This window comes from Bradyrhizobium sp. WSM1743 (assembly GCF_000473065.1).
Classification (GTDB): Bacteria; Pseudomonadota; Alphaproteobacteria; order Rhizobiales; family Xanthobacteraceae; genus Bradyrhizobium.
Window position 1 is genome coordinate 1 of sequence record NZ_AXAZ01000027.1, and the last position, 57074, is coordinate 57074.

The window sequence follows — 57074 nt, forward strand, 5'->3', positions numbered from 1 at the left end:
CGCTCCGGTTCCGGCAGACCGCCCAGCACGTGCTCCACGGCGGTCCAATCCACCAGATCGCTGATCCGCCTCAGCACCGGATTGCCTTTTCCACGCCGCGACGACGCCAGCGCGTCCGCAAAGCTCGGTTGCCCCACCTGCCGATATGCCATTCCCATCCCCTCCAATCCGTCTAGGGAATCGCAGATTCGCGAATAATGCAAAGCTCTCGCAAGCGGGAGAGGGGGCGCAGCATTGTCTTGGTCTATGATGTGCCTTCCTTACACCTTCCGCCCCATGACCGTGGCCGACCTGCCGCTCATCCGGCGGTGGCTGGGAGAGGCCCATGTGAGGGAGTGGTGGGGCGATCCGGACGAGCAGTTTGCACTGGTCAGCGGCGATCTCGATGAGCCCGCGATGGACCAGTTGATCGTGTTGGCTGGCGACGAGCCCTTCGGCTATCTTCAGTGCTACTGCCTGACCGCCTGGAATACGGGTTTCGGGCTGCAACCGGAGGGCACGCGTGGGATCGATCTGTTCATCGGCGACGGCGACATGATCGCGCGCGGCCACGGCTCGGCGTTCATTCGCCAATTCGTTGATGAACGTTTTCGGCATGGTCTGCCGCGCATGGTCACTGATCCAGACCCGCTGAACCTGCGCGCGCTGCGCGCTTACGAGAAGGCGGGATTCATCCGCGAGCGCATGGTCGAGACGCCGGACGGTCCGGCGCTGCTGATGGTGCGCGAACCGTGACGCTGGTGCAGACGAGCGAGAGCAAGGTCGCATTTCCGCCGCTCGCCTGGGTCGGCCTCGCGCTGTTGCTGCTGGCGCTGCAGGCCTCGATCCTGCTTGCGATGGGGCAGGTGCCGATCTGCACCTGTGGCACCATCAAGCTCTGGCATGGCGTGGTGAACAGCTCGGAGAATTCGCAGCAGATCGCCGATTGGTACAGCTTTTCGCACGTGCTGCACGGCTTCCTGTTCTACGGCTTGACCTGGCTGCTGTTCGCACGGCTGCCGCTCCTGCCTTTGTCCTGGCCGGCCCGGCTGATCATCGCGATGATGATCGAAGGCGCCTGGGAGATCGTCGAGAACTCGCCCTTCATCATCGAGCGCTACCGCGCCGGCACGATCTCGCTGGATTATTACGGCGACAGCATCGTCAATTCGGTCTCGGACAATATGGCCATGGTCCTGGGGTTCCTCGCCGCTCGCATGCTGCCTGTCACCGCGACCGTGCTGCTCGGGCTTGCCTTCGAGATCATGCTGGCGCTCCACATTCGCGACAATCTGACGCTCAATATCCTGATGCTGATCCATCCGCTCGAGGCCGTGAAGATATGGCAATCCGGTCCGCCGATCATCTGACCTAAAATGCGGCTTGTCCTTGGCCGCCTCCCGCCCTAGCTAATCAGACATGACAGACTTCTCCCCCCGCGAAATCGTTTCCGAACTCGACCGTTTCATCGTCGGCCAGGACGACGCCAAGCGCGCCGTCTCGATCGCGTTGCGCAACCGCTGGCGCCGGCAGCAGCTCGAAGGCTCCCTGCGCGAAGAGGTGCTGCCGAAGAACATTTTGATGATCGGCCCCACCGGCGTCGGCAAGACGGAAATCGCGCGACGTTTGGCCAAGCTTGCCAATGCGCCGTTCCTGAAGGTGGAAGCCACAAAGTTCACGGAAGTCGGCTATGTCGGCCGCGACGTCGAGCAGATCGTGCGCGATCTCGTCGAGGTCGCGATCGCGCAAGTGCGCGAGAGGAAGCGTAAGGACGTGCAGGCGCGCGCCCAGCTCGCTGCCGAGGAGCGCGTGCTCGACGCACTGGTCGGCGCCAATTCCAGCTCGGCGACGCGGGAATCCTTCCGCAAGAAGCTGCGCGCCGGCGAGCTCAACGACAAGGAAATCGAGATCGAGACGCAGTCGTCCGGCGGCGGCATGCCGATGTTCGAGATCCCGGGCATGCCGGGCGCACAGATGGGCGCGATCTCGATCGGCGACATCTTCGGCAAGCTGGGCGGCCGCAGCAAGACGCGGCGGCTGACGGTCGAAGGCTCGCACGAGATCCTCGTCAACGAGGAATCCGACAAGCTGCTGGATACCGAGCAGCTAACGCTGGAAGCGATCAGCGCGGCCGAGAACAACGGCATCGTGTTCCTCGACGAGATCGACAAGATCTGCGCCCGCGAGGGCCGCGTCGGCGGCGACGTTTCGCGCGAGGGCGTGCAGCGCGATCTCCTGCCGCTGATCGAGGGCACCACGGTCGCGACCAAGCATGGCGCGGTGAAGACCGACCACATCCTGTTCATCGCCTCCGGCGCCTTCCACGTCGCCAAGCCGTCCGACCTGTTGCCGGAATTGCAGGGCCGCCTGCCGATCCGCGTCGAGTTGCAGGCCCTGACCCGCGACGACATGCGCCGCATCCTGACCGAGCCCGAGGCCTCGCTGATCAAGCAATATGTCGCCCTGATGCAGACCGAGGGCGTGACGCTCGACATCACCGACAGCGCCATCGATGCGCTGGCCGACATTGCGGTGGCCGTCAATTCCACCGTCGAGAACATCGGCGCGCGGCGGCTGCAGACCGTGATGGAGCGCGTGCTGGACGAGATCTCCTTCACCGCCCCGGACCGCAACGGCGAGACCATCCGGCTCGACGCGGATTACGTGCAAAAGCATATCGGCGACCTCGCCAAGAACGCGGACCTGAGCCGGTTCATTTTGTAATTTTGGGCTGCCGCGCTATTGATGCCGCCGTCGTCCCCGCGAACGCGGGGACCCATAACCACCGGCGGCTCTTGTTGAAGCAGATGGCGACTCCGATCCCGGCTCAGACGACTTCCTGTGGTTATGGGTCCCGGATCTGCGCTCGCTCTGGACAACGCTGCGCGTTGCCAGGAGCTCGCTTGTCCGGGACGACGGCGGAGATAGATCGCGCCATCTCGGGTGCGGCGTGATCGCTCGGATCGGGAAAAACCCCTGGCGGCTTCTGCTCGCGATCAACGCCGCGATCATCGTCGGCGTCTTGATCCACAAGATCCGGCTGCCGCCTTACGTCCCCTACATCCACCTGCTCGTCGATTACCATTTCGGCTTCATCAAGCGCGCGCTGATCGGGGCAATCGTCGCGCTGTTCACGGCGAAGGTGCCGGTATGGTTGGTGTTCGCACTCGGCGGCGTGACCTGGCTGGTGACGCTGGGGTTGTACGCAAAACTTTTCCAGAAGACGTTCGGCTTCACCGCAGGAACGCTGCCGCTGTTCGTCTTCACCGCGGGCTCGCCGTTCTTCCTGAAGAATTTCATGCACACGCTCGGCCATTTCGACATCTATGGCTGCGCGCTCGCGATCGTCCTGCTGCTGATGCCGGCGCGCTCCTTGCTGTTCGTGGCCACGGCCGCGCTGTTCTCGATCATTCTCGTGCTGATCCATCACATTCATCTCTTGATGTATGTGCCGACGATCATCACCATCGTCGTGATCAGGCACTACCTGACCTACGGCAGCAGCCGCAGCAACATCGCTTTCGGCGCCGTTGCCTTGCTTATCGTCTCCGCGCTGTTCTTTGCGGCGCAATTCCTGGGAACGATGCCGATTCTTGAAGCGGATTTCGTCGCGCACCTGAAGACCCGGATGGCCGATCCGTCGCGGACTGACCTCTTGCAATTCGCCTATATCTGGTACCAGCCGCTGGCGAAGGAGGTTGCCGACACCTGGGGCCGCCTGCCGCACAACATCCTCGGCGTGCCCGTGTTCGCACTCTTGATCTGGCTGCATACGCCGCTGTGGCGCTTCTTTGCGAGCTTGATCGGCGCGCTCGCGAGTGAGCTGCACCGCCGCCTCGTGGTCGCGGCGCTGACCGGCATCAGCCTCGCTTATCTCGTGATGTTCGCGATGGTGTTCGACTATTCGCGCTGGATCTCGAACTGGGCAGTCTGCATGTTCCTGATCCTGCATGCGGTGAAGATGCTGCCGGCGAAGCGGGAAACGTTGCCGATTCCGTCCGAGGATCGCACGACGAATATCTTCGGCCTGATCCTCACGCTGATCCCGCGCGTCGGAATCATCCGGCCGTTCTAAAGCCTCGCCCGCCTGATCCGCACATACAGCGCGCCCTCGCCGCCGTGGCCGATATGCGCGGTCTCGAAGCCGACGACGAAGGCGCGGAATTCGGGCAGGCTCAGCCATTCCGGCACCTGGCGGCGGAGCACGCCGCTCTCGCCGCCGCTGCGGCCCTTGCCGGTGATGACGAGCACGAAGGTCAGGCCGTCCTGATGGGCGCGGTGCAGGAATCCGGCCAGCGCGCGATGGGCGCGCGTCTGGGTCATGCCGTGCAGATCGAGCCGCGCCTCGATCTCGCTGCGGCCGCGCGAGAGCTTCGTCCGCTCGCGCTTGCCGAGCGGCGCCAGGGGCGGCACGGACGGTTTTGTGACACGCGGCGCCGGCGCGGCGGCGACGGGCCGCGGCGATGACGCGGAGCGGATGGCAGGCGCAGCGGGTGTCGACTCAGCGCGCGGCGCGGCATGCGCCTTCGCTAGGCGATGCTTCCGCAGCGGCTTGACCTGTCTTGAGACAGTATCCCACAGCTCGCGCTCCTCCTCGCTCAGCGCGCGGCGGCGCGGCGAGGGGCGAGGCTCCAGCACGGGCGGACGGGACGATCGTTTCATTGCTGACGATGAGGACGATTCTTCACCGGTCGACGCGGCTCAGAGGCGGGCTCGATCGCGGGACGCGGCACCGGTAGCGGAACGGGGCCGGCGATAGCAACCGTTTCGTTCTTGCCTTGCGCCGCGGCGGCAGCAGGCGTGCCCGTCTTTGCCGGGTCGGTTTGCGGAAACAGCTTTGCGATCTTCTCCGAGGGCCTGGGGTCCGGTATCGGCAGCTTCGCGGCGCGCGGGGCGGGATCGAGGCTCTTCGGCACCAGCATCACGAAATGCATGGGGTGGCGCAGCCGCCCGGAGATACGGCCTGCTTCCTGGCCAGCGCCGAAAAACAGATCGGCGCGCGCAGGCCCAATAATGGCCGAACCGGTGTCCTGCGCGATCATCAGCCGGTGGAACGGCGTTTTGGCGCGTTCGGACTCGATCGGCAGCTCGCCCTCGATGAAGAACGGTGTGCCGTAGACATGCAGCGATTTGTCGACCGCGATCGAGCGTCCCGCCGTCAGCGGAATGCCCTGCGCGCCCACCGCCTCGTCCTTGTCGGAGAGGTTGACCTCGCGGAAGAAGATGTAGGCGCGGTTCTGGCGGCGCAGCTCCTTGGCGCCGTCGGGGTTTTGCGCCATCCACTCCCTGATCTTCTGCATCGACATCTCCTCTTTCGGGATGATGCCGCGCTCGATCAGGATGCGACCGACCGCCGTGTAGGGATAGCCGTTATAGGCGTCGTAATTGAGCCGAACCGAGCTGCCGTCCTCGAACTTGATCCGCGCCGAGCCCTGGATCTGGGCGAACAAGAGATCGGTCGGGTCCTTCAGCCACGCAATCTCCAGCCCGCGGCCGGCGATCTTGCCGTCCTCGATCTCGCCGCGGTCGTAATAGGGCACGAGCTTGCGGCGGCCGATCTTGCGATAGACCGGGCCTTTGTTGGGCAGGCTGACCGAATCCTGCTTGTAGCCGCGCACGAACAGGTTCGAGGGACGGCGATAGACCGGCACGTTGTAGACGTCGGTCTGCGTGCGCGATCCCTCCAGCACCGGCTCGTAATAGCCGGTGACGAAACCATCGGGCTCCCCTAGGCGCGAGATCCGCAGCGGCGCGAAATTCTCCTCGAAGAAGGTCTTCGCCTTGGCATCGTCGGTGAGATCGAGCGTTTTGGCAGCCCGGCAAGGCTCGCTCAGCGAGGCGCCCAAAGCCTTGACTTCGGCCGCGCCGTTCTGCGCATTGATCGATCGGCAGCTGGCGCGGAAGGTCTTGTAGGCGGCGAGATGATCGTCGTAGCCCCAACCCTTCACGTCCGCCCAGGCCAGCGGCAGATATTGCGCGCCGGGAATTTCGAACGGCAGGGAGAGCTGCGGATAGGGCAAGGCCCGCGGCGGAGCGGCAGGCACTTGCGGCAGATGATGGTGATGGTTGCGATGGTGGCGCCGCGCCGCCTCGGCGCCGAGCGAAAACGACGACAGCACGACGGCACCTGCGCAAAGCGCCGTCGCGCCGGTCTTCAGGAAAGTCTTAATTCGCGCTTCCGGTGCCAACCAGCTTCCAGTTCGGATCGCGAGAGGAGGTGTCGCGGGCGAAAGTCCAGATGTCGGTGATGTCGGCGACCGTGTCGGCGCTGCCGTCGACGATGTTGCCGGCCTTGTCGCGGGTGGCCGAGATCATCTGCGAAACGAATCGCACGGTGAGCTGGGCGGTGCGATCGCGCAGCTCGGCGCCGACGAGCTCGGCCTTGTCGATCGAGACGAAGCGCGTCTCGGTCTTCTGCTCGTTCTTCTCGCGCCCCTTGATCGCGGCGTCGAAGCTCTCATAGACCTCCGACGACAACAGGTCGCGCAGCGCGCGGCGGTCGCCATTGGCGAAGGCCAGCACGATCATCTCGTAGGCGCCGCGGGCGCCCGAGAGGAAATGGCGCGGGTCGAAGCTGGAATCCTTCTCGACGATGGCATCGAGGCCCTGCGCCAGCGCAGTGCCCGGCTCGGCCAGCTCCTTCCAGCGATCGGAGGGCGGGGTGGGCTCCGCCGTCGGCGCCAGCGGGGCCTGGTCGATTACCTTGCCCGGCATGGTCACGACGTTGTTGTCCTGGGCACCCCCCAGCGCATTGCGGGCGGCGGTGCGATCGAACGGCGGCCGCTCGTTGCCCGTGCGCTGCCCCAGCACGCTACGCAGTCTCAAGAAGATGAAGACGGCCAGCGCCAGGAATATGATGGTGTAGATGTCCACGTCGTATTCGCTTTCTGGTCTTTTCAGGGGTCGTTGCCGGGAAAATCAATCCGGCCAGTAGACCGTTCCTCGCAGAAACGGCAAGTCTACATCACCATTTTGGATCCACATCAGGTCCTCGGGATGTAGGCACGAAATCTTGCCCGGCCAATGGCGCCTTTTGGCACAGCGCCGAGTGTAGCGCGTTTTATGCTTAAGGGGAAACCCGATCCTGCCCGGAAATCGCGCATCTTCAATCGTTTAGGGCGCAGTTTCGCGGAAAAGGCAGGATGAATGTCAAAGCTGCGGGCGCGGCCCGAATCCCGATCCGGGACCGTTCGTCCTTGTGGAACGAGGCGGCCCTATGTTAGCCAACCGCCGCGAAATTCAGCCCCAATCGGGTAAGGAGAGACTTTCATGACCAACGGTAACGGCACCCCTCCCGAGGCGGCCCAGGCTCCCCAGCTCAACGTGCTGGCGCAATATACCAAGGACCTCTCGTTCGAAAATCCCAACGCGCCGAGCTCGCTCCAGCAGCAGGGCCAGCCGCCGCAGATCAACATCCAGATCAATGTCAGCGCCAACAACCTCAGCGAACAGGAGTTCGAGGTGACGTTGACGGTCGAGGGCAAGGCCGAGGCCGCTAGCAAGGTGATGTTCTCGTTCGAGCTCGCCTATGCCGGCGTGTTCCGGATCGTCAACGTGCCCAAGGAGAACCTGCACCCGCTGGTCATGATCGAGTGCCCGCGTCTCTTGTTCCCGTTCGCGCGCGAGATCATCGCGACCGCGGTGCGCGACGGCGGGTTCCCGCCCCTGATGCTGGATCCGGTCGACTTCGTCGGTCTCTATCGCCAGAACATGGAGCGGCAAATGGCCGCTCAGGGTCAAGCCGGTCAGGCCTGAGCGACCGCCACGGCGGCTGGAGCGGGCAGGTACTCGTTCCAGATCGCCTTGTCGCCCATCGTTGCAATGAAGGCCCGATGGGCCTCGCGCTCGGCCTCCGAAATCCGCGGTGCGAGCGGCACCAGGCGCTGCCGCCGCGGCGCATCGCCGGTCGCACTGACGCGAATCTCCTGGGTGTCCGAAGCCAGCAGCAGCTGCGACTGCCGCGCCCCGACCAGATCGACATAGACCTCAGCCAGCAGCTCGGCGTCCAGCAGCGCGCCGTGCTTGGTACGGTGTGAATTGTCGATGGCGTAGCGCGAGCAGAGATCGTCGAGCCGGTTGGACACGCCGGGATGCTTCCGACGCGCCAGCAGCAGGGTATCCACCAGCCGCTCGCGCGGGATCGCGGCGCGCTTGACGCGGTCGAGCTCGGCATTGATGAAGCCGATGTCGAACGAGGCGTTGTGGATCACCAGCGGGGCGTCGCCGATGAATTCAAGAAACTCTTCGGCGATCTCGTGGAACAATGGCTTGGTCGCCAGGAATTCGGACGATAGTCCGTGCACCGCGAAGGCTTCCGCCGGCATGTCGCGTTCAGGGTTGATGTAGACGTGAAAGCTTTGCCCCGTCGGCATGCGGTTGAAGATCTCGACGCAGCCGATTTCAACCAGGCGGTCGCCGCGGAGCGGATCGAGGCCGGTGGTTTCGGTGTCGAGGACGATTTCGCGCATGTCTTTAAGAACCGTGTGAGACGGCGAATCAGGCTCGCCGCTGCGGCATCTTAACGACCTCGGCCAGGATGTGCTTGATTTGAGCGCGCACCGGGTCAAGTCCGTGTGAGGTATCCACCACGAAATCGGCTCGCTTGCGCTTCTCGGCATCGGGCGTCTGCTTGGCGATGATGGCATCGAGCTTCGCCTCGTCCATCGTGCCGCGCGCCAGCACCCGCTGGCGCTGGAGCTCCGGCGAGGTCGAGACCACGACCACGGCGTCGACCCGCTTCTCGCCGCCGGTTTCGAACAGCAGCGGAATGTCCAGCACCACCACCGGCGCCTTGGCGGCCTCGGCATCAGCGAAGAATTTCTGCCGGGAGGCGCCGAGCATCGGATGAACGATCTGCTCGAGCTGCTTGATCGCAGCGGGATCATGCACGACGCGCGCCGACAGTTTTTGCCGGTCGACCTTGCCGTTCGCGGTGGTGCCGGGGAAGGCGGCCTCGATCGCGGGGGCTGCTTCGCCCTCATAGAGCTGATGCACGGCGGCATCGGCGTCGTAGACGGGAACACCGGCCTCCGCGAATAATTTCGCGGTGGTGGATTTGCCCATCCCGATCGAGCCGGTCAGTCCCAGGATTCGCATCAGCGCCCAGCCTTCTCTCGCAGCTACACCGCAATTAGCTGCTCGCTCCGCAGGAACGCAAGCAGCGGCAGCAGCGGCAGGCCGAGAATGGTGAAATGGTCGCCCTCGATGCGCTCGAACAGATGGATGCCGAGGCCTTCGAGCTGATAGGCGCCGACGCTTCTTGTCACGGCATCGCCGGCAGCGTCGAGATAGGCCGAGAGCTCGGCTTCGCTCATCTGCCGCATGGTCATGCGCGCCACCGAGACCTCCTCGAAAACAATCTTGCCGTCGCGGGCCACGGCCACGGCGGAATTCAGCTCGTGGCTCCTGCCGGCGAGATCCCGTAATTGCGCCAACGCCTGCGCGCGGCCTGCGGGCTTGTTGAAGAGACGCAGTCCAAGAGCCAATGTCTGGTCAGCGCCGATCACGTAGCTCCCCGGATGACCCGCCGAAACGGCCTTGGCCTTTTCTCGGGCCAGGAGCAGAGCGATTTCGCGCGGATTGCTGAGCTTGGAGCTTGCCTGAATGCCGCGCTCGTCGATATCGGCCGTCACGGCCTCGAATTCGAGCCCGGCATTGGCCAGCAGCATTTTGCGCGCGCTGCTTTGCGAGGCCAGGATCAACGGGGATGTACCGCGCCACAGAGCCATGGCGGAGACTATTCCGAGGGCCGGTTGCGCTGGCGATCGCTATAGAGCTTCATGATCGCCGCCGCGGTTTCCTCGATCGAGCGGCGTGTGACGTCCAGCAGCGGCCAGTCATGCTTGGCGCTCAGCTTGCGCGCAAACGCGACCTCCTCGGTGACCGACTGCTTGTCGGTATAGGTGTCGCTGCCAGACTCGGCGCCCATGGACAGCAGGCGATTCTGGCGGATCTGGATCAGGCGTTCCGGCGTGGCGTGCAGGCTGACCACCAGCGGACGCGTCAGCGTCTCCAATTGTGAGGGCACCGGAATGCCCGGAACCAGCGGCACATTGGCGGTGCGGATGCCGCGATTGGCGAGATAGATCGATGTCGGCGTCTTCGAGGTGCGCGACACGCCGACCAGCACCACGTCGGCCTCGTCGAGGCCTTCGACGTGCTGACCATCGTCATGAATCATCGTGTAGTTCAACGCGTCGATGCGCTTGAAATATTCCGCGTTGAGGACGTGCTGGGCGCCGACCCGGCCGGTGGTCGCTGCTCCCAGATAGGCTTCGAACAGCTGCATCACCGGACCGATGATCGACAGGCTCGGAACATTGATCTCCTTGCACTTGTCCTCGAGTCTCGCGACCAGATCCTTCTCGAGCAGCGTGAACAGCACGATCCCCGGCGCTTCCTCGATCTCGTCGAGCACGCGATCGAGCTGCTTCTGGCTGCGCACCAGCGGATAGACATGCTCGACCGGCGTCACGTTGGCGTATTGGGCCGCGACCGCGCGCGCCACGGTGATGAGGGTCTCACCCGTGGAGTCCGAGACCAGGTGCAGATGGAAATAATTGTTCGAGGTCGGCACAAAAACCCTTTGAATTTCGTTGGGGTGGTTTGTGGATTTCTGTGGACCTTAACGCCTCGGAAAGGGATGTGCGACACCAGGGACGGGACAACGGCCGATTTTCTTCACACCGCTCCCGTTCAGAACAAGTCCGGCACCCTGCCGAGACGGAAACGGGATTGCGCGGACAACCCCCTTGATAAGCTGCCGATAGAAACGCGCAAGCCTTTGAAGCCGACTGACTTATCGGAAGTCGGCAGAGGCTGTCCGGGATATGTGGATGGATGTGAACAAGCGCGCGTGAACCCGCGGATGGAATTGCGTGAGTCCAATCCACGGTCACTAAGACTCAAACCTTAAGAATCTAAGATTCTAGATTTGAGGAAGGCGCTACGGACGGATATGTGTGCAGGGTAAGACCTTAACGAGTTCTTACTATCCCCAGCGTTCCCTGAGCTGGGCAGGAATCCGGACCCCCGAAAATGTTCGAAGACGTCTATCTCTGGATCAAGGCGTTGCACGTGATCGCCGTCATCGCCTGGATGGCCGGCATGCTCTATCTGCCGCGGCTGTTCGTCTATCATTGCGAGGCCGAAATCGGCTCGAAGCAGTCGGAGACGTTCAAGATCATGGAGCGTCGGCTGCTCAAGGCGATCATCAATCCCGCCATGATCGTCACTTGGCTCGCCGGGCTCTTTCTCGCCTGGTCCGGCCATTGGTTCTCGTTCGGCTGGCTGCACGTAAAACTGGCATTGGTCCTGGTGCTGTCTGCGGTCCACGGCTTTTTTTCGCGCTGGCTAAAGGATTTTGCCGCCGACCGGCGCCCGCGCAGCCAGAAATTCTATCGGATTATCAATGAGGTGCCGACCGTCCTGATGATTTTCATCGTCATCATGGTGATCGTGAAGCCGTTCTAGGCAGGCCACGCGACGAATAGCTCAGCGCTTCGGCTTGCGGAGCGGTGAGCGATTTTCTATATTGTCGATATCCCACCCAACGCAGGCGGATGTGGTTGTGTCCGAGCTTTCCAGAAGCCGGACACCGCATCAGGTTTGAAGCCTCACCGGCACTCACCTTGCCAGACCTGCGGACCTTACCTGCACCTGCTCGCGTCCGCATTTCAGAGCCTCCTCGCACCCCCTCTTTTTCAGGTTACCCCACAGGACCACCCCAATGCGGGAAATCAAACTCCAGGACCTCAAGTCGAAAACCCCGGCCGAGCTCGTCTCGTTCGCGGAAGAGAACGGGGTCGAGAACGCCAGCACCATGCGCAAGCAGGAGCTGCTGTTCGCCATCCTCAAACAGCTTTCGATTGCCGAGACCGACATCGTCGGCGAGGGCGTCGTCGAGGTGCTCTCCGACGGCTTCGGCTTTCTCCGCTCGCCCGATGCGAATTATCTGCCGGGCCCGGACGACATCTACGTTTCGCCCTCGCAGATCCGCCGTTTCGGCCTGCGCACCGGCGACACCATCGAAGGCCATATCCGCAGCCCGAAAGAGGGCGAGCGCTACTTTGCGCTGCTGAAGGTCAACACGCTCAATTTCGAGGACCCGGAAAAGGCCAAGCACAAGGTCAATTTCGACAACCTGACGCCGCTGTTTCCGAACCAGCGCTTCCGCATGGAAATCGACGATCCGACGCGGAAAGACCTGTCTGCACGCGTGATCGACATCGTCGCTCCCATCGGCAAGGGCCAGCGCGCGCTGATCGTGGCGCCGCCGCGCACCGGTAAAACCGTGCTGATGCAGAACATCGCGCATTCGATCACGCACAATCATCCCGAATGCTATCTGATCGTGCTTCTGATCGACGAGCGTCCGGAAGAAGTCACGGACATGCAGCGCTCGGTGAAGGGCGAAGTCGTCTCCTCGACCTTCGACGAGCCGGCCGTGCGCCACGTCCAGGTCGCCGAGATGGTGATCGAAAAAGCAAAACGCCTGGTCGAGCATGGCCGCGACGTGGTGATCCTGCTCGATTCGATCACCCGCCTCGGCCGCGCCTACAACACCGTCGTGCCGTCATCCGGCAAGGTGCTGACCGGCGGTGTCGACGCCAACGCGCTGCAGCGGCCGAAGCGGTTCTTCGGTGCCGCCCGCAACATCGAGGAGGGCGGCTCGCTGACCATCATCGCGACTGCGCTGGTCGATACCGGCAGCCGCATGGACGAAGTCATCTTCGAGGAGTTCAAGGGCACCGGTAACTCGGAACTGATCCTGGACCGCAAGGTCTCGGACAAGCGCACCTTCCCGGCGATCGACATCTCGCGCTCCGGCACCCGCAAGGAGGAGCTCATCACCGATCCGCAGGTGCTCAAGAAGATGTACGTGCTCCGCCGCATCCTCAATCCGATGGGCACGATGGACGCGATCGACTTCCTGCTCGACAAGCTGCGCTCGACCAAGAGCAATTCGGAGTTCTTCGACTCCATGAACACCTGAGTGCATTGCAGCAAAGATCAAGGGCGCCTTCGGGCGCCCTTTTTGTTGTGCGGCTTTGCTGCAGCAGAGGTGCAGCATGACGGGGCGGCCAACCACCTCGCCTCGGCTTCCGCTAATCTGTTGATATATCAAAATAATACTTGAATCTTGATGGGCCTACCTCGCTGTGCGAGAGGCATTCTCGCAGCAAAAATGCAGCGGCCTTGGCTTTGTTGCGGTGCAGTACAACATTTGCTGCGAAATTGGGCGCAAGCAATAAGCTGCCGCTCGCCGGGCTGAAAACGGATATTTGCCTTTTCATCGGCAGCCGGACAAATAGGCCATGCATCCGCGAGACCAGACCATTTTTGCGCTGTCATCCGGCCGGGCGCCGAGTGCGATCGCCGTGGTGCGGGTGTCTGGATCGCAGGCCGGACTGGTGCTGACCACGCTTGCGGGCCGGCTCCCGGCGCCGCGGCAGGCGAGCCGCCGGCTGCTCCGGGACGGGGCGGGCCGGCCGATCGACGACGCGGTCGTGCTCTGGTTTCCAGGACCGGCCAGCGCGACCGGCGAGGACATCGCCGAATTTCACGTCCATGGCGGGCGCGCGGTGCTGATGGCGCTCTTCTCGGCTATTTCTGTAATTCCGAATATCCGAGCCGCTGAGCCCGGAGAATTCACCCGGCGCGCCTTCGAGAACGGCAAGCTCGACCTCACCGAGGCCGAGGGCCTCGACGATCTCATCCACGCCGACACCGACCGGCAACGACGTCAGGCGCTGCGCCAGTTGCAAGGCCTGCTCGGCGACCGCGCGCGCGACTGGCGCGAGCGAATCATCGAGGCGTCCGCGCTGATCGAGGCCGGCATCGATTTTTCCGATGAAGGCGACGTGCCGGCGGAGCTGAGGGCGCCGGCGGTGAAAGCGATCAGAGCGCTTCACGACGAAATCGCAAGAGTCCTTGCGGCACAGGGACAAGCTGAACGCCTGCGCGACGGCCTGGTGGTTGCGATTGCAGGCGAGCCGAATGTCGGCAAGTCGACGCTGATGAATCAGCTGGCGCGCCGCGAGGTCGCGATCGTCTCGCCGCATGCTGGGACCACGCGCGACGTGATCGAGGTGCAGCTCGATCTCGACGGCTATCCCGTCACGGTGATCGACACCGCCGGCATCCGCGAGACCGATGATCCCGTGGAGCAGGAGGGCGTGCGCCGAGCGCGGGCGCGCGCCGACGGCGCTGACCTGGTGTTGTGGCTGGTGGAGAGTGGGCAAGCCGTCGACCCGGGAGCGCTGCGCTCGCTCCGGAAATCCGGTGACGGTGTTGCTTCGTCTGGCGGTTCGGTCTGGATCGTTCGCAACAAGATTGATCTGGGCGCGATCGGGGGTGCCGCGCTGCAGGGCGAGTTCGGGATCTCAGCGAGCCAGGGCGACGGCATTCCGGAACTGGTTGATGCCCTCGTCAAGTTTGCCGCCGAATTCTTCGGAACGACCGAGGGTGCTTTGGTAACCCGGGCTCGCCAACGCGAGCTGCTGCGCCAGGCGTCTGACAGCTTGCGCCGGAGTCTGGAGCTTGTAGAAGACGGCGAGGAGCTGGCGGCCGAAGAGTTGCGCGCCGCCGCCTTTGCCTTGGGTCGGCTTTTGGGGCGAGTGGACGTCGAGGACGTCCTAGGGGCCATCTTTCAGAGGTTCTGCATTGGAAAGTAGCGCTAGTTCTTCATTGTAGAACTAGCGCTTGTTCCGTCCCTTGTTGTTTCACGTGAAACGTCGTTCCCTTGGGGGCTCGTGAATCGCTTGAAACAGCTCGGGTTCCGACCCATGAGCGATGTCCCCCGAGCGTCGTAGGTCTCGCTATCGTTCGTCTCCGGCTGGTGCAGATTGTTTCACGTGAAACAGTAATGTCTTCAAGGCTCCTTCTACTGTGCATGGGTTGTTTTCACGAAAATGCTGCCCGCCATTTCAAGCCGTCCCGTTTCACGTGAAACACCGCCTGGCCCAGTTTCCACTTCCGGCTTTTTCCGCTCTGAGCTAGAAGTCCGCCCATGCGAACAGAGCGAGAGAGTTTCGACGTCATCGTGATTGGCGGCGGCCACGCCGGCTGTGAAGCTGCGGCTGCGGCGGCCCGGATGGGCGCGACGACCGCTCTGGTGACGCATCGTTTCTCCATGGTCGGCGCAATGTCCTGCAATCCCGCCATCGGCGGGCTCGGCAAGGGCCATCTGGTCCGTGAGGTCGATGCGCTCGATGGTCTGATGGGCCGTGTCGCAGATGCCGGCGGCATCCAATTTCGCGTCCTCAATCGCCGCAAGGGCCCCGCTGTTCGTGGTCCGCGTGCCCAGGCGGATCGGAAGCTCTATGCGGCGGCGATGCAGGCCGCGATCCGGGACACTGAGGGCCTCTCCGTCATCGAAGGCGAGGCCGATGAGCTGATCGTGGTCGAGGGACGGGTCACCGGACTGCGCTTGGCCGATGGTCGGGAGTTCCGGGCAGGGGCCGTCGTCGTCACCACCGGCACCTTCCTGCGCGGCCTGATCCATCTCGGCGAGAAAAACTGGCCCGCCGGACGCGTCGGCGAGGCCCCCGCGATGGGTCTGTCCGGCTCCTTCGAGCGTGCCGGCTTCACCCTTGGACGGCTCAAGACCGGTACTCCCCCGCGTCTGGATGGCACCACGATTGACTGGTCCGCGGTCGAGATGCAGCCTGGTGACGATCCTCCGGAGCCGTTCTCGGTCATGACCGAGCGGATCACGACCCCGCAGATCCAGTGCGGGATTACCCGGACCACGGCCGCGACCCATGCGGTGATCCGCGCCAATGTCCATCGCTCCCCGATGTACTCCGGCCAGATCAAGAGCTCCGGACCGCGCTATTGCCCCTCGATCGAGGACAAGATCGTCCGCTTTGGTGATCGCGACGGCCACCAGATCTTCCTGGAGCCGGAAGGGCTGGACGATACGACGGTCTATCCCAACGGCATCTCGACCTCGCTTCCTGAGGAGGTCCAGCTCGCGATCCTCGCCAGCATTCCCGGCCTGGAGCGGGTGAAGATGGTGCGGGCGGGCTACGCCATCGAATACGACCACATCGATCCCCGCGAGCTCGATCCGACCCTGCAGACCAAGCGTCTGCGCGGCCTGTTCCTGGCCGGGCAGATCAACGGCACCACCGGATACGAGGAGGCCGCCGGGCAGGGCATCGTGGCCGGGGTTAATGCGGCATTGGCTGCCAGCGGCGCCGCGCTCACGGTGTTCGACCGCGCCGACGGCTATCTCGGTGTGATGATCGACGACCTCGTCACCCGTGGGATCACCGAGCCCTATCGGATGTTCACCTCCCGGGCCGAGTACCGGCTGACCCTGCGGGCCGACAATGCCGATCAGCGCCTGACCGAGAAGGGCATCGCGCTGGGATGTGTCGGCAGTGCCCGGACCCGGCATCACCGCGCCAAGATGGAAGCTTTGAACGCCGCCAGGACGCTTTCGAAGTCCCTGACCATCACCCCGAACGAGGCGATCAAGCACGGGCTGTCGCTGAACCGGGATGGCCAGCGCCGCTCGGCGTTCGAGCTGATGGCCTATCCGGAGATCGGCTGGAGCCAAGTCCGTGGGATCTGGCCGGAGCTGTCGGCTATCGACTCTGTCATCGTCACCCACCTTGAGATCGATGCCAAATACGACGTCTATCTGGAACGCCAGAGCGCCGATGTCGAAGCTTTCAGGCGCGACGAGGGGATGGTGCTGTCCGAGGTCGACTACAAGCTGGTCCCCGGTCTCTCCAACGAGGTCCGCGCCAAGCTTGAGAAGGCACGACCCTTCACCGTCGGCCAGGCGGGCCGGATCGATGGCATGACGCCCGCGGCGCTCGGCATCCTCGCGGCCTATCTGCGGCGCGAGGCGCGCAAGAGCTCCAAGGCGATCGCATAGGCGTTTCACGTGAAACAGCGCGGATCGGGCGGGGATAGGCCGCTATCGCGACGACCCGGAGCGGGTGAGGGCGCCCGTCGGCGGGTCGAGCCGGCGCCGGCCGGACCGAGGATCGACAAGGCCAGCGCCAACGATCAGTCACTCGATGCGATCATCGCCGCCGACAAGGCCGCAGCCCTCAAGCTCGCTCCCGTTTCACATGAAACGGAAGCCCGGCTCGATCGCTACATCGCGCTGCTCCGGGAGTGGCAGGCCAAGACCAATCTCGTCGCGCCCTCGACCCTGCCAAACCTCTGGACCCGGCACATCGCCGACTCGCTTCAGCTCGTTGATCTCGCACCGGCGGCAAAACGCTGGGCCGACCTCGGCAGCGGCGGCGGCTTCCCGGGTGTCGTGCTGGCCTGCGCGATGGCCAGCACGCCGGGCGCGAGCGTCCATCTGGTCGAGCGAATCGCCAAGAAGGCGGCGTTCCTGCGCGAAGCGATTCGCGTCACCACATCCCCGGGGGTCGTACATCTCGCTGAGATCGGGGATAATGTGGATAGAATCACCGGCCCCGTCGATTGCGTCACCGCGCGTGCACTGGCTCCGCTACATCAACTCATCGGCTTTGCGGAGCCGCTGATGCGCCAAGGCGCAAGGGCGCTATTTCTCAAGGGTCAAGATGTAGAGGCTGAATTGACCGAAGCCGCTAAATATTGGAATATTCAGCCGCAGCTCCACCCAAGCCGTACCGGCGACGGCTGGATCGTGGAGCTGAGTGCCGCAGAACGGCGCAGCTGAGGCGTTCAGGGGGTGAGTGGGGAATTTCGATGAGCGTGATTGACGAGCCGCAGCCAGAACAGGCCGCCCAAGAGACCAATGAAGTCCCACACGGTCACCCGCGCATCCTGGCGCTGGCGAATCAGAAGGGCGGCGTGGGAAAAACAACCACAGCGATCAACCTCGGAACGGCGCTCGCTGCGATCGGCGAGCGCGTCCTGATCGTCGATCTCGATCCCCAGGGCAACGCCTCGACCGGCCTCGGCATCGATCGCCGCAACCGCTCCTGCTCGACCTACGACGTGCTGGTCGGCGAAGCGGCCTTGCGCGAGGCGGTGGTCTCGACCGCGGTGCCGCGGCTGCACATCGCGCCCTCGACCATGGATCTCTCCGGCCTCGAGCTCGAGCTCGGCACCACGCCTGGCCGCGCCTTCAAGTTGCGCGACGCCATCGCCGCGCTCAACAACAACGTCTCGCCGGACGCCGACTACACCTATGTGCTGATCGACTGCCCGCCCTCGCTCAACCTGCTCACGGTGAACGCGATGGCGGCATCCGACGCGATCCTGGTGCCGCTGCAATGCGAGTTCTTCGCGCTCGAAGGTCTGTCGCAACTCTTGCAGACCGTCGAGCAAGTGCGCTCGACGCTCAATCCGAACCTGTCGATTCACGGCATCGTGCTGACCATGTTCGACTCGCGCAACAATCTGTCGAACCAGGTCGTCGCCGACGTCCGGCAGTTCATGGGCGAGAAGGTCTACAAGACCATGATCCCGCGCAACGTGCGCATCTCCGAGGCGCCGTCTTACGGCAAGCCGGTGCTGGTCTACGACCTCAAATGCGTTGGCAGCGAAGCTTACTTGCGCCTCGCCACCGAAGTGATCCAGCGCGAGCGCGAGCTGCGCACGACGCATTGAATCCAGGCGATGTCATTCCGGACAATTCGCGGCCCGCGAATTGATCCGGAATCCCGAGATTTGAAATTGATCAACGTCGATATTCCGGGTTCGCGCTCCGCGCGGCCGGAATGACGGGAGCAGAGTAGCAGGAGCGTTCGAGTTGAATCCAAGGGAGCTGGCGATGGCCGACGAAGCGCGTTCGCGACTGGGCCGAGGTCTTGCGAGTCTGATCGGTGACGTCGGCGGCGAGGCCCAGCATGTCGATCGACCGCGCGCACAGCGCAAGGTGCCGATCGAATTCATCAAGGCCAATCCGCGCAATCCGCGCCGTACGTTTTCGGACACCGAGCTCAAAGAGCTCTCCGACTCCATCAAGCAGCATGGCGTGATCCAGCCGATCGTGGTGCGTCCGGTGAAGGGCGCGCAGGATCGCTACGAGATCATCGCCGGCGAGCGGCGCTGGCGCGCCTCGCAGATGGCCGGCTTGCACGAGGTGCCGATCGTGCCGGTCGACATCAGCGACAGCGACGCGCTGGAGTTCGCGATCGTCGAGAACGTGCAGCGCGAAGACCTCAACCCGATGGAAGAGGCGCAGGGCTATCACGCGCTCGCCAACGAGTTCAAACGCAGCCAGGACGACATCGCAAAAGTCGTCGGCAAGAGCCGCAGCCACGTCGCCAACATGATGCGGCTGACCAAGCTGCCGGCCGAGGTGCAGGCCTTCATCGCGACCGGCGAATTGACGGCTGGCCACGCCCGCGCGCTGATCGGCGTGCCGGATCCGCTCGCTGCCGCCAAGCGCATTGTCGAGGAAGGTCTCAACGTCCGGCAGGCCGAGGCGCTTGCACATGAAGAAGGCGTGCCGGAGCGCAAGCCGCAGAAGGCGCGCGCCACCGGGGGCAAGGAAAAAGACCCCGATACGATCGATCTGGAGAAGCGCGTCAGCGACGCGCTCGGGCTCAAGGTCACCGTCAATCACCGGGACCCCGGCGGCTCCGTGCAGATCAACTACCGCAATCTCGATCAGCTCGACGAGGTGATGAAGCGGCTGGCGAAGGGTGCGCTGTAGCTGCACCGGCTCTCTAAATCCATCACCCTGAGATGGCCGCTTCTTCAGCGGCCCTCTAAGGGCGACGGCCCGGCTGCATCTCGGCCGTTCATCCTTCGAGGCTCCCCGCGCGCCGCGTTGCGCCGCGCGGCTCGCACCTCAGGATGACGGATTTAGTGCTTCGCTCTGTCATTGCGGCCGCGTCTGCATCCACATCGTCATTGCGAGCGGAGCGAAGCAATCCAGAATCTTTCCGCGGAGGGACTCTGGATTGCTTCGCTTCGCTCGCAATGACGTGGAGAGAGCGGAGGCCTAGCCCCGCCGTTTCGCATTCGCGGCGATCGCCATCAACGTACGCTGGGCGATGGCGGCGGCGAGGGTGGATTGCTTGCGGGTATCGAGCGCGGCAGTTGCGAGCTGCTCGATAATGGCGGCGAGCCGCGCCGGGCTGAAATTGCGCAGCGCGGTTTCGACCGCGGGCTTTCGTGAAAAATGCAGGCGCGGAAAGCCGCCGTCGAGCACGGCGGAGACGGGCGTGCCGTCGGCGATGGCGAGCGCCGATTTGTGCAGCCACGCGGCCTGGCGCTGCGCGGCGGAGATGATCACGCCCGGATAGGTGCCGGCGATCATGGCTTTTGCAAACTCGGTCTCGACGATGTCGGGCCGGCCGGCAAAGGCGCCGTCGACGATCGGATCGAGCTTCAGTTCCGACGCATCGGCGACCACGGCCATGACGTCATCCAGCGTGACCTCGCCCTTGCCGTGGGCGTAGAGCGTCAGCTTGCGCAGCTCATTGCGCGAGGCCTGGCGGTCGCCGCCGAGGAACGACATCAGCGCCGCGCGGGCGTCCTGCGCGATGCGCAAGTTTGCAATGCGGAGCTCGTCCTCCATCAGCTTGGCAAGGTCCCGCTCGGTGTCGGGATAGCAGCCGATCGCGACCGCCGTCTTGGCCTTCTCGCAGGCCTTGCGCAGCGGCGATTCCGGGCGGAGCTCGCCGGCCTCGATCACGATGCGGCAATCCCTCACGTTCATCTCGGCCAGCGTCTCGATTCCGCCGGCAAAGCTGCGCGAGCCGGCGCGAACGCGGATGGCGCGGCGGCCGCCGAACAGCGGCACCGTCATGGCTTCGTCGACGAGGCGCGAAGGCTCGGCGGAAAGCTCGTCGCCGTCGAGCTTGACCAGCGAGAACGGATCATTGGGATCATCGACGCTGGAAGCGATCAGCGCATCGGCGCGCTCGCGGACGAGGCCGGCATCGGGACCGTAGAGCAGGATGATCGGACGGCCCGCATCGGGGCGGGCGAGGAAGGCGTCGATCTCTTTTCCGCGGAGCGCGACCATCGGGCCCAATTGTCATTCCGGGGCGCGCCAAGCGCGAACCCGGAATCTCGATCAACAATCTCTGGATTCCGGGTTCGCCCTTCGGGCGCCCCGGAATGACGGAATTAAATCAGGTGCCCGCGGTGAAGAACGAGGCGAGCCGGGTGGTGATGTTCTCGGCGATCTCGTTGGCGGCGCGATCCTCGGCATCGCGCACGGCGCGGGTGCGCGAGAAGCGCTGATAGGACCCCGGCATGTCATAGGACACGCGCGAGAAGGTCGAGCCGGTCATGACCGACCTGCCGGTCGCGACCTCGATCAGATTGTACTGGGCGTCGATGCCAAGGTTTTCGCTGGTCGGTAGTCCCGTCGTAGCGCTGACGATCAGCGAGGAGCGGCTGGTGGTGAAGCGGATGTCCAGCCGGTGAGTCGGTGGCATGCCCGTCGCCGTGCCGTAAAGCTTGAAGGCCAGCGCATTGCGGATTTCGACGCCGACGCGGGCCTCGCGGGACGCATTGGGCTTGCTGATCGGCGGCAGCTCGACCCCCATCAGCTTCTCGCGCAGGCCGGGGGTCCCGTCGGTGCGCTCGGCATACATCGGCTGGAAGCAGCCGGCCGTCAGCGCCGCCAGCGCGGCCACTGCCAACAAGCGGGCGGCGATACGGATCCTAGCCGACAACATTCACGATCCTCTTGGGGACGATGATCACCTTGCGGACGGGCTTGCCGTCCAAGGCCAGCTTTACCGCATCGAGGGCCAAAACGGCAGCCTCGATTTCCGGATTCTGGGCCGCTGTTGCAACTGTGACCTCACCCCGCTTCTTGCCGTTGACCTGAACCACCAGGCTCACGCTGTCTTCAACCAGCAAATCGCGTTCGATTTGGGGCCAATTGGCCTCCGAAACCAGCCCCTTGTGCCCCAGCCCCTGCCAACACTCCTCGGCCAGATGCGGCATCATCGGCGAGAACAGCTGGACCAGGATCTGGCTGGCTTCCCGGATCGCCCAAGCGAGATCAGCCGGAGGCTGGCCGGGGCGCTGCAGCACCTCCGAGAATGCATTGGTGAATTCGCGGATATGGGCGAGGCAGACGTTGAAGTGCAGCCGCTCGATGCCGGTGGTGACCTTGTCCAGCGCGCCGTGGGCGGCCTTGCGCAAGGCGGTGGCATCAGGGCCGAAGCTGGCCGGCCGGGCTGCCGGCGCAGTCTTGCCGAGCTCGACGGAATCGTTCACCAGCCGCCACAGCCGCTGCACGAAGCGCGAGGCGCCCTGGACGCGCTCGTCGCTCCAGATCACGTCGCGGTCGGGCGGGGAGTCCGACAGCATGAACCAGCGGGCGACGTCGGCACCGTAGGTCTCGATGATGTCATCAGGATCGACCGTGTTCTTCTTCGACTTCGACATCTTCTCGATCGGGCCGATCGCGATGTCTTCGCCCGACGACAGCAGCGTCGCGCGGCGGCCGTTGCCACCAACCTCGATCTTCACCTCGGCCGGCTGCACATAGGTGCCGTCGGCCTTCTGGTAGGTCTCGTGCACCACCATGCCTTGCGTGAACATGCCGGCGAACGGCTCGTCCAATGCAACGTGCCCGGTCGCCTTCATCGCGCGGGTGAAGAAGCGGCTGTAGAGCAGATGCAGGATCGCGTGCTCGACGCCCCCGATATACTGGTCGACCGGCAGCATCCGGTTGGCGACCGCAGGCGTCGTCGGCGTGGCCTCGTTCCAGGGATCGGTGAAGCGCGCGAAGTACCAGGACGAATCCACGAAAGTGTCCATGGTGTCGGTCTCACGCTGCGCCTTGCCACCACATTTCGGGCAGGTGACGTGCTTCCAGGTCGGGTGATGATCGAGCGCGTTGCCCGGCCGGTCGAAGGTCGCATCGTCCGGCAGCTTCACCGGCAAATCGACATCCGGCACCGGCACCACATCGCACTTCGGACAGTGAATGACGGGAATCGGACAGCCCCAATAGCGCTGGCGCGAAATGCCCCAGTCACGCAGGCGGAAGTTGACCTGACGCTCGCCGACCGGCGCATTGCCGCGCAGCTCCGTCTCGAGACGCTTCGCCACCTCTTCCTTGGCCTGCTCGATGGTCATGCCATCGAGGAAGCGCGAATTGATCATGCGGCCGTCACCGTCATAGGCGGTGTCGGTGATGACGAAGGTCTTGGGATCCTGGCCCTCGGGGCACACCACGGGCGTGTTGCCGAGATTGTATTTGTTGACGAAGTCGAGGTCGCGCTGATCGTGCGCCGGGCAGCCGAAGATCGCGCCGGTGCCGTATTCCATCAGCACGAAATTGGCGACATAGACCGGCAGCTTCCAGCTCGGGTCGAACGGGTGTACCGCGCGGATGCCGGTGTCAAAGCCCTGCTTCTCCGCAGTGTCGATGATCTCCTGCGCGGTGCCGATCTTCTTGATCTCGGCGATGAACTCCGCAAGCTCAGGGTTCTTCGCGGCTGCTGCCTGCGCCAGCGGATGATCCGCCGAGATCGCCATGAACTTTGCGCCGAACAGCGTGTCCGGGCGCGTGGTGAAAATCTTCAGCTCGCTTTCGCCGGCCGGCGTCGTCGCCGCATCCAGCGCGAAGCGGACCAAAAGGCCTTCGGAGCGGCCGATCCAGTTGCGCTGCATCAGCCGCACCTTGTCGGGCCAGCGATCCAGCCCGTCGAGCGCCGCCAAGAGCTCCTGCGAGTACTTCGTGATCTTGAAGACCCACTGGTTCATCTCGCGTTGTTCAACCACGGCGCCCGAACGCCAGCCGCGGCCGTCGATCACCTGCTCGTTGGCGAGCACGGTCATGTCGACGGGGTCCCAGTTCACCTTGCGCTTCTCGCGCTCGGCGAGACCTGCGCGCAGAAAGTCCAGAAACATCTTCTGCTGGTGCTTGTAATAGCTGGGATCGCAGGTCGCGATCTCTCTGGACCAGTCCAGCGACAGCCCGATCGAGCGGAGCTGCTTCTTCATCGCGGCGATGTTGTCGTAGGTCCAGGCCTTCGGGGCGACCTTGCGCTCGATCGCGGCGTTCTCGGCCGGCAGGCCGAAGGCATCCCAACCCATCGGATGCAGCACGTTGAACCCCTTGGCGCGCATGAAGCGGGCCAGCACGTCGCCGAGCGTGTAATTCCGGACGTGGCCGATATGGATGCGCCCGGAGGGGTAGGGGAACATCTCGAGCACATAGTATTTCGGCCGCGGATCGTCGTTCTTGGAGACGAAGATCGCCTGCTGGTCCCAGGTAGCTTGCCAGCGCGGTTCGGCGTCGCGGGCGTTATAGCGTTCGGAGGTCATGGAATCGTTGGGTTTTCTTGGGTTCGGCCGTCTAAAGACGGCGGACTAGGCCATAGAAGACCTCAGGGGGTCAATGGGTTGCCGCGTTCTGGAACTTTGACCACGCCTCCGCATAACTACGAGGGCTGGCGTTGGGGTGTGATTAAGGGGTCAATGCCAAGTTGCGGCCCAACAAGGCCGCATGAGCGCGATGGATTCCAGCTTCGACGATCCCGATTACGACTATGCCGCGTCCATCGCCGGACGGGCGATGCGGAGCATGGCCGAACAGCGGATTGCACCGACCCCGGCCAATTTTGCCGTCTGGTTCCAGTACTTCGCCGGCAGCCAGGACGATCTGCGCAACGCAGTCGATTTCCTGATCGACCACAATCGTCCCTTCGACGCCCGAACCAATCAGGACCTGTTCGAGACCTACGTCGCGCCCCAGGTGAGCGCCGCCGTGGTCGACACTTCCGAGCGGCTGCAGGCGCTCATGGGGGCCGCGAAGGAGTTTCTGGCGACTGCGATCGCCGACAATCATTCGCAGATGCAGGTCATCAGCCAGGTTGCCGACCAGGGCAGGGCCGGCGTCGATCCAAAATTGCTGGTCGCCCAGCTCATGAACGAGCTGGCGCGGGCCGCCACAAGGGCGACGCGGCTGGAGGCAGGCTTTGCGGAAAAGACCCGCGAGCTCGACGTGATCCGCGATTCGCTGTCGAGGTCCGAGCAGCGCGCCCGGACCGACATGCTGACGGGCCTGGCGAACCGGCGGGCGCTCGATGAATTTCTGCGCAAGGCGCAGGCGACTGCGGAATGGGGCGAGCCGCTCAGCGTGCTCTTGCTCGACATCGACCACTTCAAATCCTTCAACGACAATTTCGGCCATGGCGTCGGCGACCAGGTGCTGCGCCTGATGGCCAAGGTGCTGCGCGAAAAGGTTCGCGCGCAGGATCTGCCGGCCCGCTATGGCGGCGAGGAGCTGATCGCGGTGCTGCCGGACGCCGATCTCGCCACTTGCGCCGGGATCGCCGAACGCATCAGGCGCGCGATCGCCGAGTGCACGATCACGCGCCGCTCCACCGGCGAGATCCTGCCCAACATCAGCGTGTCGATCGGCGTGGCGCAGTACCGGGCCGGCGAGGCGATCGCCGATCTGATCGACCGTTGCGACCGCGCGCTCTATCTCGCCAAGGGCGGCGGCCGCAATCGCGTGGTGACCGAGATCGAGCTCGAGCGGGCCGGGGCTGCGGGCTAGCCGCCGGTGAAGGTGCACTCCCTCTCCCGCTTGCTTGCGGGAGAGGGTCGGGGAGAGGGTGTTTCCACCATGGGACAATCCCCAAGAGGAGAAAGCCCTCACCCGGCGCTTCGCCATAGCCGAGGCTTTGCCTCGGCGTCTCTTGAAATGACGGCCGCCGAAGGCGGCCTATGCCTCTCCGGCAAGCGGGAGAGGTGAGCGGGCCCGCGGCAACCGATTCAACCGAGGACGATGCCGCTTTAGGCGCTCGCCACCATCATCATCTCGGCCGTGCCGGCCGCGATCGCATGCACGCCGTGCTCGACGACGTTGTTGCGGCCACGATGCTTGGCGGCGTAGAGCGCGGCGTCGGCGGCTTCGATCAGGTCGCCGGGACGCAAGGACTCGTTCGGTTTTGTCGCGGCGACGCCGATCGAGACCGTGACGATCATGTGGTTCGAGGTGATGTGCGGCAGGCAGAGTTTCAGCACGGCCGCGCGCACCTGCTCGCCGATTTCAACGGCACGCGTCACGTCGGTGTTCGGCAGCAGCAGGCAGAACTCCTCGCCGCCATAGCGCGCCGCAAAGCCCATCGTGTCGGCGGCGATGCCTGACAGCGATTCGCCGAGCTGCGTCAGGCAGGAATCGCCTTCGAGATGGCCGTAGGTATCGTTGAACAGCTTGAAATGGTCGACATCGATCATCAGAAGCGCGAGCTCGCTGCCATATTGCTGCGCGCGCATCCACTCGAAGTCGAGCCGGCTCTGGAAACCGCGACGATTGGCGAGACCGGACAGCATATCGATCGAAGCCATCACCGTCAGGCGGTCGTTGCTCGCGATCAGCTCGCGCTCGCGCTGGCTCAGCTGCGCAGCCATCGCGTTGAATGCGCGGGCCAGAGGCACGAACTCGGCCGGCAGCCGATTGCGTGCCGCGCGGGCCGACAGGTCGCCCTCGCCGAGACGCTTGGCCATGTCGGCGAGCATCTCGATCGGCTTGATCACCAATTTCTCGGCGGCGATCAGCGCGCCGAGCAGGACGAACATGAGGACGAAAGCGAGCTGCAGATATGCCGTGCGGATGTCGCGGCTGACCGCTGCGGACACCTTGTCTTCGTCGATGCTGGCAATCAGGCGAGCATTGGTGCCGGCGATGCGGATATAGCTGACCGCGCGGCGGGAGCCGTCGGCGGCGAGGAAAGACAGTGACCCCTCATCCTGATCGGACCGCAGCGCCTTGTCGGCGATCGCGGACATCAGCGGCATGTTGTCGAGGGGACGGCCGACAGCACTGTGCTGATCGGCCGGGGCCGCCAGCACGGTGCCCGCGCTGTCGACCAGCACCGCGGTGATGCCGGCGCGACCGCCCAGATTGCTCATGACCTTCGACATCCAGTCGAGATTGACGGTGGCGAGCACGACAGCATCGGGTACCCCGCTGAAGGCGGAGACCGGATAAACCGCCATCACCGTCGGCGACGGCACCGGCCGCGACATGATGAAGTCGCTCAGGATGAAGCGGCCGGTTTCCTGTGCCTGCTGGAAGTACGGCCGGTCGCTGAGATCGAGGCCGACATACATGTTGTTGGTGGCGCATTGGATGCGCCCGTCCTGGCCGGCGATCAGAAGCGTGCGGATCCAGGGAAGGCTCGATGGCAGACTTGCGCGCAGCACGTCGCAGCTCTTGCTGATGCCGCCGGCGGAAGCGCGGATGAAGGCCTCCGATTTCAGGATGGTCTCGACCGACGAGATCACCTCACGCTGCGCATCGGCGCTGTGCCTTGCCACCGTGGTGAATTCGGCCGCAGCTTGCGCGATCTGCCGCGCGCGCGTGTTTTCGAGCGAACGGATGCGCTCGAGCATCAAGGGCGTCACAAGAATCACCGCGAGCAACGCAAGCCGCGCCCGGATTCCGAGAACCTGCTTGAGTTTCGCTCGTTTGCGGTTGAGACTGACGCTTGCCATCTTCGCTACCCACCCCGTGGCTCAAGGTAAAACGAAGGGTTCAAAAACTGTTTCTTGAACTCGGTAAAATTGGACTTACCTCCGTCCCGATCACGGACAATCAAACGTCATGACAGAAGAAAGCGCCGCGCCGGTAACCGGCCATTCACCACACGCACTCGCTTCGGTCGAAGCCGAGATTGCACGCGCCTGCAAGGATGCGCAGCGCGACCGCGCCTCCGTGACGCTGATCGCGGTGTCCAAGACTTTCGCGCCCGATGCAATTACCCCGGTTATCGCCGCCGGACAGCGCGTATTCGGCGAGAATCGGGTGCAGGAGGCCAAAGGCAAATGGCCGGCGTTAACGTCTGTTTACCCCGATATCGCGCTGCATCTGATCGGGCCGCTGCAATCCAACAAGGCGAAAGAGGCGGTCGCGCTGTTCGACGCCATCCATTCGGTCGACCGCCCGAGCATTTGCCAAGCGTTAGCCAAGGAAATCGAATCCCAGAACAAGCACCCGCAGCTCTTCGTCCAGATCAACACCGGCGAGGAACCGCAGAAGGCCGGCGTCGCGCCCGGCGAGGCCGACGCCTTCCTCGCGAGCTGCCGCGACACTTATGGGCTGACGATCTCGGGACTGATGTGCATCCCGCCGGTCGACGAACCGCCGGCGGCGCACTTCGCGCTTACCGCCAAGATCGCCGCGCGCAACGGCTTGAAGAATCTCTCGATGGGCATGAGCGCCGATTTCGCCACAGCGATCATGCTAGGTGCCACCCATGTGCGCGTGGGCAGCGCGATCTTCGGGCACAGGTAGGAAGGTCGTACCCGACAACGGAGCACGTGCATCGTCGGCGCTCACTCTCGTGTCCCGGACAAGCCGCAACGCTCGAGCGTTGCGGCGCAGAGCCGGGACCCAGGGCAACGCGGGACAGTGCGACGGACTGGGCCCCGGCTCTGCAGCGCACCGCTGAAGAAGCGCTGCGCTGCGTCCGGGGCACGAGCGCGAAGCGTGGCGCTCGCAATGACAGCGGCGTGCGAGCCGCGCCTACGCGAACCCCACCGATACCTTCCCAAGCACGCCAAAATCCGCGGCAAGATGATCGCCGGCCTGGATCGGCGGTGGTCACGACCTCCCCTGCCCGCAAGGTGACGCAAAGCCCGCGCAACTCATTGGCAGGCCAGGCGAGCGCAACACAGGGATCGCCGAGCGCATTCTTGCCGTGGGCCGATGTAGCGCTCGCCGCGCAGCGCGATCTGCGGCCGTTCTTCGACGAGATCGATCGCGCGGCGGCGATCTGATCCTTGTCGAGCATGTACCCTCACCCGATGATGATTCTTGTTCGCGGCCCCAAGCGCCGCAGCAATTGCAGCATCGCAGATTTCGTCATGGAGACGCAGCCGGCGGTCGGGCCGAAATTGTCGCGGGCGAGGTGCAGGAACACCGCGCTGCCGCGGCCGGCGATGCGTGGTCGCGTGTTGTGGTCGATCTCGATGATGAAGTCGTAGAGATGATCGGTGCGCTTGAGCCGGTCACCGCCCTGCCCCTCGCCGAGCCGGATGCTCTGGTTGTAATGACGGTCCTGTGGATCCTCGCACCAGGCGTCCGCGCCGGTGATCATCCGGGACGGCAAGAAAGTCTGGGGGCGGCTGTGCCGGTCGGCCCGCCACCACAACCGCCTGGGACGGAAGCTGCCCCTGGGGGTGCCGCCGTCGCCTTCGCGCTTGTTGGCCAGAATGCCGCCCCGCCCCAGCGCAACCGGGATGGTCAGCGCTCCGGCCGTCAGCCAACCCCGGCATGGATTACCGGCAGCAGGCTTAACACGGATCGCGGCGAGCGGCCTGGCGCTTCGATTCCCGGCGTAACCAACTGAAGCTGCTTTATTTTTCATGTGAACGTGCAATGTCGGATTCATTACAGGACATTCATCAAAACGCCCTGCTAATCTGAGTTAGAGTGCTTCTGGCTTGTGAATCGGTAACAGCCCACTACTTCAACACGAACAACAATAATAACGGCGACCCTAAACTTCCCCTCGCGGCTGGGTGCGGCATGGATGCGCGCCGAGCCGGACCCTAAAAGGATGACCTCCCATGCCCAACGCCCGCAAGATCCTGATCGTGGATGACGATACCGATCTGCGCGACACGCTGGTGGAGCAATTATCGCTACACGAAGAATTCGAAGCCTCCGCCGTCGACACCGGCGCCAAGGGCGCGAGCGCCGCCAAGGCCAACTCTCCCGATCTGGTTCTGATGGATGTCGGCCTGCCCGACACCGACGGGCGCGAGGTGGTCCGCTCCTTGCGCAAGGGCGGCTTCAAGGCCCCGATCATCATGCTGACCGGGCACGACACCGATTCCGACACGATCCTGGGCCTGGAATCCGGCGCCAACGACTATGTGGCAAAGCCCTTCCGCTTCGCCGTTCTGCTGGCCCGCATCCGCGCCCAGCTCCGCCAGCACGAAGCCAGCGAGGACGCGGTGTTCTCGGTCGGCCCCTACTCCTTCCGTCCCGGCTCGAAGATGCTGACCGCGGCCAATGCGCGCAAGGTCCGCCTCACCGAGAAGGAAACCGCCATCCTCCGCTTCCTCTACCGCGCCGGCCAGATGCCGGTGTCGCGCGAGACCCTGCTCCAGGAGGTCTGGGGCTATAATTCCGGCGTCACCACCCACACGCTGGAAACCCACATCTATCGCCTTCGCCAGAAGATCGAGAAGGACGCGGCTAACCCGGAAATCCTGGTCACGGAAGCCGGTGGCTACAAGCTGGTGCCGTGATACGCTTCGTCGGCGTGCGAATCGTTTTAGATCGCGTGCCCTCGAGCCTCGGACCTGAATGTCAATCGACGACGACGTAGCGCTTCTCGAGCGTGTCCCGACACTGCGCCTGTTGGGAGACGCCTCGTTGCGCATGCTGGCGATCGGCTCCGAGCAGCGAGACTTCGTCCGCGGCGACGTCCTGTTCAATCTCGGCGACGACGCCGATGCGGGCTTCGTGGTCCAGCGCGGCGCCTTCAGGGTCGAGGACGGCGCCGGCGCCGAGATGATCGCCGGCCCCGGCGCGCTGATCGGCGAGCTCGCGCTGGTGGTGCCGATGAAGCGGCCGTCGAGTGCGATCGCGCTGGAGCATTCCTCCGTCATCCGCGTCGCGCGCAGCCTGTTCCAGCGCGTGCTCGAAAGCGATCCCGCCGCCGCCGTCCGCCTGCGCGACGAATTCGCGGTGCGCTCCAGCCAGATCGCCAGCGATATATTGATGGCCGGCGCGAAGCTGACGTCGTGAGCTCCTCCGCTCGTCATTCCAGGGCGCGACGAAGTCGCGAACCCGGAATCCATTCATCCACTGACTCTGCCGCTCAATGGATTCTCAGGTGCGCAATTGCGCACCATAGTTCGCGCTACGCGCGCCCCGGAATGACCGTGGGACCTACACCTCCAGCGTCACCGTGACAGGCACGTGGTCGGACGGCCGCTCCCAGCTGCGTGCATCGCGAAGAATCTTGAAATCGCTGACCGTGTCCTTCAGCGCGCGCGAGACCCAGATGTGATCGAGCCTGCGGCCGCGATCGCCAACGGTCCAGTCGGCGGAGCGGTAGCTCCACCACGTGTAGACCTTCTCCGACATCGCGATGCGCTCGCGCGCGACGTCGACCCATTCGCCGGCGGCGAGCGCCGCCTTCAGCTTCTCGGTTTCGACGGGCGTGTGCGACACCACTTTCAGCAGCTGCTTGTGCGACCAGACGTCGTTCTCGTGCGGGGCGACGTTGAGATCGCCGACCAGGATGTGGCGGTCCTCACCGCGCGGATGCAGCGGCTCGCACGCCGTCATCTCGTCGAGGAAGCGCAGCTTGTGGTCGAACTTTTCGTTCTGCGCGGGATCGGGAATGTCGCCGCCCGCGGGCACGTAGAAATTATGCAGCACCAGTGGCCTTGCGATGCCCGCCTTCTCGCCGAACGACACCGAGATGTGGCGTGAATCGATCTTGTCGCAGAAGGTGCGGATGTCCTTCGATTCGAACGGAATCTTCGAGACGATGGCGACGCCGTGATAGCCCTTCTGCCCGTTCAGCGCGACGTGCTCGTAGCCGAGCCGCTTGAAACGCTTCAACGGAAAGGCGTCGTCGATGCACTTGGTTTCCTGCAGGCACAGCACCTCCGGCCGCGCACTCTTGAGAAACTTCGCGACCAGGTCGATGCGCAGCCGCACCGAATTGATGTTCCAGGTTGTCAGGGAAAGACGCATGGGAATTGCGTCTTAGCAAGCTCTCGTAGGGTGGGCAAAGGCGCAAAGCGCCGTGCCCACCGCCTTTTGGATTGACCAAGACCAGCATGATCTCGTGCCCCGGACGCTGCGCGGCACGAAGTGACGCGCTGGAGAGCCGGGCCCCATCTTGCGGCATTCTGGGTCCCGGCGCTGCGCTGCGCTTGTCCGGGCCACGAGAGCGTTCAACCCGGCGACTGGCCGTAGTTCGTGAAATCGATCTTGAACATGCTAGGGTCGAGCCTCTTGCTCGAATCCAGATTGTAGACCGCGATCGTGGTGTCGTAGCCCTGCGGGTCGGTGACGGTCCACTGCTTGAGCTGGCCGTCCTTGGCGCCGAACATCAGCAAGAGACGGCTGGTGCCGACCAGGGCCTGCTTCTCCTCGATGGTGACGCTGACATAGACGTCGTCGGCCGAGACGTTGACGACGTTGGTGTCCTTCATCAGGTCGATGCGATCGGACAGCAGGAAGCGCAGCGGCGTCTGCGACAGCGGATAGACGTCCTGGGTCGCGAGCTTGCGGTCGCGCACCACCAGCGAGGATCCGTCCGCGATGATGTCGATCGGGCTCGGCGCGTCATATTCGAAGCGCACCTTGCCGGGCTTCTGGATGTAGAAATCGCCCTGCGTCTTGCTGCCGTCGGGGCCGACCTGGACGAAATTCCCGACCAATGTCTGAAGCGACGACAGATAGGCGCTGACCTTGGCGGCCTGCGCTTTCTGGTTGGCGTCGAAGGTCTGGAAGATGCTGCTCGGCACGTTGCGCCGCGGATCCGGGATCACCGGATTCGGCGGCGTCTGCGTCGCGCCGGTGACGGCCGGTCCACCGCCGGCTGGAGCGCTATCGCGGCCCTTCGGCGCAGGCTTCGGCACCGGCACGCTCTGCGCGAGCGACGCACCAGTCACCATCGCGGCGGTGACGAGAAGCACGCCGGCCACGCGCGCGCTTCGCGCGGCAACAATGGCAGCGAATTGAATGTCCGGATGTCTGATCAACGCGTCGTCCTGTATGGCTAGGCGCCTTTTAGCGTGATTTCGGGCAAAAGCAGATATCGATTTTGCGTGAAATTATGTTCAGAGGCTCCTCGCCTCACATATGGCTGTCTTCTTCCTCGACCAGAATCTCGCGCTTGCCGGCGTGATTGGCGGGACCGACGATGCCTTCCAGTTCCATGCGCTCCATCAGTGATGCGGCGCGATTATAGCCGATTTGCAGGCGACGCTGGATGTAGCTGGTCGAGGCCTTGCGATCGCGTTTGACGATCGCAACCGCCTGCTGGAATAGATCGCCGCCGCCATCCCCGCCCATGCCGGTCGCATCGAACACGGCGCCGTCCTCGTCCTCGGTCGGCTCTTCGGCGGTGACCGCTTCGAGATATTCCGGCTGCCCCTGTGTCTTGAGGTGACGCACCACCTTCTCGACTTCCTCGTCGGAGGCGAACGGTCCGTGCACGCGGCTGATGCGGCCACCGCCGGCCATATAGAGCATGTCGCCCTGGCCGAGCAGCTGCTCGGCGCCCATCTCGCCCAAAATGGTGCGGCTGTCGATCTTGGACGTGACCTGGAAGGCGATGCGGGTCGGGAAGTTCGCCTTGATGGTGCCGGTGATGACGTCGACCGACGGACGCTGCGTGGCGAGGATCACGTGGAGGCCGGCGGCGCGCGCCATCTGTGCGAGACGCTGCACCGCGCCTTCGATGTCCTTGCCGGCGACCATCATCAGGTCCGCCATTTCGTCGACGATGATGACGATGTAGGGGAGCGGGTCGAGCGAGAGCTTCTCTTCCTCGTAGATCGCTTTTCCGGTTTCCTTGTCGAAGCCGGTGTGCACCGTGCGCGTCGGCTCCTCGCCCTTGGCCTTCAATTCGAGCAGGCGCGTGTTGTAGCCGTCGATGTTGCGCACGCCGAGCTTGGCCATGTTCTTGTAGCGCTCTTCCATCTCGCGCACGGCCCATTTCAGCGCGACCACCGCCTTCTTCGGATCGGTCACGACGGGCGTGAGCAGATGGGGAATGCCGTCATAGACGGAGAGTTCGAGCATCTTCGGATCGACCATGATCAGCCGGCACTGATCCGGCCGCAGCCGGTAGACCAGGCTGAGGATCATGGTGTTGATCGCGACCGATTTGCCCGAGCCGGTGGTACCGGCGATCAGCATGTGCGGCGTGCGGGCGAGGTCGATGATGACGGGATCGCCGCCGATGGTCTTGCCGAGGCAGAGCGGCAGCTTTGCCACCGTGTCGGTCGCCTCTTTCGCCACCAGCAATTCGCGCAGGTAAACCTTTTCGCGATGCGCATTCGGCAGCTCGATGCCGATGGCGTTGCGGCCGGGCACGACGGCGACGCGCGCCGACAGCGCGCTCATCGAGCGGGCGATGTCGTCGGCAAGGCCGATCACGCGCGAGGACTTGATGCCGGGCGCTGGCTCCAATTCGTAGAGCGTAACGACGGGGCCCGGATTGGCCTTCACGATCTCGCCGCGCACGCCGAAATCCTGCAGCACGCCTTCGAGCGAACGGGAATTGGTCTCCAGCTCGGCCTTGCTGAGCGGCTGGCGATCGCCGGCCTTCGGCGCGGCCAGCATGGAGACGGACGGAAGGTCGAACTTGTCGGAGGATTTCTTGGAAGCGGCCTTCGGTGCAGCCTTCTTGCGCGGCGCGCGCGCGGCCGGCTCTTCCTCTTCCTCCTCCTCGTCCACTTCTTCTTCGTGCTCGTCCTCGTAGTCCTCGTCCTCAGCCTGCGGCGAGATCGAGGGCGCGGCGCGGCCGCCGCCCAGATTCGGCTCCTGGCGGCTGAACGCGACGGCCTTGGTCTTCGGTCCGCTCGAGACCAGCGAACGGTAGGCAGCGCCAAGCAGCCAGATCATTCGGGCCTTGGTGCTCATCAGCGCATGGAACAGCCAGCCCAGCGACACAGAGCCGCGATCGCTCTCCTCGTCCACGTCGAGCGGCTTGTCGTCGTCCTCGATCTCGGCGAGCTCTTCATCGTGCTCGCGGGCGCCGAGACCGCAGGCGATCAGGAACGTCGCGGCCATCGCGGCGAACAGGATCGTGCCCAGCACGATGCGATAGATCGTGCCGGCCGGCCCGAAGATCACCGCAGGGGCGCGCACCAGCGCGTCGCCAACCACGCCGCCGAGCCCGGTCGGCAGCGGCCATGCGCCGCCATGCGGCCAGCAGCTGACGAAGCCCGCGGCGATCACAGTGCAGAGGATCCATGAGCCGAGCCGCAGCGCCTCGCGGTCGAACGGACGATGCGTCATCATGCGCCAGCCCCAGACCGCGACGGTCAGCACCAGCATGATTGCGCCGAGCCCGAGGATCTGCATCGCAAGATCGGCGCCGATCGCGCCGGCATAGCCGAGGATGTTGCGGATCGGCCGCGAGGTCGCGTGGCTGAGGCTGGGATCCTGCACCGACCAGGTCATCAGCGCCGCCGAGGCGACGCCCGCCAGCGCGATCAGGCCGAGACCGGTGAGCTCACGCATGCGTCGCGCCAGCCCCTCGCGGATCGAAGGCGGCAGATGGCCGACCAGTGGAATGACACGTTCGATTGCCGACATGCTCACGGGCCCCGCCTAACCCAGAGTCTCGACCAGACGGTGCAGCGCCTGCGCCGTCGTTTCGCCATCCTGCACCAGCGCGAGGCGGATATAGCCTGCGCCGGGATTGAATCCGTCGGGCTGCTGTCGCGCCAAGAAGCTGCCGGGCACCACGCGCACGCCTGCTTCCTTGAAGAGTTTCAGCGTCACCGACACGTCGTCGTCGATCTCCGACGTGTTGAGCCAGACGCAGAAGCCCGCATCGGGCCGACGATAGCCGTAGCGATTGCCGATGATCTGGTCGGCGAGATCGAACTTGATCCGGTAGAGCCTACGGTTTTCCTCGACATGCGCCTCGTCGCCATAGGCGACGGTCGCCACATGCTGGAGCGGCACCGGCACCTGGGGCGCTGCGATGTTGCGTAGCTCGAGGAACATGCCGATGAACTTCTTGTCACCGGCGGCGAAGCCGACGCGCAGGCCCGGCAGGTTGGAGCGCTTCGACAGCGACTGGAACGCAACCACGCGGGTGAAGTCGGGGCCGGCGCATTCCAGCGCGCTGCCCGGGGATTCGCGGGTGTAGATCTCGGAATAGCACTCGTCGCTGAGGATCACGAAGCCGTAGCGATCGGCGAGTTGCTTCAATCGCTTGAAATAGTCGGGCCTCGCGACCGATCCTTGCGGATTGGCGGGCGAGGCCAGATAGAACGCGACCGTGCGCGCCAGCGTCGCTTCGTCGATGGCGTCGAGGTCGGGCAGGAACCCATTCTCGACCGTCGTGGGCAGATGGACCGGCTCGCAAGCGGCTGCGAGCGCGCCGGCGCCATAGACGGGGTAGAACGGGTTCGGCATCAGGATCGCGGGCTTGCCCGGACGCGGGCCGACATAGCGCGCGGCCGCGATCGCGGCGAGGAACAGGCCTTCGCGGCTGCCATTGAGGACGAGAATCTCGCTCTCCGGGTCGAGCGGCCGCGGCAGCTTGAAGCGCGACGACAGCCAGGCGCCGGCGGCGTGGCGGAAGGGGTCGGTGCCCTTGTTTGCGGGGTAACGGCCGAATTCGGCGATGTGCTTGGCCAGGACCGGGCCGACAAAGTCCGGCACCGGATGCTGGGGCTCGCCGACCGCGAGCGAAATCAAGGGCTTGCCCGGCTGATGCGGGGCCAAAAGCTCGTTCAGCCGGACGAAGGGCGAGCGTTCGGAATCGGAGCTTCCACTGGCCTGCGGCGCACGGGATGAAGCGGTCATGACCATTCTGGGCGCCAGTACTCTTGGAACGGCCGGTCGCACCAAGGCGCCGGCGGGAAGCGGTTCAGTTCACCATAGATAGGGCGAGGTTAAGACGCGATTAACCATCGGCCGCCGTCCCCGTCCAGAGCGGGAATAATGGGACCGGATAACAACGGGATGCATGGTTGCAGGGCCGGGCTGGCTCCTTCACCTCCCGCTTGCTTTGCGGGAGAGGTCGGCGCGTAGCGCCGGGTGAGGCCTCTCTCCGCGCAGGGACTGTCCCGATGTGGAGACACCCTCTCCCCTACCCTCCCCTGCGCGCGGGGGAGGGTGCGCACCGTCATCGCGGTTTCAATGCCCCGGCAGCTTCTCGAATGTCTTCATGCCTGCGGGGATGGTGTGGAATTCCTGCATGTCGCAGGTGTAGATCGCCATCTGCGGCTTGAATTTTTCCGGCTCGTCCAGCGTGCCGACCTTCACGACTGCGGCCGGCAGGCCAGGAACCTTGGTCACGAGATGGGTGCCGCATTCGGCGCAGAACTCGCGCGTGACGGCGCGGTCGAGATCCTTGCGCGTGAACTGCTTGGGTTGGCCGATGATGTAGGTGAAGCCGGCTGCCGGCATCGCGATGAAGGTGTTGGGTGCGCCGCCTGAGATGTATTGGCACTCGCGGCAATGGCACTGCGCCTGCATCATCGGGTCGCCCTCGGCGACATAGCGCACCTCGCCGCAATAGCATCCGCCTTCCAAACGCATGACGACCTCCCGATTGTTGTTCTTGAGGTCGATATTTCTGCGCCGGCCTCGCGGAATGGCAATCTTTTTCTTCAGCGCGCAGATCAAAGGAAAGGGGCTCCAGCTTGCGCTGGAGCCCCTCAACGGTCAGGGCATTGCCGGGTACGTGCCCGAACCGTAGTCGTAGACGCGGTCTTCTGGGAGACCGTGCCCGGGAGGAGACTTACATGTTGTAGGCGCGCTCGGTGTGCTCGGTGATGTCGAGGCCTTCACGCTCGCTCTCGACATTGGCGCGGAGGCCAACGATCACATCGACGACCTTGTAGAGGATCGCCGAACCGACGCCCGACCACACCAGCGTGGTGCAGACGGCCTTGAGCTGGGCGAGCACCTGCGTGGCGAACTCGTAATCGGCGACCTTCGGTGGGATCGCGGTGTAGTCGACGATGCCGGCGCCGCCGAGGGCGGGGTTCACCAGAATGCCGGTGCCGATGGCGCCGACGATGCCGCCGATGCAGTGCACGCCGAACACGTCGAGCGAGTCATCGTAGCCGAGCGCGTTCTTCACGACGGTGCAGAAGAACAGGCAGACCACGCCGACCACGAGGCCGAGGACGATCGCGCCCATGACGCCGGCGAAGCCGGCGGCAGGCGTGACGGCCACGAGGCCCGCGACCGCGCCGGAGATGACGCCGAGCACCGACGGATGACCCTTGATGATCCACTCCGCGAACATCCACGACAGCGCGGCGGCTGCGGTGGCGACGAAGGAGTTGGTCATGGCGAGGGCAGCGCCGCCATTGGCCTCGAGGTTGGAGCCGGCGTTGAAGCCGAACCAGCCGACCCAGAGCAGCGAGGCGCCGATCATCGACATGGTCAGCGAGTGCGGGGCCATCAGCTCCTTGCCGTAGCCGACGCGCTTGCCGATCAGGAGAGCGCCGACGAGGCCTGCGATGCCGGCGTTGATGTGCACCACGGTGCCGCCCGCGAAGTCGATCGCACCCATCTTGAAGATCCAGCCGGCGTCGGCGTTGATCTCGTCGAGCTTGGCCTGTGCCGCGGTCTTCGCCGCCGCGTCACCCGCCGCAGCCAGCGCCTTGGCCGCATCCTGGATCGCGTCCGGGCCGGGCCAGTACCAGACCATGTGCGCGATCGGGAAGTAGATCAGCGTGACCCAGAGCGGGATGAAGAGAGCGATGGCCGAGAACTTCATGCGCTCGGCGAAGGCGCCGACGATGAGGGCGGGCGTGATCGCCGCGAAGGTCATCTGGAAGCACACATAGATGAGCTCCGAGATGTTGGCGTCGACCGAGAAGGTCGCGGCCTTCGAGTCGGTGGTGACGCCCATCATGAAGGCCTTGGAGAAGCCGCCGATGAAGTCGGAGCCGCCGGTGAAGGCGAGGCTGTAGCCGTACACGGCCCAGATCACGGTGACGACGCAGACGGTATAGAACACCTGCATCAGGACCGAGAGCATGTTCTTGGAACGGACGAGACCGCCGTAGAACAGCGCGAGACCGGGGATCGTCATCAACAGCACCAGCACTGTCGATGTCAGCATCCAGGCGTTGTCTCCCTTGTTGACCGTTGGCTCGGCGTAGGCTGCGGTCGCAGCGAACAGGCCGACTGCGAGAGCCGCCAGTCCCGCGCCATAGGGACGCTTGAACGTCATATTGTTTACTCCTGCTTGGATAAGGTTGAGCGCGAAATCAGAGGGCCGCCGCATCGGCCTCGCCGGTGCGGATGCGCACCGCATGGTCGAGGTTGATGACGAAGATCTTGCCGTCGCCGATCTGTCCGGTTTTCGCCGCGGATGTGATGGCATCGATGGTCTTGTCGACCTGGTCGGAGGCGACAGCGACCTCGATCTTGATCTTGGGCAGGAAGCTCACGGCATATTCGGCGCCGCGGTAGATTTCCGTATGGCCTTTCTGGCGGCCATATCCCTTGACTTCCGTCACCGTGAGACCGTGAACGCCGATGGCGGTCAGGGCGTCACGGACTTCTTCAAGCTTGAATGGCTTGATAATCGCCATAACAATTTTCATGGGTCCTATCCCCGCTTGGGCCCGGTCCGGACGTGGCCGGGCGTTTCTCGACTGGTTCGCCACGAGGGAGACGTTTCACTACGCGGGCACAGCCGGACCCCTAGAATCAAATGCCGTGCCAGATCGGGCGTATTGCCTAACGGATTATGAAAACGGGTGTTTTCGCGTTTGGCGGGTGTTGCGGTGCAGTGCGCTATTACGTCGCGCCCAAAACGTGGTCACGCCTGCTCAAAACGAAGGCACGACAGGCTGTCGACACAATGTTGCTCATGTGTCGTGCAGCGAGAAGGTAATTTCGTAGCATCAGCGCCTATTGCAGGGCTTCACCGTGCTGCGAAATATCCAGCCCCTCGAGCTCGTGCTCACGGGATACGCGCAAGGGCACGAACAGGCCGACCAGCTTGAGCAGGATGAAGCTGACGCCCGCCGACCAGACGAAGGTGACGGCGACGCCGTAGAACTGGATCAGGAGCTGCTGAGGATGGCCCTCCAGCAGGCCGGCGGTGCCGCCGATGGCGCTGGTCGCGAACACCCCGCCGAGCAGGGTGCCGGTCAGGCCGCCGATGCCGTGGACGCCGAACACGTCAAGTGAATCGTCATAGTTGAAGCGGTGCTTCAGCCAGGTACAGGCCCAGTAGCAGACCGCCCCGGCGATGATGCCGATGATGATGCCATGCCAGGGCGCGACGAAGCCCGAGGCCGGCGTGATGGTGCCGAGCCCGGCCACCGCGCCCGAGATCATGCCGAGCACGGAGGGCTTGCGCCGCGTCGACCATTCGATCGCGCCCCAGGTCAGCGCGCCGGCGCAGGCGGCCAGATGGGTCGCGATGATCGCCATCACCGCGCGCGAATTGGCCGCGCCCGCCGAGCCGCCGTTGAAGCCAAACCAGCCGACCCACAACAGGCCGGTGCCCATCACCGCGAGCGACAGATCAAACGGCGAGAGATTCTCGGTGCCGTAGCCGTGACGGCGCCCCATCACCTTGGCCGCAACGAGGCCGCCGGTGCCGGCCGACAGGTGCACGACGAGGCCGCCGGCGAAATCCAAGACGCCCATGCTGGCGAGGAAGCCGCCGCCCCACACCCAATGCGCCAGCGGAATGTAGACGAAGATGAACCAGGCGACCGAGAACAGGAGATAGGCGGAGAACCGCATGCGGTCGGCGACCGAGCCCGCGACCAGCGCCACTGTGATGATGGCAAACGTCATCTGATACAGCATGAACAGCGATTCCGGGATGGTCTTCGCAGCAGGGTTGACGCTGTCCATGGTCATGCCGGCGAGAAACCAGCGATCGAGCGTGCCGATCCACGGTCCATCGCCGACGAAGCACAGCGAATAGCCGAACGCGACCCAGAGGATGGAGATCAGCGTCACCGCGGCGAGGCTCTGCGCCATGGTGGCGAGCACGTTCTTCTTGCGCACCATGCCGGAATAGAACAGCGCGAGCCCCGGGATCGTCATCATCAGCACCAGCGCGGTGGCGACGATCATCCAGGCGGTGTCGGCGGTGTTGATCTCCGAAGCGGCGGCGCGTGCCGGCGAAGCTACGACGGACACAAATCCGATTGGCGCAGCCATAGCAGCTGCGCGGCGCAACAATCCCGCCATGTCATTTCCCCCAGCAGTGATGACGTCGCACGCTGTGGCGTCGTTGCCCGGTGCAATCGAAGAAAGAGTCAGTCGCAACTACGTTACAAGCACTCCGCCCTCATCCTGAGGAGCGCGCTCGCGCGCGTCTCGAAGGATGGCCGCAGGCGAGATCTTGGCCTTCATGGTTCAAGACGCGCGCTCCGCGCTCCTCACCATGAGGGTCTCGTACCGTAATCAAAATCTAAAGCGCGTCGCTGTCGGTCTCGCCGGTGCGGATGCGCAGCGCGTGGTCGATCGGCGTGACGAAGATCTTGCCGTCGCCGATCTGCCCAGTGCGCGCGGTCGCGGTGATCACGGCGACCGCCTTGTCTGCGACGTCGGAGGCGACCGCGATCTCGATGCGCAGCTTGGGCAGGAAGTTCACGACATATTCGGCGCCGCGATAGATCTCGGTGTGGCCCTTCTGCCGACCGTAACCCTTCACCTCGGTCACGGTCATGCCGTGGACGCCGATCGCGGTCAGGGCCTGGCGGACCTCATCGAGCTTGAAGGGTTTGATGATCGCGACGACGAGTTTCATGGTCAGGCCTATTCCCCGGGATGCGCCGCGCCGTATGTCCCCGGCGCCGCGTCAATCTGGCATCTTTCCGGGCAAATGGCACAAAAAAGTTGCAGATTGAAGCGGAAAAACGTTTGGCCATGCGAATGGCCGCCTCTGTACAGGGCAGCCATCCACCCTTCACAATGCATTTTCGGCATGGATCGGGTGAACCTGCCGGTCCCGGGCGGCACATAAGTATTTTGGGGGACGCTTCATGGCGAGTTGGTTCTACGCATCCGAGGGCAAGCAACAGGGGCCCTTTCCGGAAGGACAATTCCGCGACCTGATCGCCCAGGGCGTCGTCCGCCCGGACACGCTGGTGTGGACCGAGGGCATGGCCGGCTGGCAGAAGGCCGCCGAGATTCCCGGCCTGCTTGGCGGCGGCGCGCCGCCGATGATGCCGGCGGGCGGCCCGCCGATCAGGGGCGGCGGCTATGGCGGTGCTGCCGGCGGATCGCTGGCGGCTGACTTCAGCCCGTTCGGACTTCTCGGCCGCAGCATCGTGTTCGTGATCGGCATCCTGCTGGTGATCCCCGCACCCTGGGTCACCGTCTGGTTCTACCAATACATCTCCTCGCACATCCAGGTGCCGGGTCGCCCGAATTTCGGTTTCGCCGGCCAGCCGATGGACATCTGGTGGGCGCTCATGCTCAACGCGCTCCTGACTTACGCCGGCGCCACCGGCATATCGTTCGCGCCGCTCCTTGCCGTGATCGCCAATGCGTTTCTCGCCTGGGTAATCCTGCGCTGGATCGTCGCCAACCTCACCTCGAACGGCGAGCGTCTGCCGCTTTCGTTCCAGGGCAGCGCGATCGGCTATGTCGGCTGGTACCTGCTGATGTTGATCTCGACCATCACCATCATCGGCTGGGCCTGGGTGATCGCGTTCTGGATGCGCTGGAATTGCCGGAACATCGAGGGTACGCGGCGCGAGGTCGCCTTCAACGGCAGTGGCTGGCAGATCCTGTGGCGATCGGTGGTGTTCTCGCTGGCGTGCAGCTTGATCATCCCGATTCCGTGGATGCTGCGCTGGTACGGCCGCTGGTTCGTGTCGCAGTTCGCGCTGGTCGACCGCGGTGCGGCCGCTCGCGCCTATTGAGCGCTATCTCCGCTCGCGCACCGAGCCTTCCTGCGCGACGGAGGCGACCAGCGTGCCGTCAGGCTTGAAGATCGAGCCGCGGGTCAGGCCGCGGCCCGATTGCGCGCTCGGCGAATCCTGCGCGTACAGCAGCCATTCGTCGGCGCGGAACGGGCGGTGAAACCACATCGCGTGGTCGAGGCTCGCCGGCATCATGCGCTTGTCGAACAGCGTGCGGCCGTAGCGCGCCATGATCGCATCGAGCAGTGAGAAGTCGGAGGCGTAGGCGAGCGCACACATATGCAGCGCCGGATCGTCTGGTAATTTCGCCGCAGTTTTGATCCAGACGTGAATGCGGCCGTCCTCGATCTTCTGGCCGAAATAACGGCCGAGCTCGACCGGGCGCAGCTCGATCGGCCGATCGGATTCATAGTAGCGGCGGATGAACTCCGGCATCTCCTTGAACATCGGCTGCTTCGCCACCTCCTCCGCCGTGAGTTTTTCCGGCGGCGGCACATCCGGCATCTTGTCCTGATGGTCGAACGCACTCTCCTCCTCGGCGTGGAACGACACCATGATCGAGAAGATCGCGTTGCCGTGCTGGATCGCGGTGACGCGGCGGGTCGAGTAGCTCTTGCCGTCGCGCAGGCGCTCCACCTGGTAGATGATCGGGATCTGCGGATCGCCCGGCAGGATGAAATAGCAGTGCAGCGAATGCGGCAGCCGGCCTTCGACGGTGCGGCAGGCGGCGACCATCGCCTGCCCGATCACCTGGCCGCCGAACACCCGCTGCCAGCTCGTCTTTGGGCTGTTGCCGCGGAACAGATTCACCTCGAGCTGTTCGAGGTCGAGGATCGAGATTAGGTCGATCAGGCTTTTGGACATGATGGTGCTTTCAAGCTGTATCGTCATTCCGGGGCATCGCGACAGCGATGAACCCGGAATCTCGAGCTGATAACCTCGAGATTCCGGGTTCGCGCGTTGCGCGCCCCGGAATGGCCGAAAGAGGCCGTTCCGCCCTTGTTTCACCGCACTGTTTCGCCCAGCTCAAGTCTGCTAGCAAGACCGAGAATTGACCGGGAAGCTTGGGTATGTCGGTACAGGGTAGCATTGTCATCGGTGGCGGCGCGTTTGCGGGGCTCGCGCTGGCCCTGGCGCTACGCCAGGGGCTGGGTCCCGAGATTCCCGTCGTCGTCGCCGATGCCGCGCTCAGCACGCGGCCGAGCCGGGACCCGCGCGCCACCGCGATCGTCGCCGCGTGCCGCCGCCTGTTCGAGGCGATCGGCGCCTGGGATGACGTCAGGGGCGAGGCGCAGCCGATCCTCGACATGGTCGTCACCGATTCCAAGCTGGAGGACGCCACCCGTCCGGCGTTCCTCAACTTTGCCGGCGATGTCGCGCCGGGCGAGCCCTTCGCCCACATGGTCGAGAACCGCCGCCTGATCGATGCGCTGGTCCTGCGCGCCGAGGCCGAGGGCATCGATCTTCGTGCCACCACGGTTGCTTCCTACGATGCGCGCATCGATGGCATCGACGTGACGCTCGGCGATGGCAGCGTGATCGCCGCGAGCCTCTTGGTCGCCGCCGACGGCGCGCGGTCGAAGCTGCGCGAGCGCGCCGGCATCGTCACCCATGGCTGGGAGTATGACCAGTCCGGCATCGTTGTTACTGTCGGACATGAACGCGATCACGAAGGCCGCGCCGAAGAACACTTTTTGCCGGCGGGCCCGTTCGCGATCCTGCCGCTCTCGGGCAAGCGCTCCTCCTTGGTGTGGACCGAGCGCCGAGCCGAGGCCGCGCGCATCGTTGCGCTCAGTGACGAGGAATTTCACAGCGAGCTCGAGCAGCGCTTTGGCCTGCATCTCGGCGAGGTCAAGGCGCTCGACACGCCGCGCGCGTTTCCGCTGTCCTATTTCGTCGCGCGGTCCTTCATCGCCGAGCGCCTCGCGCTGGTCGGCGATGCCGCCCATGTCATCCACCCCATCGCGGGCCAGGGCCTGAACATGGGGCTGAAGGACGTCGCGGCGCTCGCCGAGGTCGTGGTCGATGCCGCGCGGCTCGGCATGGATCTCGGCGGGGCGGACGTGCTCGAGCGCTACCAGCGCTGGCGCCGCTTCGACACCATGGCGATGGGTGTTGCCACCAACTCGCTGAACTTCCTGTTCTCCAACCAGTCGACCTTGCTGCGTACCGTGCGCGACATCGGCCTCGGCCTGGTCGACCGCGCCCCGCCGCTGAAGAACCTCTTCATCCGTCAGGCCGCCGGCCTCACCGGCGAGGTGCCGCGGCTGTTGAAGGGCGAGGCGTTGTAGGCGCGCGTTGCGAGCGCTCGCGCCTCACTCTCTCGCGTCGTCCCGGACAAGCGCAGCTCTTGGCACGCGTAGCGTTGTCGAGGGCGGAGCGCAGATCCGGGACCCATAACCACGGGGAGACGTTTGGCGACGACTCGGAGTTACCAGCTCGCCGCCACAACCACTCCCTGTGGGTATGGATCCCCGCGTTCGCGGGGGCGACACCTGGTGTGTGGCAACATCATTGCGCAATAACACAGAACGACGGCCGCAGCCTCAATCGATCTTGCGCGCCTCTTCCGGCAGCATGATCGGAATGCCGTCGCGAATGGGATAGGCGAGCTTGGCGCTGCGCGAGATCAGCTCCTGCTTGGCGGAATCGAACTCCAGCGGGCCCTTGGTCAGCGGGCAGACCAGAATCTCCAGCAATTTGGGATCGACGCTGGGTTCGGGACGTTCGGTGGGCGCGTTCATTGGGGTCTCCGGCAGTCGGCTGCCTTTAGCACAGAAATTCGCGCCCGCCCATCACCGGGCTTAAGCGGCAGCGGCGTGCTGCTGCTGGTTGCGCCCCGGCTGGAATCGAGCCTCGCCCGGCACTGGATCGTCGCCACGCTCGCCGTCGTGTTCGGCTTTGCGGGCCTCGCCAATGCCTTCGCCACGCGCGGCCGCCATTTCGGCTGGGTCGGCATGGGGGCCGTCGTCGCGCTCGCGGTCGCAGGCTATTAGCGCCGCGCATCCGGCCTGTGAGGCGTAAGGCCGCAGCGGTGGGGCAAATCCGCGTTGTGCGCGGGGAGCGCTCGCGTTTTCGCGCATGTTAGAAGTTATCTAAAGCGAACCAGGCCCGTAACCGATTGACTTCACCACCTCCTTTGCTTCCTTCAGTCCCGCTTCGCGGCTCGCGTAGCGCGCACGACAGAGGAGGAGACGTTCGTGAAGGTCATTCGTGTTGTTGCCATTGCACTGACGATCGGGATTGGCGCGGGATCGACGGCCATGGCCGACGGTTTCAAGGATTGCACCAAGCTCGACAAGGCGTCGTGGAAGCCGGCCAGCGAGGCCGAAGCCAAGGCCAAGGCGCTGGGCTATGAGGTGCGGCGCTCCAAGGTCGAAGGCTCGTGCTACGAGGTCTACGGCGTCAAGGAAGGCAAGCTCTACGAGCTGTTCTACAGCCCCGAAGATCTCAGCCTGAAGCACACGATCGCCAAGTAGAATGCGTCGATCGCGCGACGCAATCCGCGCAAAGCAAGGCTTGAGGGTGGTCTTCGCTTGATCGAACAAGCGCCAGACGTACGCGGGGTGTCCGACCGGACCCCCGCCGAGCGAACCGCTCCGCGGACGATCGCGGTCTGGGACCTCCCGCTGCGCCTTTGGCACTGGGCCCTCGCGGCTGGCGTTCTGGCCGCGTGGTTCACGCCGACCGTTTATGACCGCCTTCACCGCGTGGTCGGCTATGCCGTGCTGGGGCTTCTCGCTTTTCGCCTGGTCTTGGGCTTCTGGGGAAGCCGCTATTCGCGCTTCCGCATGGTCGGCGTCAGGCTTCGCGCGTCGCCTCGCTATCTCTGGAATCTGCGTCGCGGCATCACCGGCCGCTATATCGGGCTCAATCCGGCCGGCACGTTGATGCTGGTCGCGCTGCTGGTTTCGATCGCAGTCTCGACGATTACCGGCGCGATGTCGGTCACTGTCACTTTCTTCGGCGTGTGGTGGGTCGAAGACGCCCACCACTATTCATCGGATGCCGTCATCGTCCTGGTCGTGCTCCACGTCGCGGGCGTGGTGCTGATGGGAATTTTGCAGCGCGAGAACCTGATCCGCGCGATGATCACTGGACGCAAGCGCATCCGCGGCCACCTTTAAGTTCCGTTTCCCGATCGTCGCGTGCCTTTCGTCGCTCAGGTCAGGCGCGATCACGCTGCGGCTTCATACGAAATACCCGACAGATCAATTGTGCGACCAACGTTAACCTGCCGGTAAGTATGCAATCAGGCGTTGCACAAAATTAACGCGAAGCACGTTTAGCGCGTTCACCATCGACACTATAGACGATGGAGCGATATTGGATGTTCCGCGTTTTCTCCTGCCTTGCGGCCGAGCACGATTGGCGGCTCGTCGTGCTCGCTGGTCTGGTCTGCTTTGCTGCAAGCATTGTCGCGGTCAGCATCTTCAATCGCGCGATCGCAACGCGCGCAAGAACGCGGTGGGTCTGGATCACGATTGCCGGCGCCGCCATCGGATACGGAATCTGGGCGACACATTTCGTCGCGATGCTCGCCTACGAGCCTGGCGTTACGACGGACTATGGCATCGTGCTGACGGCGTCCTCTCTTGCTGCGGCAATGCTCCTGACCTCGGTCGGTTTCGGCGTTGCGGTCGGCACCACCGGCCGGTGGCGCGCGGTGGCAGGCGGTGTCATCATCGGTGGCGGCATTGCCAGCATGCACTATCTGGGAATGTGGGCCCTTGAAGTGCCCGGTCGGGTCACCTGGTCAGTGGATCTCGTATTCGTCTCGATCATTCTCGGCATGTGTCTCGGCTATGCCGCGCTGGCAGTTGCCCTCACCCATCAGGACTATCGGGGCACGCTGGCAGTTGCCGTCCTGCTCACGCTCGCCATCATGTCGCATCACTTTACGGCGATGGGCGCCGTGCAGATCACGCCGGATCCCACCCTCACGACGGATACGCTTTCGCTTTCTCCGGCGTTCCTCGCGCTTGCCATCGCCGGTGTCGCGCTTTCCGTGCTGGGGATGAGCCTGATCGGCGTGTTGGCCGATCGTCGCCTTGCAAGCCGAACCGCCGGGTTCCAGGAGATCATCAGCCAGCTTTCCGTCGCCCGGCAGCAACTCGAAGACTCGCAAAACGAGCTACGGGAACAGAAGCTCAGGCTGGACACGGCGATCAATCACATGGTCGAGGGCCTTTGCATGTTCAATGCCGATAAGCGGCTTGTCGTCTGCAACGAGCGCTATGCCCGGCTCTATCGACTGCCGCCGGATCTGCTGAGGACGGGGACACCGCACACCGACATCATCAGGCATCGTATCGTGAAGGGGATTCTCAAGGGCGATTCCAGCGCGGGGGCCGCCGACCAATTCATCTCGAAGCTGGCGGCCTTGCCGTTCGATGCCGTCTCGAGCAGGATCGACGAGTTTGCGGATGGCCGGCTGATCTGCGTGACACAACAACCAATGGCCGGCGGCGGATGGGTGGCCACGCATCTCGATGTTACCGAGCAACGCCGGTCCGAGGCCAAGATCACCCATATGGCGCAACACGACGCGCTGACCGATCTGCCAAATCGCGTGCTGCTCAGGGAACGGATGGAGCATGCGATTGCGGTGACGCGCAACGGCGGCCTCGATCTGGCCGTGCTCATGCTCGACCTCGATCGCTTCAAGGAAGTCAACGACACGCTCGGGCATCCGGCGGGCGATGCCCTGCTGCGCGCCGTCGCCGCGCGGCTGCGCGAATGCGTCACGGAAACCGCGTTGATCGCCCGGCTGGGCGGCGACGAGTTCGCGGTGATCGATTACGTGACCAACCCGGCCGTGGAGGCCGCCGCCCTCGCCGAGACCATCAGACAGGCGCTTTGCGAACCCTTCGATCTCGGCGATCACCGCGTGACGGTGGGCACCAGCATCGGCATTGCCATCGCGCCGCGCGATGGCAACGATTCCGACGTGATTCTGAAGAGCGCGGATCTCGCCCTCTACTCGGCCAAGAGTGGTGGACGTGGTGCATTCCGCTTCTTCGAGCCGGAGCTCGATCAGCTCATGCATGCGCGACGCAACCTGGAGCGCGAGATGCGGGATGCGCTTGCCGGCCGTCAATTCGAGCTTCACTACCAGCCGTTCGTCAGCGCCGCGACCGGCAAGACCTGCGGCTTCGAGGCCTTGCTGCGCTGGCATCACCCGCATCGAGGCCTGGTCTTGCCGGGCGAATTCATCCCGCTTGCGGAGGAGACCGGCTTGATCGTGCCTCTGGGAGAATGGGTCTTGAGGACCGCCTGCGCGGAAGCTGCCACATGGCCTGCACATGTCAGGATCGCCATCAACCTGTCGCCCGCTCAATTCAGGAGCAAGGAGCTCGTCCCGGTCATTGTCGGCGCGCTGGCGAGTTCGGGAATTGCGCCGCACAGGCTCGAGCTCGAGGTCACGGAGACGGTGATCATGCACGATAGCGAAGCGGTTTTTGCGGCACTCGCTCAGCTGCGCGAAGTCGGCGTGCGAATCGCCCTGGACGATTTCGGCACCGGCTATTCCTCGCTGAGCTTTCTGCAGAGATTCCCGTTCGACAAGGTCAAGATCGACCGCAGTTTCGTCGAGGAACTATCCAGTCCACGGGCGGAGGCGCACCATCTCGCGCGAGCAGTGGTGCGCTTCGCAGTCAGCCTCGGCAAGACGACGACCGCCGAAGGCGTCGAAACGAAGGAGCAGCTAGACATTCTCCGCGAAGAAGGGTGCGGCGAAACGCAAGGTTATTATTTCAGCAGGCCGGTGCCTGCATCCGACATCGCCAGAATGCTGCGGCGAGACGGAGCAGCCATCCGCGCTGCCTGAGCCTTCAGAGCCTCACTGCAGCGGCGGATCGCCGCTGGTGCGCTTCTTGGCGAGATCCATCTCGGTGACCGCGATCAGGATCTCGGCGCGGGTCTTCAAGTCCGGCGCCTCCAGCATGGCCTGCTTTTCCGCGGGGCCGTAAGGAGACATCATCGCCAGCGCGTTGACGAGCGCTTCATTGGGCGCGCTCTCGACGCCTTCCCAGTCGACCTTGAGATTGTTCGCCTTCAGGAAGTCGGCGAGCACCGACAGCAGCGCCTCGCGGTCGACCTCCTCCTCGCCCATGCGCGCGGTGAAGTCGTCGACGAAAGCGAAGAAGTCCACCTTGCACTGCCGATAGGGGGTGAGCACCTCGAGCTCCTCGACCACCTTGAAGCGCGCGACGCCGGTGAGCTCGAGGATGTAGCGACCATCGCCGGATTCGGCGAGCTGGGTGATGCGGCCGACGCAGCCGACGCGGAACAGTGCCGGCTTGTCGGAATCCTTCGGCGAGTGCGCCACGTCGGGCTGGATCATGCCAATCAGGCGATGGCCGTCGCGGAAGGAATCGTCGACCATCGCGAGGTAGCGCGGCTCGAAGATGTTGAGCGGCATCTGGCCGCGGGGCAGCAGCAGCGCGCCCGGCAGCGGAAATACCGGAATGATCTCCGGGAGGTCGGCGGGACCGCGATATTCGATGTTGATCGGCATCTGCCCGGTCCCACTGGCGTTGCTAGCGCATGATCCGGAAAAATGTGGAGCGGTTTTCCGAACAGATCATGCTCAAAAGAGGGCCTTACGAAAACAGGATGGTCGACAAACGCTTGCGTCCCTCGACGGTTGCATCATCCGTGCCGCCCCAGGCCTCGAAGAACTGCACCAGCTGCTTGCGGGCGCCGTCGTCGTTCCATTTGCGGTCGCGCTTGACGATCTCGAGCAACTGCTCGGTCGCCGCCGCGCGATTGCCTTGCGCGTTGAGCGCGGTGGCGAGGTCGAATCGAGCCTGATGATCGAGCGGGTTTGCGGCGACTTTCTGTTCCAGCTCGGCGACCGGTCCAAGCGATTTCGCCTGCTCGGCGAGATCGATCGCGGTCTGCACGGCCTTCACGGCCGGGTCGTTGCGCTTGGATTCCGGCACCATGGCCAGCGTCTGCTTGGCCTGCTCCAACGCGCCGGAGACGGCGTAGCATTTCGCAAGGCCCGCAAGCGCCGCGATATTGGTCGAATCGTGCTGGAGCGCCTCGGCATAGATCTGCGCGGCCGCCGCCGTGTCGCCCTCGGCGAGCACCGTCTCGGCCTCCTGCACGATCTCGGCGACGTTGACCTCGCCCGGCGCGGTGACGCCCTTGGTCAGCCGCTCGATGAAGGCGTTGACCTGGCTCTCCGGCACCGCGCCCATGAAACCGTCGGCCGGCTGGCCGTTGACGAAGGCGATCACGGCCGGGATCGACTGGATGCCCATCTGGCCCGGGATGGCGGGGTGGTGGTCGATGTTCATCTTGACCAGCTTGACCTTGCCCTTGGCCGCCTTCACGGCCTTCTCGAGCACGGGGGTGAGCTGCTTGCAGGGGCCGCACCACTCCGCCCAGAAATCGATCAGCACCGGCTGGCGCTTCGATTCCTCGATGACGTCCTTCACGAAGGTCTGGGTGGTGGTGTCCTTGATCAGGTCGGCCGCAGCCGGGCCCGCCGCTCCGTTACCCTGGTCGATGATCGTCACGGGATCCCCTCGTCAATGTCTGGAATGGCGGCTCTTTAGCACGCCGCCGCATCATATGCTTGTTGGTCGGCTCCTAAATTGGGCCGAATGGGCCGAATTTCAATCCAGGCCCCCCGATTCGCCGGTTCCGGGGCTCTTTCAGGCGATTTCGCCGCATTCAGGGTCCATATGGGGCCTCCGATTGCGAATCTATCCCGCCGGTAGCTGTTGCATTCCCCTCCCGCTTTTGGCATACGACAGCCGTTGCCGGCGCGTCACGCGACCGACACAGGATGCGGGTGTAGCTCAGTGGTAGAGCACGACCTTGCCAAGGTCGGGGTCGAGGGTTCGAGCCCCTTCGCCCGCTCCAATTTTTCCCAGGGCATCCAGCTAAACCGGATTGAGCCGTGGTTTTCCACGGCGCTGACGGCTGTATTGGATCTCGCATGACAATTCTGGTCACCGGCAGCGCAGGGCACCTCGGGGAAGCCATTCTGCGGACGCTCCGCGAGCGCGGGTCACCTGCGCGCGGGCTTGATCTGAAGCCCTCCCCCTTCACCGATGCCGTGGGCTCGATCGTCGATCCGGCATTCGTGCGGCGCCAGATGGACGGTGTCTCCTCCGTCATCCACACCGCGACGCTGCACAAGCCGCATGTGGCGACCCACTCCAAGCAGGATTTTGTCGATACCAACGTCACCGGCACGCTCAATCTGCTCGAGGCGGCCGCGGCGGCCGGCGTGAAGAGCGTTGTCTTCACCAGCACCACCAGCGCGTTCGGCTCGCAGCTGCGTCCCGAGGCGGGGCAGGCGGCCGTGTGGGTCACCGAGGCCCTGCCGCCAGTGCCGAAGAACATTTACGGCACGACCAAGCTGATGGCTGAGAATCTCTGCGAGCTGTTCTTTCGCGAGCGCGCCCTGCCGGTCGTCGTCCTGCGGACCTCGCGCTTCTTTCCCGAGGACGACGATGATCCGGCGATGCGGTCGGCTCACCCGCTCGAGAACGCGCAGGCCAACGAGCTGCTCTATCGCCGGCTGGATATCGCGGACGCGGTCAGCGCCCATCTGCTGGCCGTCGAGCGCGCGCCCAGAATCGGGTTCGGCCGCTACATCGTCTCGGCTACGAGCCCGTTCAAGCAACACCATCTCGCAGCGCTGGCGCGCGATGCCGCCGGAGTCGTGCGCGCACTCTATCCGGAGTGTGCGCAGCTCTACGCCGCGCGCGGCTGGCGGCTCTTCCCTGCGATCGATCGCGTCTATGTCAATGAGCGCGCGCGGCGTGAGCTCGGCTGGCGGCCCGAATTCGACTTCGCGCATGTGCTGCGCAGCCTGCGAGATGACCGCGATTTTCGCAGCCCGTTGGCGCGCGAGATCGGGTCGAAAGGCTATCATGACACGGTGTTCGACGATGGGCCCTACCCCGTCGCCTCGTAAGCGCCGCGATTGCTATTTTGCTCGACGCTTCAAATGCCTGTCCGGTGTCACCGGCGCGGGCCAGCCTGAGCCGTTCTACTGTGCATGGGGTTGTTTTCGCATACTTTGTATGTCCACCCCTTCGTGCCGCCTGAAAACGATCCACGCGCGAATTTGATTCCGCGTTGCAGCGAGAGCGCGGTCGTCGCAGCGTTCATCCGTTCATTGACCTTCCGTCTCAATTTTTAATGAGCGCAGCCGCGCTGCACCCAGCGTGCTTCTCACTCCTGACAGATGTGCTAACCTTTTTGCGTCTGTCGTCCCGACGGACTCCAAACTTCGCCTTTCGACTAGCAAAACAAAATAACGCGCAGCCCTGACGGCTGCCTTAGGGGAGTGACGCGATGACATCGATGTTCCATCGATCCGTGTTGGCGCTTGCAGCCGTGGCCCTTCTCGCGGGGACCAGCGCTGGCAATGCGCAACAGCAGGACAAGAACCGGGCGCTGAAGAAATACGAATCCGGCACCAAGGAGTTCTGGACCCATCCGCCGGACGACTGGTTCCTCGGCGACGAGACCGAGGCGCAGAAGGGCCTCGCACCGCCCTCGGGCCCGCCGACCGGCGCCTCCGATGCCGAACTCGCCAACATCGTCAAGAAGATCAAGCTGCCTCCCGGCTTCAAGATCGAGGTCTACGCCTCGGGCGTGCTCGCCGCGCGGCAGATGGCCTGGGGTGACAAGGGCACGCTGTTCGTCGGCTCGTTCGGCCTCGGCAACGTCTATGCCATCAAGGACAATAACGGAAAGAAGGAGGTCAAGACCATCCTCAAGGGCCTGAACATGCCCACCGGTCTCGCCTTCAAGGACGGCGCGCTCTACGTCATCGCCGTCGACAAGCTGATCCGCTACGACAACGCCGAAGCCAATCTCGACAATCTCGGCCAGGGCAAGGTCGTCTATGACGACATGCCGTCCTATGCCGCGCATGGCTGGAAGTACATCGCGGTCGACAAGGACGGATGGTTCTTCCTGCCGTTCGGACCGCCCTTCAACATCGGCATCCCGCCGACCAGCGTGTCGCAGATCCGGCGCGTCGATCCCAAGACCGGCAACGCCGAAATCTGGGCGCTCGGCGTCCGCAACTCGGTCGGCGGCGACGTCGATCCGCGCACCGGCAAGCTCTGGTTCACCGAGAATGCCCGCGACTGGATCAGCGACGATCTGCCCTCAGACAAGCTGAACGTGATCAACAGGATCGGCGAGCATTTCGGCTACCCCTATTGCCACCAGGGCAATCTGCCCGACGACAAGTTCGCGATGGGCCACAAATGCTCCGAGTTCACACCGCCCGTGCTGAATCTCGGCGCGCATGTCGCGCCGCTCGGCATGAAGTTCTACACCGGCGACCAATTCCCCGCCGACTACAAGAACAACATCCTGATCGCCGAGCACGGCTCCTGGAATCGTCACAAGTACCAGGGCGCGCGCATCGTGCGCGTGATCGTCGGGCCCGACGGCAAGAATCCCAAGCAGGAGATCTTCGCCTCCGGCTGGCTCGAGGGCGACCAGGGCTATCTCGGCCGTCCCAACGACATCATCCTTGCCAAGGACGGATCGATCCTCGTCGCCGACGATTGGGCCGGCGCGATCTATCGCATCAGCTACAGCAAGAAGTAGCGCGCGACGATAGGGAGGCTGCGACCGCGCGATGGCCGCAGCCTCTTTTGCTTTCAACGTCGACGTCGTTCCGGATTGCGCGCTAGCGCAAGTCCGGAACCCATAACCCCGAGTCGTGGTTATGGATTCTCGGGCTCGTGCTCCGCACGCCCCGGAATGACGAGCGAGATAGATCGGAAATCCTTGCCATGCGCCGTCAGTTCTCTTCGTACGCAATCGGCGCGCTCTCGATCGCTGCGCTTGCATTCGTCCCCGCAAGCGCTGCCGACAATGCCGCGATTAAGGAGAAGGCCGCCGCCTGCTCCGGCTGCCACGGCGAGAACGGCATCTCGCAGACCGAGAACATCCCCTCGCTGGCCGGCCAGCCCGATCAATTCCTGCAATGGCAGCTCGTGTTCTTCCGTGCCGGCTCGCGCAAGAACGACCAGATGCAGCCGATCGTCGAGGAGATCAGCAACGAGGATATCCGCAATCTCGGTGCCTATTTCTCGCAGCTGACGCCACCGAAAGGTCCGGAGGACAAAGATCCGGACCTGTCGAAAAAGGGCGCGCAGGTTGCCGCCGGCCGCCGCTGCGCTTCATGTCACACGGACAGCTATGCCGGCACCAAGGCGGTTGCGCGGCTGGCCGGCCAGCGCGAGGAATATCTCGTCAAGGCGCTGCACGACTATAAGGCCGGCCAGCGCGTCGGCGGCGGCGTCGCCGCGATGGCCGATGTCGCCTATCACATGAGCGACGAGGAAATCACGGCGGTCTCGCACTATCTCGCGCATTTGCAGTAGGGGAAGGTGTGGCCACAAACTCCGCCGTCGTCCCGGACAAGCGCGCCTCAAGCGCGCGCCGATCCGGGACCCATAGCCACAGGATCAAGTTTGGCGAAGACTCGGAGTGACCGTCTCACGCAATAACCACGCCCTGTGGTTATGGGTGCGGAGCTATCCAGCCCGCTGCTTTTCATACGCCTTCAGATGCGTATAGGCGATGCGCAGCTTCGGCACCGGCACTTTGGCCGCATCGGCGCGTGCGATGAGATCGCCGATGACGTGATCGGCTTCGACCGGCAGGCCAGCCTTGATGTCGCGGAACATCGAGGCCGTCATCGGCGAGCCCTCGGTGGTGAGGTTGCCCTTCACCCGCTCGAAGAACGGCCCGGCCGGCGGGTAGCCCGACGCGGTGGCGATCGCGCTGGTCTCGTCCAGCATGCCGAGCAGGAAATCCCGGCCTCCGGGAGCCGCAAGGATATTGCCGACCGAGGCGCGCATCAGGCTCGTGCTTGCGGCGAGCGAGGAGAGGAACACCCACTTCTCCCACATGTCCTGCATGATGTTCGGGCTGGCGGTGGCGCCAGTGATGCCGCTCTTGAAGGCTTCATCGATCGCTTTCACCCGGTCCGACATCTTGCCGTCGCGCTCGCCGTAATTGATCGACTGCATCGGCTGCAGCTGCACCACCTCGCGCTTCTCGCTGAGCGTCGCGGCAATGGCGCAGAGGCCGCCGAGCACGCGCTCCTTGCCGAACTTGGCATCCAGCGTGTCGAGGTGCTTCATGCCGTTGAGCATCGGAATGATGGCGGTGTTCGGCCCGACTGCCGGCGCGAACGATTTGATAGCATCGTCGAGGTCGAACGCCTTGCAGCTCAAGAGCACGACGTCGAACTTGTCCTTGAGCGCGTCCGCCTGCACGGTCGGCGGATTGTTCAGGGTCACGTCGCCATTCGGGCTCTTGATGACGAGGCCGGCGCTCGCAAGCTCGCTGGCGCGCCGCGGCCGGACCAGGAAGGTGACGTCGCGGCCGGCCTGCAACAGCCTGCCACCAAAATAGCCGCCGATGGCGCCGGCGCCGACCACGAGGATACGCATGGGATTGTCCTTATTCTTGCTGTTGGCGGTCTATCTATAGTCGCCCTTGCGAGCGAAGCGAAGCAACCCAGAATGTTACCGCGATCACATTCTGTCGCTGGAGAACGAGGTTATTTGCCGAGGACCATCTCCTCGACCTCGCGGAGTTGCTCCTTGCCGAAGAACATCTCGTTGCCGACGAAGAAAGTCGGCGAGCCGAACGCGCCGCGGGCAACCGCCTCGTCGGTGTTCTTGATCAGCCTGCTCTTCACGTCGGGTTCCCCGGCCCGGGCGAACAGTTTTTGCGCATCGAGGCCGGAGGACTCCAGCGCCTTCGCCGCGATTTCAGGATCGTCCATCTTCTTCGGCTCGCGCCACATGTGGTGGAAGGCGGCCTCGACATATTTTTCGAAGACGCCCTCGAGCTGCGCCGCGATTGCCGCGCGCATCAAGTTCAGCGTGTTGACGGGAAAATGCGGATTCCAGACATAGGGCTGGACATGGAAGCGCTTGATGAAGCGCTCGGTCTCAATCGCCTGGAACTCGCGCTTGTTCTTGATGCCGGCCAGCGTCTCGGCCGGCGACTTGTTGTTGGTCGCCTTGAAGATGCCGCCGAGCAGGATCGGCACATATTCGAACTTGACGCCGATCCGCTGCTCGATCGCCGGAATCGCCAGATGGCTGAGATAGGCGTTCGGGCTGCCGAAATCGAAAAGAAATTGCGGGGCGGTGCGGGTCAATATCATTCTCCCTGACGTCGCTTTTCGACCATTGTGGCGCAGGCCGCGCCACAGGTCCACCGTTTAATGATGGTCATAATACTTTGAGGATCAGATCAGACGCCGGATCGCCTGCTTGCGCCACACCAGGAGGTAATAGCCCATCTGCAAGACGAACATGGCGCAGAACACGATCGGGTAGGCAGCCCATATCCCCTCGAAGCCGATCGCGCGGCTCAGGATCACCGCGGCCGGCAGCTCGATCGCGACAATCGCGAAGATCGACAGCAGCATCGGCGTGAAAGCGACGCCGGCCGCGCGCATTGCACCGGAAAACACCGTGGCGAGGCCGAAAGGCACCGAGCTCCACAAGGCGATGTAAAGCAGCCCTTTCGCCAGATCGAGCACGGCGCCGTCGGTGATGAAGAGGCCCAGCACCGCGCGCGGTGCCAGGTAA

General features: G+C 64.2%; 52 protein-coding genes, 1 tRNA gene and 2 pseudogenes (1 of these 55 running past the window's edge). 26 read left to right on the forward strand and 29 right to left on the reverse strand.

All coding sequences use genetic code 11. The features are described 5' to 3' along the window. Positions 1–249 precede the first annotated feature (249 nt). The 4 genes from YU9_RS0118160 (at position 250) to YU9_RS0118175 (ending at position 4054) form a co-directional block, all read left to right on the forward strand. Entirely contained in the window at positions 250–735 is a 486-nt protein-coding gene (locus YU9_RS0118160) for a GNAT family N-acetyltransferase (RefSeq protein WP_027574099.1), read from the forward strand. Next, positions 732–1349 carry a DUF2585 domain-containing protein gene (locus tag YU9_RS0118165; RefSeq protein WP_027574100.1) on the forward strand — a complete coding sequence of 206 codons (618 nt, stop codon included), beginning with the start codon at positions 732–734 and terminating at the stop codon, positions 1347–1349. The genes YU9_RS0118160 and YU9_RS0118165 overlap by 4 nt, the downstream gene beginning before the upstream one ends. 49 nt (positions 1350–1398) lie before the next feature. Continuing rightward, positions 1399–2703, forward strand: a complete 1305-nt coding sequence (hslU, locus tag YU9_RS0118170; RefSeq protein ID WP_027574101.1) for an ATP-dependent protease ATPase subunit HslU — start codon at positions 1399–1401, stop codon at positions 2701–2703. 226 nt (positions 2704–2929) lie between these two features. Beyond that, a complete protein-coding gene (locus tag YU9_RS0118175; protein WP_027574102.1) occupies positions 2930–4054 on the forward strand; it encodes a hypothetical protein in 1125 nt (374 codons plus the stop codon). Here YU9_RS0118175 and YU9_RS0118180 read toward each other — a convergent pair. The 3 genes from YU9_RS0118180 to YU9_RS0118190 are packed head-to-tail and all read right to left on the reverse strand — an operon-like array spanning position 4051 to position 6852. Beyond that, on the reverse strand, positions 4051–4641 hold the full coding sequence (locus tag YU9_RS0118180; RefSeq protein ID WP_027574103.1) for a Smr/MutS family protein: 591 nt from the start codon (positions 4639–4641) through the stop codon (positions 4051–4053). The two genes, YU9_RS0118175 and YU9_RS0118180, sit on opposite strands and share 4 nt — an antisense overlap. Next, entirely contained in the window at positions 4638–6167 is a 1530-nt protein-coding gene (locus tag YU9_RS0118185) for a murein transglycosylase A (protein ID WP_027574104.1), read from the reverse strand. Before YU9_RS0118185 ends, YU9_RS0118180 begins: the two co-directional genes overlap by 4 nt. Continuing rightward, positions 6145–6852 carry a Tim44/TimA family putative adaptor protein gene (locus YU9_RS0118190; RefSeq protein WP_027574105.1) on the reverse strand — a complete coding sequence of 236 codons (708 nt, stop codon included), beginning with the start codon at positions 6850–6852 and terminating at the stop codon, positions 6145–6147. Before YU9_RS0118190 ends, YU9_RS0118185 begins: the two co-directional genes overlap by 23 nt. Positions 6853–7248: 396 nt before the next feature. On the opposite strand from YU9_RS0118190, the gene secB reads away from it, so the two are divergent. Further along, entirely contained in the window at positions 7249–7734 is a 486-nt protein-coding gene (gene secB / locus YU9_RS0118195) for a protein-export chaperone SecB (protein ID WP_027574106.1), read from the forward strand. On the opposite strand, the gene dnaQ is transcribed toward secB, so the two are convergent. The 4 genes from dnaQ to YU9_RS0118215 are packed head-to-tail and all read right to left on the reverse strand — an operon-like array spanning position 7725 to position 10555. After that, on the reverse strand, positions 7725–8447 hold the full coding sequence (gene dnaQ / locus YU9_RS0118200) for a DNA polymerase III subunit epsilon (RefSeq protein WP_027574107.1): 723 nt from the start codon (positions 8445–8447) through the stop codon (positions 7725–7727). The two genes, secB and dnaQ, sit on opposite strands and share 10 nt — an antisense overlap. A gap of 28 nt (positions 8448–8475) precedes the next feature. Continuing rightward, entirely contained in the window at positions 8476–9075 is a 600-nt protein-coding gene (coaE, locus tag YU9_RS0118205; RefSeq protein WP_027574108.1) for a dephospho-CoA kinase, read from the reverse strand. Between the two features lie 23 nt (positions 9076–9098). Continuing rightward, positions 9099–9707 (reverse strand): Maf family nucleotide pyrophosphatase, encoded by a 609-nt coding sequence (locus YU9_RS0118210; protein ID WP_027574109.1) that lies wholly within the window; start codon positions 9705–9707, stop codon positions 9099–9101. A gap of 8 nt (positions 9708–9715) precedes the next feature. Next, positions 9716–10555, reverse strand: coding sequence for a pyruvate, water dikinase regulatory protein (locus YU9_RS0118215; RefSeq protein ID WP_027574110.1), 840 nt, complete (start codon positions 10553–10555; stop codon positions 9716–9718). 461 nt (positions 10556–11016) lie between these two features. Here YU9_RS0118215 and hemJ point away from each other — a divergent pair, with 461 nt between their 5' ends. The 7 genes from hemJ to YU9_RS0118250 all read left to right on the forward strand — a co-directional run bounded on the left by hemJ (position 11017) and on the right by YU9_RS0118250 (position 19600). Beyond that, the gene (gene hemJ / locus YU9_RS0118220; RefSeq protein ID WP_027574111.1) at positions 11017–11451 is read left to right on the forward strand and encodes a protoporphyrinogen oxidase HemJ; all 435 of its coding nucleotides are present in this window, start codon (positions 11017–11019) and stop codon (positions 11449–11451) included. Positions 11452–11707: 256 nt separating this feature from the next. Beyond that, the gene (rho, locus tag YU9_RS0118225) at positions 11708–12973 is read left to right on the forward strand and encodes a transcription termination factor Rho (protein WP_027574112.1); all 1266 of its coding nucleotides are present in this window, start codon (positions 11708–11710) and stop codon (positions 12971–12973) included. Between the two features lie 322 nt (positions 12974–13295). Then, positions 13296–14654 carry a tRNA uridine-5-carboxymethylaminomethyl(34) synthesis GTPase MnmE gene (gene mnmE / locus YU9_RS0118230; RefSeq protein WP_027574113.1) on the forward strand — a complete coding sequence of 453 codons (1359 nt, stop codon included), beginning with the start codon at positions 13296–13298 and terminating at the stop codon, positions 14652–14654. 335 nt (positions 14655–14989) lie between these two features. Continuing rightward, positions 14990–16870 carry a tRNA uridine-5-carboxymethylaminomethyl(34) synthesis enzyme MnmG gene (gene mnmG, locus YU9_RS0118235; protein WP_027574114.1) on the forward strand — a complete coding sequence of 627 codons (1881 nt, stop codon included), beginning with the start codon at positions 14990–14992 and terminating at the stop codon, positions 16868–16870. A gap of 150 nt (positions 16871–17020) precedes the next feature. Next, complete coding sequence (gene rsmG, locus YU9_RS0118240; RefSeq protein WP_198028262.1) at positions 17021–17653, forward strand: 16S rRNA (guanine(527)-N(7))-methyltransferase RsmG; 633 nt, start codon at positions 17021–17023, stop codon at positions 17651–17653. A gap of 29 nt (positions 17654–17682) precedes the next feature. Then, positions 17683–18549 (forward strand): ParA family protein, encoded by an 867-nt coding sequence (locus YU9_RS0118245; RefSeq protein WP_027574116.1) that lies wholly within the window; start codon positions 17683–17685, stop codon positions 18547–18549. 163 nt (positions 18550–18712) lie between these two features. Continuing rightward, complete coding sequence (locus YU9_RS0118250; protein WP_027574117.1) at positions 18713–19600, forward strand: ParB/RepB/Spo0J family partition protein; 888 nt, start codon at positions 18713–18715, stop codon at positions 19598–19600. Between the two features lie 291 nt (positions 19601–19891). Here YU9_RS0118250 and holA read toward each other — a convergent pair whose 3' ends face one another. The 3 genes from holA to leuS all read right to left on the reverse strand — a co-directional run bounded on the left by holA (position 19892) and on the right by leuS (position 24192). Continuing rightward, positions 19892–20920, reverse strand: coding sequence for a DNA polymerase III subunit delta (gene holA, locus YU9_RS0118255; RefSeq protein ID WP_027574118.1), 1029 nt, complete (start codon positions 20918–20920; stop codon positions 19892–19894). 109 nt (positions 20921–21029) lie between these two features. After that, a complete protein-coding gene (gene lptE, locus YU9_RS0118260) occupies positions 21030–21581 on the reverse strand; it encodes an LPS assembly lipoprotein LptE (RefSeq protein ID WP_027574119.1) in 552 nt (183 codons plus the stop codon). Beyond that, a complete protein-coding gene (gene leuS / locus YU9_RS0118265; protein ID WP_027574120.1) occupies positions 21568–24192 on the reverse strand; it encodes a leucine--tRNA ligase in 2625 nt (874 codons plus the stop codon). Before leuS ends, lptE begins: the two co-directional genes overlap by 14 nt. 190 nt (positions 24193–24382) lie before the next feature. Between leuS and YU9_RS0118270 the strand changes: the two genes are divergently transcribed. Beyond that, positions 24383–25429, forward strand: coding sequence for a GGDEF domain-containing protein (locus tag YU9_RS0118270; protein WP_027574121.1), 1047 nt, complete (start codon positions 24383–24385; stop codon positions 25427–25429). 239 nt (positions 25430–25668) lie between these two features. Here YU9_RS0118270 and YU9_RS0118275 read toward each other — a convergent pair whose 3' ends face one another. Then, the gene (locus YU9_RS0118275; protein ID WP_027574122.1) at positions 25669–27372 is read right to left on the reverse strand and encodes a diguanylate cyclase domain-containing protein; all 1704 of its coding nucleotides are present in this window, start codon (positions 27370–27372) and stop codon (positions 25669–25671) included. A gap of 109 nt (positions 27373–27481) precedes the next feature. Here YU9_RS0118275 and YU9_RS0118280 point away from each other — a divergent pair, with 109 nt between their 5' ends. Then, positions 27482–28171, forward strand: coding sequence for a YggS family pyridoxal phosphate-dependent enzyme (locus YU9_RS0118280; RefSeq protein ID WP_027574123.1), 690 nt, complete (start codon positions 27482–27484; stop codon positions 28169–28171). A gap of 231 nt (positions 28172–28402) precedes the next feature. Here the strand turns inward: YU9_RS0118280 and YU9_RS49985 are convergent. Together YU9_RS49985 and YU9_RS0118290 are read right to left on the reverse strand one after the other, a co-directional pair. Then, positions 28403–28644 (reverse strand): annotated as a pseudogene (locus YU9_RS49985) (hydratase); the annotation flags it as partial. Between the two features lie 32 nt (positions 28645–28676). Then, positions 28677–29246, reverse strand: coding sequence for a L,D-transpeptidase (locus YU9_RS0118290; protein WP_036017472.1), 570 nt, complete (start codon positions 29244–29246; stop codon positions 28677–28679). Between the two features lie 202 nt (positions 29247–29448). Between YU9_RS0118290 and YU9_RS0118295 the strand changes: the two genes are divergently transcribed. Together YU9_RS0118295 and YU9_RS0118300 are read left to right on the forward strand one after the other, a co-directional pair. After that, complete coding sequence (locus YU9_RS0118295) at positions 29449–30135, forward strand: response regulator transcription factor (protein WP_024338712.1); 687 nt, start codon at positions 29449–29451, stop codon at positions 30133–30135. 58 nt (positions 30136–30193) lie between these two features. Then, positions 30194–30637 (forward strand): cyclic nucleotide-binding domain-containing protein, encoded by a 444-nt coding sequence (locus tag YU9_RS0118300; RefSeq protein ID WP_018646009.1) that lies wholly within the window; start codon positions 30194–30196, stop codon positions 30635–30637. A gap of 144 nt (positions 30638–30781) precedes the next feature. Here the strand turns inward: YU9_RS0118300 and YU9_RS0118305 are convergent, their stop codons facing one another. The 9 genes from YU9_RS0118305 to YU9_RS0118345 form a co-directional block, all read right to left on the reverse strand. Then, positions 30782–31597, reverse strand: coding sequence for an exodeoxyribonuclease III (locus tag YU9_RS0118305; protein ID WP_027574126.1), 816 nt, complete (start codon positions 31595–31597; stop codon positions 30782–30784). Positions 31598–31800: 203 nt separating this feature from the next. Beyond that, complete coding sequence (locus YU9_RS0118310; protein ID WP_027574127.1) at positions 31801–32556, reverse strand: outer membrane lipoprotein carrier protein LolA; 756 nt, start codon at positions 32554–32556, stop codon at positions 31801–31803. Positions 32557–32707: 151 nt separating this feature from the next. After that, positions 32708–35185 (reverse strand): DNA translocase FtsK, encoded by a 2478-nt coding sequence (locus YU9_RS0118315; protein ID WP_027574128.1) that lies wholly within the window; start codon positions 35183–35185, stop codon positions 32708–32710. Between the two features lie 9 nt (positions 35186–35194). Further along, positions 35195–36409, reverse strand: a complete 1215-nt coding sequence (locus tag YU9_RS0118320) for an aminotransferase class I/II-fold pyridoxal phosphate-dependent enzyme (RefSeq protein ID WP_027574129.1) — start codon at positions 36407–36409, stop codon at positions 35195–35197. Between the two features lie 327 nt (positions 36410–36736). After that, entirely contained in the window at positions 36737–37141 is a 405-nt protein-coding gene (locus YU9_RS0118325) for a GFA family protein (protein WP_027574130.1), read from the reverse strand. 202 nt (positions 37142–37343) lie between these two features. Continuing rightward, a complete protein-coding gene (locus YU9_RS0118330; RefSeq protein ID WP_027574131.1) occupies positions 37344–38792 on the reverse strand; it encodes an ammonium transporter in 1449 nt (482 codons plus the stop codon). A 37-nt stretch (positions 38793–38829) separates the two neighbouring features. Continuing rightward, on the reverse strand, positions 38830–39168 hold the full coding sequence (locus tag YU9_RS0118335; protein ID WP_008142813.1) for a P-II family nitrogen regulator: 339 nt from the start codon (positions 39166–39168) through the stop codon (positions 38830–38832). A 310-nt stretch (positions 39169–39478) separates the two neighbouring features. After that, entirely contained in the window at positions 39479–40780 is a 1302-nt protein-coding gene (locus YU9_RS0118340) for an ammonium transporter (protein WP_027574132.1), read from the reverse strand. A gap of 223 nt (positions 40781–41003) precedes the next feature. Continuing rightward, positions 41004–41342: a P-II family nitrogen regulator gene (locus tag YU9_RS0118345; protein WP_008142802.1), complete on the reverse strand. Its 339-nt coding sequence runs from the start codon at positions 41340–41342 to the stop codon at positions 41004–41006. A gap of 235 nt (positions 41343–41577) precedes the next feature. Here YU9_RS0118345 and YU9_RS0118350 point away from each other — a divergent pair, with 235 nt between their 5' ends. Then, positions 41578–42462 carry a DUF4339 domain-containing protein gene (locus tag YU9_RS0118350; protein ID WP_027574133.1) on the forward strand — a complete coding sequence of 295 codons (885 nt, stop codon included), beginning with the start codon at positions 41578–41580 and terminating at the stop codon, positions 42460–42462. Positions 42463–42465: 3 nt separating this feature from the next. Here YU9_RS0118350 and tesB read toward each other — a convergent pair whose 3' ends face one another. Beyond that, a complete protein-coding gene (gene tesB / locus YU9_RS0118355; RefSeq protein WP_027574134.1) occupies positions 42466–43326 on the reverse strand; it encodes an acyl-CoA thioesterase II in 861 nt (286 codons plus the stop codon). Between the two features lie 206 nt (positions 43327–43532). On the opposite strand from tesB, the gene YU9_RS0118360 reads away from it, so the two are divergent. Further along, positions 43533–44753 (forward strand): ubiquinone biosynthesis hydroxylase, encoded by a 1221-nt coding sequence (locus YU9_RS0118360; RefSeq protein ID WP_027574135.1) that lies wholly within the window; start codon positions 43533–43535, stop codon positions 44751–44753. A 255-nt stretch (positions 44754–45008) separates the two neighbouring features. Here YU9_RS0118360 and YU9_RS0118365 read toward each other — a convergent pair whose 3' ends face one another. Further along, complete coding sequence (locus YU9_RS0118365; RefSeq protein ID WP_027535355.1) at positions 45009–45206, reverse strand: Trm112 family protein; 198 nt, start codon at positions 45204–45206, stop codon at positions 45009–45011. 66 nt (positions 45207–45272) lie between these two features. Here YU9_RS0118365 and YU9_RS47850 point away from each other — a divergent pair. The 4 genes and pseudogenes from YU9_RS47850 to YU9_RS0118385 form a co-directional block, all read left to right on the forward strand. Next, a pseudogene (locus YU9_RS47850) lies at positions 45273–45458 on the forward strand (hypothetical protein); the annotation flags it as partial. 204 nt (positions 45459–45662) lie between these two features. Then, the gene (locus YU9_RS0118375) at positions 45663–45941 is read left to right on the forward strand and encodes a PepSY domain-containing protein (RefSeq protein WP_027574136.1); all 279 of its coding nucleotides are present in this window, start codon (positions 45663–45665) and stop codon (positions 45939–45941) included. Between the two features lie 57 nt (positions 45942–45998). Then, positions 45999–46589, forward strand: coding sequence for a cytochrome b/b6 domain-containing protein (locus YU9_RS0118380; RefSeq protein WP_027574137.1), 591 nt, complete (start codon positions 45999–46001; stop codon positions 46587–46589). A 203-nt stretch (positions 46590–46792) separates the two neighbouring features. Beyond that, positions 46793–49291 (forward strand): EAL domain-containing protein, encoded by a 2499-nt coding sequence (locus YU9_RS0118385; RefSeq protein WP_027574138.1) that lies wholly within the window; start codon positions 46793–46795, stop codon positions 49289–49291. A gap of 12 nt (positions 49292–49303) precedes the next feature. Here the strand turns inward: YU9_RS0118385 and YU9_RS0118390 are convergent, their stop codons facing one another. Both YU9_RS0118390 and trxA read right to left on the reverse strand, forming a co-directional pair. Continuing rightward, positions 49304–49981 carry an LON peptidase substrate-binding domain-containing protein gene (locus tag YU9_RS0118390; RefSeq protein ID WP_027574139.1) on the reverse strand — a complete coding sequence of 226 codons (678 nt, stop codon included), beginning with the start codon at positions 49979–49981 and terminating at the stop codon, positions 49304–49306. A gap of 85 nt (positions 49982–50066) precedes the next feature. Further along, positions 50067–50990: a thioredoxin gene (gene trxA / locus YU9_RS0118395; RefSeq protein ID WP_027574140.1), complete on the reverse strand. Its 924-nt coding sequence runs from the start codon at positions 50988–50990 to the stop codon at positions 50067–50069. A gap of 274 nt (positions 50991–51264) precedes the next feature. Between trxA and YU9_RS0118400 the strand changes: the two genes are divergently transcribed. From YU9_RS0118400 to YU9_RS0118415, 4 genes are all read left to right on the forward strand, one after another. Then, positions 51265–51339, forward strand: a tRNA-Gly gene (locus tag YU9_RS0118400). A 76-nt stretch (positions 51340–51415) separates the two neighbouring features. Next, positions 51416–52402 carry an NAD(P)-dependent oxidoreductase gene (locus YU9_RS0118405; protein WP_027574141.1) on the forward strand — a complete coding sequence of 329 codons (987 nt, stop codon included), beginning with the start codon at positions 51416–51418 and terminating at the stop codon, positions 52400–52402. A gap of 383 nt (positions 52403–52785) precedes the next feature. Further along, positions 52786–54060, forward strand: coding sequence for a sorbosone dehydrogenase family protein (locus YU9_RS0118410; RefSeq protein ID WP_027574142.1), 1275 nt, complete (start codon positions 52786–52788; stop codon positions 54058–54060). Positions 54061–54248: 188 nt separating this feature from the next. Then, on the forward strand, positions 54249–54842 hold the full coding sequence (locus YU9_RS0118415; protein WP_027574143.1) for a cytochrome c: 594 nt from the start codon (positions 54249–54251) through the stop codon (positions 54840–54842). A gap of 153 nt (positions 54843–54995) precedes the next feature. On the opposite strand, the gene panE is transcribed toward YU9_RS0118415, so the two are convergent. The 3 genes from panE to YU9_RS0118430 form a co-directional block, all read right to left on the reverse strand. Continuing rightward, the gene (panE, locus tag YU9_RS0118420; protein ID WP_027574144.1) at positions 54996–55919 is read right to left on the reverse strand and encodes a 2-dehydropantoate 2-reductase; all 924 of its coding nucleotides are present in this window, start codon (positions 55917–55919) and stop codon (positions 54996–54998) included. Positions 55920–56029: 110 nt separating this feature from the next. After that, entirely contained in the window at positions 56030–56638 is a 609-nt protein-coding gene (locus tag YU9_RS0118425; RefSeq protein WP_027574145.1) for a 2-hydroxychromene-2-carboxylate isomerase, read from the reverse strand. A gap of 90 nt (positions 56639–56728) precedes the next feature. Next, positions 56729–57074, reverse strand: the 3' portion of a protein-coding gene (locus YU9_RS0118430; RefSeq protein ID WP_027574146.1) for an MATE family efflux transporter. 1004 nt of this gene lie beyond the right edge of the window; the window shows 346 of its 1350 coding nt (coding positions 1005–1350); its start codon lies beyond the right edge, outside the window; the stop codon is at positions 56729–56731.

Bases quoted from the DNA above. Each gene is read 5' to 3' on its own strand.
- YU9_RS0118160 (WP_027574099.1), top strand. From the start codon at position 250: ATGTGCCTTCCTTACACCTTCCGCCCCATGACCGTGGCCGACCTGCCG.
- hslU (WP_027574101.1), top strand. From the start codon at position 1,399: ATGACAGACTTCTCCCCCCGCGAAATCGTTTCCGAACTCGACCGTTTC.
- YU9_RS0118180 (WP_027574103.1), bottom strand. From the start codon at position 4,641: ATGAAACGATCGTCCCGTCCGCCCGTGCTGGAGCCTCGCCCCTCGCCG.
- secB (WP_027574106.1), top strand. From the start codon at position 7,249: ATGACCAACGGTAACGGCACCCCTCCCGAGGCGGCCCAGGCTCCCCAG.
- dnaQ (WP_027574107.1), bottom strand. From the start codon at position 8,447: ATGCGCGAAATCGTCCTCGACACCGAAACCACCGGCCTCGATCCGCTC.
- coaE (WP_027574108.1), bottom strand. From the start codon at position 9,075: ATGCGAATCCTGGGACTGACCGGCTCGATCGGGATGGGCAAATCCACC.
- YU9_RS0118210 (WP_027574109.1), bottom strand. From the start codon at position 9,707: ATGGCTCTGTGGCGCGGTACATCCCCGTTGATCCTGGCCTCGCAAAGC.
- hemJ (WP_027574111.1), top strand. From the start codon at position 11,017: ATGTTCGAAGACGTCTATCTCTGGATCAAGGCGTTGCACGTGATCGCC.
- rho (WP_027574112.1), top strand. From the start codon at position 11,708: ATGCGGGAAATCAAACTCCAGGACCTCAAGTCGAAAACCCCGGCCGAG.
- mnmE (WP_027574113.1), top strand. From the start codon at position 13,296: ATGCATCCGCGAGACCAGACCATTTTTGCGCTGTCATCCGGCCGGGCG.
- mnmG (WP_027574114.1), top strand. From the start codon at position 14,990: ATGCGAACAGAGCGAGAGAGTTTCGACGTCATCGTGATTGGCGGCGGC.
- YU9_RS0118245 (WP_027574116.1), top strand. From the start codon at position 17,683: ATGAGCGTGATTGACGAGCCGCAGCCAGAACAGGCCGCCCAAGAGACC.
- YU9_RS0118250 (WP_027574117.1), top strand. From the start codon at position 18,713: ATGGCCGACGAAGCGCGTTCGCGACTGGGCCGAGGTCTTGCGAGTCTG.
- holA (WP_027574118.1), bottom strand. From the start codon at position 20,920: ATGGTCGCGCTCCGCGGAAAAGAGATCGACGCCTTCCTCGCCCGCCCC.
- lptE (WP_027574119.1), bottom strand. From the start codon at position 21,581: ATGTTGTCGGCTAGGATCCGTATCGCCGCCCGCTTGTTGGCAGTGGCC.
- leuS (WP_027574120.1), bottom strand. From the start codon at position 24,192: ATGACCTCCGAACGCTATAACGCCCGCGACGCCGAACCGCGCTGGCAA.
- YU9_RS0118270 (WP_027574121.1), top strand. From the start codon at position 24,383: ATGGATTCCAGCTTCGACGATCCCGATTACGACTATGCCGCGTCCATC.
- YU9_RS0118275 (WP_027574122.1), bottom strand. From the start codon at position 27,372: ATGGCAAGCGTCAGTCTCAACCGCAAACGAGCGAAACTCAAGCAGGTT.
- YU9_RS0118280 (WP_027574123.1), top strand. From the start codon at position 27,482: ATGACAGAAGAAAGCGCCGCGCCGGTAACCGGCCATTCACCACACGCA.
- YU9_RS0118290 (WP_036017472.1), bottom strand. From the start codon at position 29,246: ATGAAAAATAAAGCAGCTTCAGTTGGTTACGCCGGGAATCGAAGCGCC.
- YU9_RS0118295 (WP_024338712.1), top strand. From the start codon at position 29,449: ATGCCCAACGCCCGCAAGATCCTGATCGTGGATGACGATACCGATCTG.
- YU9_RS0118300 (WP_018646009.1), top strand. From the start codon at position 30,194: ATGTCAATCGACGACGACGTAGCGCTTCTCGAGCGTGTCCCGACACTG.
- YU9_RS0118305 (WP_027574126.1), bottom strand. From the start codon at position 31,597: ATGCGTCTTTCCCTGACAACCTGGAACATCAATTCGGTGCGGCTGCGC.
- YU9_RS0118320 (WP_027574129.1), bottom strand. From the start codon at position 36,409: ATGGTCATGACCGCTTCATCCCGTGCGCCGCAGGCCAGTGGAAGCTCC.
- YU9_RS0118325 (WP_027574130.1), bottom strand. From the start codon at position 37,141: ATGCGTTTGGAAGGCGGATGCTATTGCGGCGAGGTGCGCTATGTCGCC.
- YU9_RS0118330 (WP_027574131.1), bottom strand. From the start codon at position 38,792: ATGACGTTCAAGCGTCCCTATGGCGCGGGACTGGCGGCTCTCGCAGTC.
- YU9_RS0118335 (WP_008142813.1), bottom strand. From the start codon at position 39,168: ATGAAAATTGTTATGGCGATTATCAAGCCATTCAAGCTTGAAGAAGTC.
- YU9_RS0118340 (WP_027574132.1), bottom strand. From the start codon at position 40,780: ATGGCGGGATTGTTGCGCCGCGCAGCTGCTATGGCTGCGCCAATCGGA.
- YU9_RS0118345 (WP_008142802.1), bottom strand. From the start codon at position 41,342: ATGAAACTCGTCGTCGCGATCATCAAACCCTTCAAGCTCGATGAGGTC.
- YU9_RS0118350 (WP_027574133.1), top strand. From the start codon at position 41,578: ATGGCGAGTTGGTTCTACGCATCCGAGGGCAAGCAACAGGGGCCCTTT.
- tesB (WP_027574134.1), bottom strand. From the start codon at position 43,326: ATGTCCAAAAGCCTGATCGACCTAATCTCGATCCTCGACCTCGAACAG.
- YU9_RS0118360 (WP_027574135.1), top strand. From the start codon at position 43,533: ATGTCGGTACAGGGTAGCATTGTCATCGGTGGCGGCGCGTTTGCGGGG.
- YU9_RS0118365 (WP_027535355.1), bottom strand. From the start codon at position 45,206: ATGAACGCGCCCACCGAACGTCCCGAACCCAGCGTCGATCCCAAATTG.
- YU9_RS0118385 (WP_027574138.1), top strand. From the start codon at position 46,793: ATGTTCCGCGTTTTCTCCTGCCTTGCGGCCGAGCACGATTGGCGGCTC.
- YU9_RS0118390 (WP_027574139.1), bottom strand. From the start codon at position 49,981: ATGCCGATCAACATCGAATATCGCGGTCCCGCCGACCTCCCGGAGATC.
- YU9_RS0118405 (WP_027574141.1), top strand. From the start codon at position 51,416: ATGACAATTCTGGTCACCGGCAGCGCAGGGCACCTCGGGGAAGCCATT.
- YU9_RS0118410 (WP_027574142.1), top strand. From the start codon at position 52,786: ATGACATCGATGTTCCATCGATCCGTGTTGGCGCTTGCAGCCGTGGCC.
- YU9_RS0118415 (WP_027574143.1), top strand. From the start codon at position 54,249: ATGCGCCGTCAGTTCTCTTCGTACGCAATCGGCGCGCTCTCGATCGCT.
- panE (WP_027574144.1), bottom strand. From the start codon at position 55,919: ATGCGTATCCTCGTGGTCGGCGCCGGCGCCATCGGCGGCTATTTTGGT.